This window comes from Pseudomonas sp. BS3767 (assembly GCF_900099665.1).
GTDB classification, from domain to species: Bacteria; Pseudomonadota; Gammaproteobacteria; order Pseudomonadales; family Pseudomonadaceae; genus Aquipseudomonas; species Aquipseudomonas cerasi.
Map to the genome: position 1 here is coordinate 921,490 of NZ_FNCX01000002.1, position 56,078 is coordinate 977,567.

Consider the following 56,078-nt stretch of genomic DNA (forward strand, 5'->3'; position numbering starts at 1 on the left):
CACGGTCTCCGCCTGAAACCAGTCGAAGTAGTAAGCAAGGTTGATCAGGGCATCGGGACGGGTGTCATCAAGCAGTTGCGTAAGGCTCGCCACGTCCCAGCCGTCTTGCGGTGGACGTGGTGCGAGGAAACCAATGTCTTCCTCGGCACCCAGACGAATCAGCGCCTGCCCGAGGGCATTCCCGCCGCCCAATAGCATAAGGCGCATTCGCATAGAGTCAGCAGGCTCGGTATCAGATAATCAAACGAACAATTGAAAAACGCCTGCAAACATAACACGTTGCCTGCCAACCCCCAACAGTTGCGCAGCCTGGCGGGTTAATGACGCCGCGACAAAGCGTTGCAGCGTCCGCGCATGTCGGTTGAGTTACTGAGCGGCCGGGCCCGGCGTGCTGTTGCCCTTGGACAGACTGAGCGGCGCGGGCGCAGGCGCAGGCGCAGAAGGTGTCGCCATGGCAGGGTCCGAGGGCGCGGGTGGCCCTTCGGCTTCGACGCCAGCCTGCGGATTATTGAAGCCCGGCCCCATGACCATCTGTGGATAAGTCTGCGCAAAGCGTACGCTCGGATTCTTGTCCACAAGCCGCTTGAGACGCTCGTTGAACGCACGTCCCACCGCGTACTGACCGCCCGAAGAGGTACGAAATTGCGCGGTCAGCACCACGCCGTTGAGGTCCATGCGGTCGACGCCGAAGACCTCCAGCGGTCCCTGCAGGTTGTGCTTGAGCAGGATGTCTTCGCTGATCGACTGGCCGGTCTCGCGGATCAGCGCCAGTGCGTCATCGATGTCCGAGTCATAGGTGAACTGCACCGAGAAGAACGCATAAGCGAATTGCCGCGACTGGTTGGTGACGGCCTTGATCTGCCCGAACGGCACCGAGTGAACGAACCCCTTGCCGTCACGCAGTCGCACGGTGCGAATGGTCAGGCTTTCCACCGACCCGGAATGGCCGGTACTGAGGACCACCCAGTCGCCCACCGAAAAGGTGTCCTCGATGATGATGAACAGGCCGGTGATCACGTCCTGCACCAGTTGCTGCGAACCGAAACCGATGGCCAGACCGACGACCCCGGCACCCGCCAGCAGTGGTGCCACGTTGATGCCCAGGTTGGCCATGGTGGTGATCGCACAGATCACTACCAGAATGATTTTTACCGCATTACGCAGCAGCGGCAGAATGGTTTTGACCCGAGTGCTTGGCTGGCGACCGCTGCGATGATTGACCGGCGGTTTCAGGGCTTCCTGAATGGCGGTGTCGAGCACCACCCACAATAGCCAAGTGACGACGAAGATCAGACCGATGCTGCTCAGTGAATCACTGATCACCCGGCCAAGGGTGTTGCGCTGGGCAAACTCGAACATCGAGAAGCCCCAGATACGGCCCAGGATCTCGATGAACCCGATGGCCAGCGCGATACGCAGCACCGCATACACCAGGCTCAACAGACGCGCCTTGTACACATGCCCGCCGCGACCCAGGGTCTCGGTCGGTTTGAACAGGTGCTGGAACACGGTGCTGAGGAACACCGTGGCAATCAGCAGAATGGTGGTGAACAACGCACAACGCAGCGCTTGCTGACTGTCCTCACCGGCACCGATGAGGTTGATCGCCGAGACCAGAATCATCAGCAGGATCGGCAGGTGCCACAGCTTGGAGAATATCTTCAACGACTGTTGCAGCGCGGGCCGTTGCAGGCGACTGCTCAATGAGCGGTTACGGATCAGGTGGGCCACCGGGCGACGCACCTTGATGATCAGCATGCAGAACACCACCGAGGCGAACAGCCCGGTAAACACCGCAACACTGGTGGTGACGTTACTGCCCAACTGGCGGGCGATCTGCGGACTGGTCAACGCGTCACTCAGCGCCGCGAGGAAGCCGACCACGAACAATGGCCTAGGCGCGTAGCGGCGAATCATGCGCACGGCGGCACGCTTGTGGCCGAAATTGAACATCACGATCACGCAGAGCAGCACCGAAGTCGAGACGATGCCGCTGCTGGTTGCATACGCGAAACACAGTGCCAGCGCACGGCCTACCGAAGACGGCATGAAATGGCTGACGTAAAGGGTCAACGGCAGGCAGACGATGGCTGGCAGGGTAAATGGCAACACGTACTTGAGCAGCGCCTGACTGCGTGCGCGCACCCGCATGAACGGTGTGCGGCACAAGCGTACGGCGAGAAAACGACCCAGCGTGGTCAGAACCGCAAACGATGCGATCCATACAAAAGACAGGGCGAGGAAGTCCCCGGCGACGCTCCATGGGGAACGAGTAGTGCGTTTGTTGACCAGCTTTTCCAGCTCGTCGGCGGCACGATCGGCACGCAGTTGCCAAGCGTCGAACAGATTGTCATCCAGGTTGAGCTTTTCCTGGACGTCATCGATGCTGGTACTGATGGCGCCGAGTAACCCGCCCTGCACCAGCAACTCGGGAGCCTCGGCCGCAGGCTCTGCACCATCAGCCGGTTTCGCATCGGCCTTGTCCTTGTCCGCCGCCTTGTCATCCGCTTTCGGGGCGGGTTTGTCAGCAGCCTTGGGGTCGGCTTTGGGGTCAGCCTTTTCAGCAGCCTTGTCATCTGCCGGCACCGCCGCGCCCATCGGTAATGCAGGTACATCGGCCGCCTGGAGATTGAAACTGCCTGCGAATAACAGCAGACCCGAAAGGATCAAGATTTTCAGCTGAGACGCCACGCAGTTTTCTCCTTCAATGGGCAAGTCAAACCATGGACAGGGCAAGGCAAGCCTCGACCCCAATGAACTGATTCCCGTATGCGCGGCAAGTTCGGTTTCGGCAGGGAAATACGATGAGGCAATGTTTCAGAAAACCGCGGTTGGGCAGTACGCTCAGTCTTCTCGACTGAACTATGCAAAACCCTCACTGCCGGAATTATCGGGAGCTGCCGAAGGCGTGCACCCGCCTGCGCACCAAAGCGCTCGCCCGATAACCCCGACATCGAGAACCTGACATCGAGAGGAATCTGCATGAGCACGTTCAACACCAAAGATGGCACCGAGATCTATTACAAGGATTGGGGCACGGGCAAACCGGTCCTGTTCAGCCACGGCTGGCCGCTGGATGCGGATATGTGGGAATACCAGATGGAATACCTGAGCAGCCGGGGCTATCGCACCATCGCCTTCGACCGCCGCGGGTTCGGTCGTTCCGGTCAGCCGTGGACCGGCTATGACTATGACACCTTCGCTGACGACATCGCCGATCTGATCGAACACCTCGATCTGCGCGAGGTGACACTGGTGGGTTTCTCCATGGGCGGCGGTGACGTCACGCGCTATATCGCCAAACATGGCAGCAAGCGGGTGGCCAAACTGGCGTTGCTGGGCTCGGTCACACCGTTCTTCCTCAAGACCGCTGACAACCCGGAAGGCGTCGACCGGTCCGTATTCGATAGCATCATGGCAGGCCTGCTCAAGGACCGCGCCCAGTTCATCAGCGACTTCGCCAGCACGTTCTATGGCATAAACCACGGCCAGAAAGTCTCCGAAGGCGTACAGACGCAAACGCTGAACATCGCCCTGCTCGCCTCCCTCAAGGGCACGCTGGATTGCGTGACAGCGTTCTCCGCAACCGACTTCCGCCCGGACATGGCAAAAATCGATGTGCCGACCCTGGTGATTCATGGTGACGATGATCAGGTGGTGCCGTTCGAAGCCTCGGGCAAACGGGCTGCTGCGATGATCAAGGGTGCCGAACTTAAGGTGTATTCAGGAGCACCGCACGGGTTTGCAGTGACCCATGCAGAGACGCTTAACAAAGACCTGCTGGCGTTTGTGCAGGGCTGACAGTTTGCATGACAGGGAGCCGATTGCCAGCTCCCTGCTGGCAGCGGGTCAGTCGGCCGGAACGGTCAACTGACTCTGCTCGCCCAGCCCCGTGATCCCCAGACGCATGCGTTGCCCTGCACGCAGGAAGACAGGTTGTGGCTTCACGCCCAGTCCCACACCCGGCGGTGTCCCCGTCGAGATGACATCGCCTGGTTGCAGGCTCATGCAACGGCTCAGGTAGGCGATCAGTTGCGGCACACTGAAAATCAACGTGCGCGTATTGCCATTCTGATAACGATGGCCATCCACTTCCAGCCACAGGTCGAGCGCGTGAGGATCGGCAATCTCGTCGCGAGTCACCAGCCACGGACCTAAAGGGCCGAAGGTATCGAAGCCTTTGCCCTTGTCCCAGGTCCCGCCGCGCTCAAGCTGCCATTCGCGCTCGGACACATCATTGATCACGCAATACCCGGCTACATGCTCCATGGCATCGGCTTCGTCGATGTAACGTCCGCCCTTGCCGATGATCACGCCCAGCTCGACCTCCCAGTCGGTCTTGAGCGAACCACGGGGGATCTGGACATCATCGTTGGGACCGCAAATAGCACTGGTCCACTTGTTGAAGATGATCGGTTCCTTCGGCACGTCCATCTGCGACTCTGCCGCGTGGTCAGCGTAGTTCAAGCCTATGCAGATGAATTTGCCGACCTGCCCGACACACGCCCCGATACGTGGTTGGCCCGAAACCAGCGGCAGGCTGGCAGGATCGATTGCCGCCAGGCTCGCCAGACTGGCCGGGCTCAGTGCCTCGCCCGCGATATCCCTGATGTGCGCAGACAGGTCGCGGATCTGGTTGTTGGCATCCAGCAGCCCGGGTTTCTCCAAGCCTTTTTCACCGTAACGTAGCAATTTCATCGAGTTCTCCCGTTTCTGTCCAAGGTGTGAACCGCGGATCAAGAGGGTGACGCCCTGTTGCCCAGCCTGCGCGGCAATACGTTTTCGTGTCAGTACGAACCTGGCAAGTCTGGACAGATAGCATTGCAGCAAATGCCTTGCCTAATGAAATTTACGAACAATTGCGCGACAAGCCGGGTTCACTTTCAACAGCAGAAAACCACGATCACACGGCGGCGGTCATAATTAATACACACGACGAGTATTAATATCAGCTCCAGTTGAAACGAGCCTCTCGCCAACACGACGGGCTTGTATTCTTTCACGGGTGAGCTGAATTCATGTCAACGCTGATACTGTCCCGCCGCTTACCGCCGCGTCAGCTACGCCACTGGCCCCATCAGCCTGTGGGTAACTGCAACGTTGCCCCTTCGTCGCTTGTCGTCCAGCAGCACAGCCACAACGCACCACGTACATGGCCGCACGCCGCATTGGCGATTGCACTGGCGATCGGGTTGCATGCCGCGCTGGCAGCGTGGCTGATGGCCGATCACCCGCAAGCGCCCGAGCCGACCCCGCCGATGCCGATCACCGTGCAGTGGGTACCGCCGCCCGTTGCGCTGCCGGTAGCCCAGCCGACGCCGCCTGAGCCCACCCCTCAGCCAGCACCGGAGCCGCCTGCGCCTGCGCCAGCTCCCAGGCCTGAGCCAGCCCCCACGCCAGCGCCTCCTGAGCCCAAACCTGCCGAGCTACCCAAGCCCAAGGCGCAGCCCAGAAGCGCACCAAGCAAACCTGTCGCCAAACCTGCTGCGCCGGCGCCTTCCATCGCGGCACCCACACCGACGCCTGCTGCAGCGCCAGCGCCAAGACCTGCGCCAGCGGCACCACAGACCACCACCGCGCCCATAGGCCGCGCCGGTTACCTGAACAATCCGCCACCGGTCTACCCGCCCGCCGCCGCCCGCCGCCATCAGGAAGGCACGACGATGCTGCGTGTGCATGTGCTGCCCAACGGACGTACCGACCAGGTGCAGGTGCTGCAAAGCAGCGGCGTCCCGGCGCTGGACGACGCCGCGCAGGCAGCCGTCCGGCAATGGACCTTTATTCCCGCCAAACGCGGCGACACCCCGGTAGAAGGCTGGGTCAACGTCCCCATGGCTTTCAAACTCGCACCCTGAGGCTCACGTCATGAACACTGCTTACTCCGTACTCATTACCCAATCCTCAATGGCCCTGCTGGTGATTTTCTCGCTGGTGACCTGGGCGCTGCTGCTCGGCAAGACCTTTCAGCACTGGCGACTGACCCGGCAGAACCGACGCTACGCCACGCAGTTCTGGGCCGCCCGCGACCTCAAAAATGCGCTGCACCTGCCAAACAGTGAAGGCAGCCTGGCGCGCCTGACCGATGCCGGCGCGCAGGCCCTCGCCGCGCCCCACGACTCGCCGGACCTGGGCCACAGCTGGAACCGCCAGGACTTGCTCGAGCGCAGCCTGCGCCAACAGATCCACAAGGAACGTCGTCGCCTGGAGAGCGGCATGATCCTGCTGGCATCGATCGGCAGCACCGCGCCCTTCATCGGCCTGTTCGGTACGGTGTTCGGGATCATTCATGCACTCACTGCGATCAGCCAGGCCAGGTCGGCGAGCATTGCGGTGGTCGCCGGGCCCATTGGCGAAGCGCTGGTAGCGACCGGCGTCGGCATCGCCGTCGCGGTGCCTGCGGTGCTGGCCTACAACTTCTTCGGGCGGCGTCTGAAGCTGGTGATCGCGGACCTTGAGGAGTTCGCCGTGGATTTCCTCAACCTCTCGCAACGCAACGCCTTCCGGCTGCAACCCGACCATCGCGACAAGACGGCCCCGAGCCTGAAAGGAGTGAGCTGACATGTCCTTCTCCACGTCCAATGATGACGATGCAATCAGCGACATCAACATCACGCCGTTGGTGGATGTGATGCTGGTGCTGCTGGTGACCTTCATCGTCACCGCACCGCTGCTCAATAACGCCATACCGCTGGACCTGCCGCAGACCGTCGCCACCACCTCACTGGATCAGGCCGACCCGGTGGTGCTGAGTGTCGACGCCACTGGCGGCGTGTTCATCGACAGCGAAGCTGTAGCGCTGGAGCAACTTCCGGAGGCGCTGCAAGCCCTGCACAGCAAAGACCCGGACGTCGCCGTCAGCCTGCGCGCCGATCAGGCGACGGGTTACGGCCGCGTGGCGCAGGTACTGGCAGATGTGCAGAAAGCCGGCATCAGTCGCCTGTCGGTGATTACCGAAAGCCCCTGAAACAAAAACCTGTCGTTAACCACATGACCCGCCGCAAGCGCGGCGCCCTGACGCCCCCAGGAAAATCTTTCCATGAACAATCGATCGATACCGCGTGCCCCTCGATTCCCGGTAACGCGCCTAGCGCTGCTGGTTTCATTGAACTCACTGTGCCTGATCAGCCCGTTCATTCAGGCCGATGACGAGGTGCCCACCTCGGTAACGGCGCCCGCCAGCGACGACACCGCCGCCATGACGCTGGGCACGGTGTCAGTGATCGGTCAGGGCGAGACTCGCCAGGTGCAGCGCGTGACGCAAAAGGATGTGAAGGCTTACTCGGCAGGCACCAGCCCGATGAAGGTTCTGCAACGCCTGCCTGGGGTCAACTTTCAGTCTGGTGACCCGCTGGGCCGTGAGGAAGGCAGCCAGCGCATCAGCCTGCGCGGCTTCGATATGCACCACCTGGGCTACACGCTGGACGGCGTCACCCTCGGCAACATGAGCTTCGGCAACTTCAATGGCCTGAGCATCACCCGCGCGATCATCGCTGAAAACATCGCCTCCAGCGAAGTGGCACCCGGCATCGGCTCACTGGGCACGGCATCGAACAGCGATCTGGGCGGCACCATCCAGTTCACCAGTTCCAATCCCGATAAAGAGTTCGGCGCGCGCCTGTCGCAAACCTTGGGCAGCTACGACACCTCGCGCACTTTCATGCGGGTCGATACTGGCGAATACAACGGACTTTCAGCGTACGTGTCAGGCGAAAAGTACGATGCCGACGCCTGGAAAGGCCACAGCAACCCGCAAAAGTCCGACGCAGTGAACGCCAAGGTCAACTACAACTTCGGCGACAACCGGGTCAGTTTCTTCCACAGCACCTCGTCACATGACGAAGCCAACCTGCCGAACCTGTCGAAGAGCATCATCCAGCGTCTGGGCTACAACTGGAGCTACTACACGCCGGACTGGACCCGCGCGGTCAATGCGGCCAACGGCATTTATACCGGCGGGGTAACCAGCGCAAACGATGCGACCTACAACGCCAGCAGCCTGCGCGACGACGAACTGGACATCCTCAACGGCAATTTCTCGCTGACCGATGATCTGGTCCTGGACGCGACCGTCTATCATCACCATGACTCGGGTCGGGGCAACTCGTATTACCCGTTCGTCTACACCAGCGGCTCGACGACAGTGCCGAGCAATTCGATTCGCAGCACAAAATACGGCATCGATCGAACCGGCTTCCAGAGCTCGCTGACCTACTATCTCGGCCAGCATGAAATTCAGGGCGGGTTCTGGATTCAGTCCAACAAGAACGACATTTCGCGCTACCTGTTCGATACCACCAATGCGACGCCGCAGAACCACATCGTCAAAACCGATGGCCTGCCCCTGGCGGCCACCGTTCTGGATCAGAGTTACAACGACCTGACCCGGCAGTTCTACCTGCGCGACACCTACACCCTGCTCGATGACCGCCTCAAACTTGAGTTCGGCGCGAAAAATACTGTGACGACCTCAACAGCCGAAGGCAAAGGCGGCGGTTACGCCAGTGGCTCGCTGCAAGCGCGGGACAGGTTTCTGCCGCAAATAGGCGCAACCTACAAACTCGACGAGGACGACGAAGTCTTCACTTCTTACTCGGAAAACATGGCTGCGTTCCCGAGTGGCGGGTACAGCCCGTTCTTCACGACGCAGAGCGCCGTCGATGCGCAGAACGGCTTCAAGGACCTGAAGCCGGAAACCTCGAAAACCGTCGAATTGGGCGTGCGCCGCAGCACCAAACTGTATTCGGCCTCGGCGGCGATCTACAACACCAAATTCGATAACCGCCTGGTCGCCATCACCAACTGCACCGGCATCGTCATCTGCCAGAACGGTGTCGCCAACGTCGGTTCGGTCACCAGTCGAGGACTGGAACTGTCGTTCGGCCTGACGCCCAATGAAAACTGGCGCTGGTCCAACTCCATGTCCTACAACCACAGCACTTACGACGATGACTACGCCAGCGGCGGCAACACCGTTCATGTCAAAGGCAAAACCGTAGTCGATACACCGAAACTGATGTATTCGAGCAACCTGGACTGGACTTGGGAACACTGGAACGCCGGCTTGCAAGGCAGTTACATCAGCAAGCGCTATTACACCTACACCAATGACTCCAGTGTCAGCGGCTACTGGCTGGCAAACGCCAACCTCGGCTATGACTTCGGCAAACTCGGCGCCCTCAAGGACACCACGCTGTCGCTGAACATGGTCAACCTGTTCGACAAACGCTACATCTCCACCCTCAACACCGACGCCAGCGCAGCCACCGACCCGGCGGGCAACCTGCAGATCCTTCAAGTGGGCACACCGCGCAGCGCGTTTGTAACACTGGGCGTGAAGCTCTGATCGTTGCTGACTGAGGACGGGCGAAGGATCGCCCCATCCGCCACTTGCATTGAGTGACGCTGCGCGGTGTGCTCCTGGAGACAGGATCCTGCGGGAACGGGCCTGCTCCTGAAGACAGGCATCTGTGGGAGCGAGCTTGCTAGCGAAGGCAATCTGCCAGTCGCTGCATAATACGTGTCGGTTGCCAGCCCCACGGCGACGAACAGCGCACGGTGCTGCATACTCCCCCGCATCTATAGCGCCTGACTTCCATCTGGACACACCATGACACCCAACGCAGAACTCTATAACCCCTCCACCGAATATGCCGACAAACTGATCTCGCGCATCGGTCAAACCCCTTCGTGGATTGCCAAGCGCATCGGGGTGACCGACAAACGCATTCGCTACATCCTCGATGGGGAAAGGACCGTCAAAGGCGAGACCACGCCGATTCAGATGACCTATACCGAGCAGTTTGCGCTGGAGTGCCTTGTGGCAGAGGCTATAGCGCTGAGGATGTAGACCAGCAGGCTATCAAGCATTGCCCTTGAATCTGAGGTTCCTGATAATCACGCCCTCAAATAACTCAGACAAGGAAATGCAGTGAAAGGAAATCTACTGTTGGTTGCGGTGCTTGCACTGTTTATACAAGGCTGTGGCGTGACCATGACGCGTTACGAGCCCAGCTTCGATAACGTCCAGAAGCTCAAGCAAACGCCTCCCCTTTTACCGATCCGTCAGACTCAGGTCAGCGCTGCGGCAGGTCAGGATTCACTGCAAGTGCGCGGCAATCCTGTCACATCCCCTAGCGGCAGCATCACGCAACACATCCAGGATGCCCTGACGGGTGAACTGGACCGCGCAGGTCTCATCGACCCGCAATCGCCACGCCAGCTAAATGTGCTGGTTACGCAGAACGAACTGACCGCTGGAATGGGTACAGGCACCGGCACAATCGCCGCGCACTTCACGCTGATCAACGGCGCGAAAGTTGAATATGACGCTACCAAGCAGGTCAGCAGCCAATGGAACAGCAGTTTTTTGGGGGCCGTCGCTATCCCCAATGCGGCAAACGCCTACAACCCGTTGGTGCGTGATTTGCTCAAGGCTTTATACAGCGACCCACTGTTTACCCAAGCGCTGAATCACAAATAAAAAAAGAGCCCAAATGGGCTCTTTTTTTCGGGCGGTCAGTTCATTACACCTGCGGAACAGTAACCTTCAGCATTGAGTACTTCAGACTCTGGCTCTCCACCAACTGCTTGAGCAGTGAATTGACTTGGCGCGTAAACGTATCGTTAACAGCCTTCTGCGGTGTATTGGCCATCATCGGCACAAACCAGATACCTATCCAGGTGTTGATTGCATCATGGTTACCGACTGTTCTCAGCACCTTGCCCTGGGAATCCTGCGCATCCAGGCTCATGCTGTACTGATCGGTGGCCATCGACGGAATAATAGTCAGAGTCAGACCACTGATAAACGCCATCACCAATTGGCCACCGCTTGGCGGATGGTTATACACCTTGAGGTGCAGGCTGTAGTCGCCTGGCTGTTTCTTGAACTCATCAAGGGTCACTCGGCCAAACAACCCAGAGTCAGTCAGCGCTTTTTGCAGTTGGGGCTTGAGTGCATCCCGAGCTTGCGGTACTTCTACTGCGCCGGTGGTTCCGGGTGTGCCCTGGTAGAAATCGAACGCAACGAACACGTTGGGTTTATTCGTGTAGCTGGCCATGGAAGGCATGGTGACTGGCGCTACTTCGTCCTTGGTAAAACTGGCGCAGCCGCTCAATACCAGCATTGCCGCAAGGCCCAGTGTCTTCAAGCGTTTCATTTACGATTTTCCTTAGTCAATAACAGAACGTCTGTCCGAATCCATTCAAGAATTGCGGCCTTACCACTGCCTCATACGACAGCGATAGAGGCCACTATTGTGCCATCAACTAAAACTTCGTCAATAATCTTAAGGCTGGCGCAGACCTCCAGGCGAATGATCTGAGAAACCCTTGGCCACAGCCGCAAAGGATTTCATGCTCTGGGTCGTCTCACGATACTTCGTTACCACCGTTCGCCAATGATTGAAATTGGAAGCGGGTTGACCCAACACTCAGCATGCTGTTGGACACGCTTTACGACGGAGGCTTCATTCGAATAGAGGATTCTCACGCGACCCACATCGTGCAGATCCCCCCTGAAGCTGTCGGCTAACAGCTAAAAGTGGGCGCTGCGTACAGCGGCGCGCCATGACCGCTCTCGCAGAGGCTATCACTACTACGCTACGCCACACCGCTTTCAGAAAACCCTATATCCAGACTGCGTGACGATTTGATCATCGCTGCACACTCATCACTGATGACAGGCTTACTGAAAAGATAACCCTGCATTTGATCGCAGCCATACGCCACGAGCAGCTCTAGCTGGTCGACTGTTTCAACGCCTTCTGCAATGACCTTAAGACCCAATTCGTGCGCCAGTACGATTACTGCCCTGGTGATCGCGGCGTCCTCATGATTGCTGGTGATATCCTTTATGAACGCCCTGTCGATTTTGAGGGCATCAAGAGGAAACCGCTTCAGGTAGGCCAAACTGGAATAGCCCGTTCCGAAATCATCGACGGAGAGGCTTATACCATACGATTTTATATCTCGAAGTATCTCAACCGCCGACTCGGGATCGATCATCAGCATCGACTCGGTCAGTTCGAACTCTAAAAGAGCGGGGTTGATACCGTATGCTTCAACGACGTGCTTGACGGTCTCAGCCAGGCCTTTGACTTGAAGCTGCCTGACGGACAGATTGATGGCGATCGGTACCAGCCTTATGTTGTTCTCTTCCCAGCTTTTTAGGGTTTCACAGACTTTCCGTATAACCCAAACGCCGACAGGAATGATCAGGCCAGTGTCCTCAAGAATAGGGATAAAATCGGCCGGAGAAATCATACCTTGCTCCGGGTGATTCCAGCGCAATAAGGCCTCTAGACCACTTATCCTGCCATCGGCGAGGCTGACCTTTGGCTGAAAATGCAGAATAAACTCATCGCGATCAAGCGCACCCCGCAATAGCGTTTCCGTTTGCAAGCGTCTGGTTAAACTTTCGTTCATTCTGGCGTTGTAAAACTTGAAATTGTTACGGCCACTTTTTTTCGCATGGTACATGGCGGTGTCCGCATTCTTCAAGATAACGCCAGTGTCACGCCCGTCAAACGGATAATTAGCGATGCCTACACTCGCTGAAACGAATATATCCTGACCGCCAAGGTTGAACGGTTTGCCCAGCGCATCAACAACGTGGGTCGCCAGCGATTTTATGAGGCTCTCGGAATAGACGTTGTGTGTGACGACAATCGAAAATTCATCGCCTCCCAGCCGCGCAACCACACTGTTCTCATCCATGCAGCCTTTCAAGCGTCGACCCGCCTGGATAAGCAATTGATCGCCTACTGAATGCCCCATGGTGTCATTGACGGCCTTGAACCTGTCCAAATCTATGAATATGACGCTTACTGCATCTGGCGCTGACGTTGTCCGACTGATTATCTCGCGCAGATAATTGCTGAGAAACCAGCGATTAGGCAGATGGGTAAGCGAATCATTTTCGGCCAGGTAGGTGAGCTTTCTCTTTGCGTCATGCCTTTCAAGCGCGGCTGCCAAAAGGTTGGCAAGTGTTTGAAGGTAGCTGACATCTTCACGCGTAAACGTGTAATCCCTGCTGGCATACACACCAAGAACGCCCTTGAAGACCTCCCTGCAAGAGATATCAACCTCCAGGCCACTTCTAATATTGCAAACGTCCACTGTTTCACCAGGAAGCAGCGCGTACCTGCTATCTGGCGCATCAGCATTAATGAAAAACCCGACAGAAGCAGCAGTCCCGCTCAAAAAATCATTGTGATAACCACTGCGGATCTCAACGTCGGTGAAGCCAACCTCCGCGCTGAGGATGACCTCATGATTCACTCGATCAATGACCCGTAAAGCGGCCTTGCTCAAGTTCAATCCTTGCGCCGCAGTCAGTGTTGCCCGTTCACCCAGAACACTGACGTTTTCCTCGGTCAACGCCTGCTGGCCAAACAAGGCGATAAGGTTTTGCCTTCTGGAGTTATCCAGAATCGCCACCTCAAACTCTTTTCGATCGGTGATATCGATATCGATGCAGATATATTTTTCAACGCCGCCCAGGTCATCGAGAATAGGTATGATAGTGCGTCGATGCCATGCAACCTTGCCGCTGCGACCTGAGAGCCTGACCTCACCGTTCCACACCTCATTTTCCGGTGCCCATTGCCACGGTTCAGTGGTTGAAGACATGCCGGTCCAGACCTCATCGATCGTCAACTCTAAAAGCTCGGCTCGCGAGTGCTGTGAGCTTGTTACGAATCGTTCGTTAACGTAGGTGATACGTCCGGAGGCCGACACTTCGCAAACGATGGACACCTCATCCAGGGCATTTTTATGCTGCACCAAGGTATTCATCAACGATTCGATACGCAGACCAAAGTGATTGCGCATACTTGCGGCAGTGCGGTTTACCGCTTTTATAGCCTCCTGTATTTCCATGGGAGCATCAGCGACCAACATCGCTTCTGCTGCCACTGCACCTGAAGCAATTTCCGCCTCATAAGAGTGAAGTTTGCCCAGGTGAGCAAGCGAACGCTTGATCATGAACCCCATCAACATCAAACTTATCAGCAGAAAAAATACCGCAAACAATGTAGCCTGGATCACAAGACTATAGAGTTCGGCAGCAATTCTCTCGGCATTAAAAGACAAACGCATCACACCATAATCTTTTCCGCCAATAGTGATCGGGCGATTGACATCGAATAATCTTGCAGCGACTTCAGACTCTATCCACGCAGGCGCTCTTCCAACCGGCGCACTGGCTGCCTCAAGGCGAATCACGCCACCCGACAGGTCAATAAACATGGCCGACTTGAACGGCGAGCGAGCCAGGGTTTTTTCGAGGGTTCTTTTGATGGTGTCGTAATCGCCGATGACGACACTTTCCTCAACCGCTTGCGCCGCAACCTCAATGAGCATGTTAGCGGTGTCTTGTATCTCTTCAATATGCTGAAGCAGCTGGTTTTTATAAAACAGTCCCAGCCCTGTCGTCAAAAAAGTCAGTATCAGAATGGATAACATCGCCAGTATTCGCGACGTCAGTGATTTGGGCAGCAGGCTTTTAAAGAAATTCATTAACAGCCTCTCCAGCTAACGTTGAAATTATTTACTTAAGGTTTGCTGGCAAACTGTTATAAAAATCACGATAGGACGCATAATCCGCTTCCGTCGCAGGAATGAAGGTAATCGGTGCGGGTGCATGGACCAGCTCGGTCGCCTCACGAAGAACCCTGCTACCGTCGGGATCGTTTTGCATATTAAAAAATGCGTTGGCGACCGCATCACGTTCTTTTTTAGAAACCCGAGGGGATGCCATGAGGGCCAAATCATTGAACGAGGCTGAACTCCACAGTACGCGGAACGACTTCCCTTCTCTCTCCGTGTAGCCGCTTACCAGCTGTGAATTGGCTCCCATCGCTTGAGCCTTACCACTGAGGAGTTGGCTGAAAGCACCGTCCATGTTCCCTGCAAACACAGTAGACGTGTTGATCCCTTTCTTGACCAATTCCGAGCTTGTGACTTTATAAGCAATGAACGCTTCCGGTCCCGGGTACACGACTTCCTTGCCCTCCAGCTCCGAAAGGCTATGAATTGGCGAGTCGTCAGGCACCACGATTTGCCCCTCAAGCGCAGGCGCGTCACGGCGACCAAACACCTTCCAGCCCATCTTGTCGCGTTCCGGGCTAAACAGATGATTGGTAAAAGCGAAATCAACTTCTTGGGCGAGCACATAACTCGTTGTATCAGAGGACGTTCGCCCTAACTTCAGCGTGAGATTCACGCCGCTTTTTTCGGACACATACTTTATGATTGGATTCCAAAAGCTGGCTGAAAGATTAAGATTGTACTGATTGACGGGCGAAAAGTTGTACACTTTAAGCTCTTCAGAAATCGCCACATTCGACAAGGCAAACGACAGGGCGATCATTATAGCTTTGCAGCTCAGGCGTAACTTCACGTGTCAACTCCGACTGTACAATAACGGCTTATTCAACGATGATTAGAGCCAACTTAATTTCAGCAATATCGTATAATCGGCCGAGCTTCTTGAATCTTAAGCACCGATTGCATGAATAAATGTTAATGGCCAGCCAACACACCTGCCTGCCCCCGCCGCAGAGAGCTCATTGAACGACTGACCGATCTGACGTTTGATGATGCAGTGATTCCACGTGCTCTTGCCCCTTTGGGTATCTCGAACGTTCGCTTTGCTAAAGCGCAAGCCGACTTACAAACGATCCCTCTGGGAAGTACCTCGAATGATGACCCCGCCTGGGTTTACCACGGCTTGTTGATCGGTCCGATTTCGCAAGCAGCGTTATTTCTGGATCGACTTCTCTGCGCAGAAATCCTGTGCGCAGGCTTGCTTGAGGAAATGCAGACCGCACGAACATTATGCGGCCCGATTCCAGAACGCCCATGGATCACGCCGTTCTATGGCATCGGCTTGCTGCGCTGCTTTTGATGCGGACGCCACTGAAGGTGCCGTTGAAGCCATCGTCGTTGAGCAACTGATGCAAGCTCTAAGACAGAAGGGCTGAGGGCGTCAAAATGCTTTTGGCGTAGATGTCATCATGCGTTGAATGCCCGCTTCGACTCGATACTGACGACAGATCAAACAAAAAACCGCTCTTTCAACGGCACCAACGCCGCCCCCAGAGCCGCCGCATCGCCATTCGTCTCGCTCAGCAATAACTGCGGCCGAGGCGGTGGGGAGTTGTAGCGATGGGTGCCCCAGAAAGTCGTCGCGGCGATCAGGCGTTTTCCCAATTCGGGCGGTAATTGCCCGCCAAACACCACGGCCTGCGGATCGAACAACCCGGCCAGTGCGTTGACCAGACGATCCAGGGTGGGCTTGACGCGTGTCAGCCAGGTATCCACACCGGGCCAGTCGAGGTCGAAGCGCAAGCGCAGGTCTTCGATCGAGTCGACCTGCACGCCGCTCTGATGCAGGTCTTCGAGCAGGTAACGCAAAGCCGGACGGTTTATCGATTCTTCGTCGTTGTAGAGGGTGATCTCGCCTGCGTTGCCGTGGCTGCCGAAGTACGGCTTGCCGTTAATCACGACGCCCGCGCCGAAGCCGAAGTTGAACGACAGGTAGACGAAGTTGCTGGCCCAGGCGCCCACGCCGACCAGGCTTTCGCCGATGGCTGCGGTGGTGGCGTTGTTTTCCAGCCAGACCGGCATGCCGAATCGTTCTTCCAGCACCGGTTGCAGGTCCATCAATGACCAGTCGCGCAGCGGTTCAGGCGCATTGATCTGGCGGTTCTCGAGAAAAAAGCCGGCAATCGCGAAGCCCATGCCGACGACCCGTTGCACTTCGATGCCGTTGCGCTGAAGCATGCGTTCGATGGTCTTTTCCAGCGAATCCAGGGTGCTGTTGCGGCTTAACGGCGGCGTGCGTAGGGTGACCTGTTCCAGCACATTGCAGCCCAAATCGGCGACGCAGACCACTGCCGAGTCGGTGTTGATCGATACGCCGATGGCATACACCGCTTCGTTGATCAGTTCGATCCGCGGGCTGGGTTGGCCGCGACCGTTTTTGACGCGCTCACCGCTGCGCAGCAGACCACGGCTGATCAGTTCTTCGATAAGCCGGTGCACCGACTGTTGAGCCAGGTCCATCTCGGTCGAAACCGTGGCACGGGTGATCGCGCCTCGACGACGAAGGATGTCCAGCAGCTTGCGTTCATTGAGGCTCAACGGTTGATGCGAATCAAGTGGCGTGTCGAGGTCGAGAGGCATGGAATCTTCAAATCATAGGGGGATTAAAACAGTCGGCGCGTGAAGCAGTGTATCGCTCACCATCCATTGCACACTTCAATCATGAAAATTTAATAAAAGTCGCGCAGGTCACAAATACTACACACAACCTGTATTAAATGGCATTGAGTTCTTGTGAGTGTTCTCATGCCTTCCATCCGTAAGCTATTTTCCACGCTAGCCCTGCTGTCGCTCGCTGCACACACCTTCGCCGCACCGGCCGAGTTCTGGTACAGCCACAGTGGCGCGGCCGGGAGTGCCATCGCGGACTTGTGCAGAAGCTTCAATGCGCAACGCGAGGAAGAAGATCGTCTGCACTGCATTCGCCAGGGCAGCTATGAGCAGACGCTGCAGAAAACCGTCGCCGCTTACCGGGCGGGCATAGGCCCGGCACTGGTGGAGATTTACGACGTCGCCACGCCTGACATGCTCTTGGGCGGTGCCACCCGACCTGTCGAGGCGATCATGGCCGATCATCACAGGGCCTATCCCGACGACACCTTTCTGCCAGCCTTGCGGCGCTATTACGCCGACGATCACGGCACGCTCGCGGCGCAGCCTTTTGCGGCGTCCACAGCCGTGCTCTACACGCACAGAAATGCGCTGGCCGCTGCCGGGATCAATGCGCCACCCGCCACGTGGGAAGCTTTTGCGGATGCCTTGCGAGCCCTTAAGAAAAGCGGCCAGAAATGCCCGGTCGTCAGCGCGTTTGCGCCCTGGATCTGGCTGGAGCAGACCAGCGCAGCGCAAGGCACCGCCGTTGCTGTTCGCTCCGCAGGCAGTGACCGTTATCAATTCGACGAAGGCTCCCATCTGCGTCTCATGAAAGACCTCGCGCAATGGGCCCGTGAAGGTCTGGTGGTCCATGAGGATGCAACCCGCAGCGGACAGCAGGCACTGGCGTTTGCCACCGACGACTGCGCCATGCTGATCGACTCCACCGGGGCGTGGAATGTTGTGCACAGCACGCCCGAATCCGATATTCAGGTCACGGCACTGCCGATTTACGCGGGTACCCAGCGACGCGCCAATGTCCCCGGAGGCTCCTCGCTGTGGGTGATGCGCGGGCATTCCGTGAGGGATTACCGACTGGTCTCGGAATTTCTGGCATTCGTGCTGCAACCGGACAATCAGTTGATGTTCAGCGCACGGACGGGCTACCTGCCTGTCACTCAGGCTGCCGCCGCACGCTTGCAATCCGCAGCCAGCGAGCCATCGGCAATGACGGTCGGACTGGCAGCGCTGACCGATATCGACGGTCAGCCCTCCGCGCCTTTGCGCTGCGGTTTTATCACGCTGATGCGCCTGATCTGGTCGCAGGAAATGGAGAACGCGCTCGCGGGTCGCCAGAGCATCGATCTGGCCCTGCGCCAGACGACGCTGCGGGCCAACCAGCTGCTGGGGCTGTTTCAACAGATGCATCAGGCCCAGGCCAGCAACGACTCAAACGAGGCAACGCCATGAAACCGCGTGCGCATTTCCCACAGCCACGTCTGGCGTTACTGTTCGCCCTGCCGCAACTGCTGGCGCTCGGCCTGTTCTTCTATTGGCCTGCGATCCAGGCCATCTGGTGGTCGTTTCATCTGGTGCCACCCTTCGGCGGCAATGAAATCTTTGTTGGTCTGAGCAATTACTGGCGTGTGCTGAAAGACCCCGGCGTGCTGGCGTCGCTGGGCTCGACGCTGGTGTTCAGCTTATCGAGCGTCGTGCTTTCGATCCTCATCGCGCTGGTGCTTGCCCTGTGCCTGGAACTGAAACTGCGCGGCAACGCCGTGTTTCGCAACCTGCTGATCTGGCCCTACGCGGTATCGGGCGCAACCATCGGTATCGTCTTTCATGTGCTGGCCAATCCGGTGATGGGTATTTTCGCCTGGCTCAACGCGATTGCACTCGGCACCTGGGCGCCCTACTCCAGCCCGATACAGAGCATGCTGTTGCTGATCGTGGCGTATGCCTGGTGCCTGGTGCCGTTCAACTTCGTGATGCTGGTCGCCAGCCTGAAATCGGTGCCCGACGACTACCTCGCCGCGGCAGCACTGGATGGCGCAGGTCCATTGCGGCGCATGCTCGACATACAACTGCCCCTGATCGCGCCCTATCTGTTGTTCGTGTTTGTCATCGACCTGCTGGAAAGCCTGTCGAACAGTTTCGGCCTGGTCGACACCCTCACCCAAAGCGGACCTGGCGACACCACCAATGTGCTGGCCTACAAGATTTACACCGACGGGTTCATGGGGCTGGACCTGGCAGGCTCATCGACCCTGTCAGTGCTCATGCTGCTCGCGGTGGTGGCGCTGAGCGTCGCTCAATTCAAACTCCTGTCGCGCTTCCAGCGCCGCGGGGTGAAAGCATGATCGAGCATAACCGGCTGTTCAACGCAGGTGCTTACCTGCTGCTGACCCTGGGGCTGGTGTTCGCGCTGGGCCCGCTGTACATGGCGGTCTGCTCGGCGACCGTCAGCAATCCACAGCTGTTCGACCACGGTCTGGCGGTGATTCCCGGCGACCAACTGCTGGAGAATCTGCAGCAGGTCACCCGGCGTCTCGATCTGCTGCGCCTGCTGGGCAACAGCCTGCTGGTCGCCACACTGGTGGTGATCGGCAAGCTGACGCTCTCGGCGCTGACAGCCTTTGCCGTGGTGTACTTCCGCAGCCGCTACAGTTCGGTGATTTTCTTCGCCGTGCTGGGGGCGCTATTGCTGCCGCTGGAAGTACGGATCATCCCCACGTATGCAGTGGCCAGCGATCTGTTCGGCCCCGTGCGCAGCCTGTTGCACTGGCTGGGCATTCAGTGGCTGCCGCTGCCGACCATCAATTTGCTCGACAGCTACCCCGGCCTCGCCCTGCCGCTGATTGCCTCGGCGACCGGCACCTTCCTGTTCCGACAGTTCTACCAGACGCTGCCTGCTGAGCTGGTCGAAGCCGCACGGATGGACGGTACCGGGCCCTGGCGGTTCTTCATCGACATCCTGCTGCCATTGTCGAAGACCAACTTTGCAGCGCTCGGCACGCTGGTGTTCATCGGCGCCTGGAAGGATTACCTGTGGCCGCTGGTCGCAACCAATCGCGAGGACATGCGCACGCTGGTGCTGGGCGTCGCCAGTTTCCTGCCGACCGATGCAACTCAGGTCCCCGAGTGGAACCTGCTGATGGCCGCTGCTGTGGTCAGCATGCTGCCGCCCATCCTCGTCATTGCGCTCATGCAGCGATGGTTTGTCAAAGGCCTGATTGGAGTCGGTAAATGAACGCGCTCACCCCTATGACCTGCGCGCCGGATATTGTCCTCAAAGGCCTGCACAAAACCTATGGCACAGACCCCATCCTTCAAGGGCTCGACCTGGTTTTCAAGGCGGGCGAGCTCAATGTGATCCTTGGCCCGTCCGGGTGTGGCAAGTCCACGCTGCTGCGCATGGTGGCAGGGCTGGAAGAGGTCAGCCAAGGGCAGATTCTCATGGGCGGCCGCGACGTTACGCGCCTGCCTCCCAAGGAACGCGGCTGCGCCATGGTGTTTCAGAACTACGCGCTCTACCCGCACATGAGCGTGGCCGACAACATCGGCTACGCGCTCAAGCTGGCGCGGGTTACACGCAAGGAACGCGAGCAGCGCATCCGCGAGTGCGCCGCCTCACTGGGCCTGGAGGAACTGCTGCAACGCAAGCCTGGAGAACTTTCCGGCGGCCAGCGCCAGCGCGTCGCCATCGGTCGGGCGTTGATCCGCAAACCGCCGGTGCTGCTGTTCGATGAGCCGCTGTGCAATCTGGACAGCGCGCTGCGTCATGAAATGCGTCTGTTGATTCGCAGCCTGCACCGGCACACCGGCGCGACGATCCTGTATGTCACCCACGATCAGACCGAAGCCATGACCCTCGCCGAGCGCGTGGTGATTCTCGACAAGGGCCGTGTCGAGCAGATCGGCACGCCCGCCGAGATTTACGATCAACCCGCCAGCACATTCGTTGCCAGCTTCATCGGTACGCCGCCCATGAACCTGCTGCCGGTGCATTGCCTCGACGACAGGATTTTGCTCCTCGCCGATGGGCAGCGTTTGCCCATCAAGCTCGGTATTGCCAGCAACCGGACCGGCAAATGGCTGATGGGCCTGCGCCCCGAGACCTTCATGCTCGACCAGGAAGGCGTCACTGCCACAGTCGAGTCATCGGAGAATCTGGGTAGCCACACGCTGCTGTATTGCCAACTGGCTGGAACGCGCTGCGTTGTCAGCCTCGCCGGACGGCAACATCAGATACCCGGCACCCAGGTTCGACTCGCGATCAATTCCACGCCCTTGCTGTTCGATATCGAGACCGGCCAGCGCCAGCTCGTGACCTTCTCCCACACCACCAAGTGACCCGCCATGCTCAAACCTGCTCCCCTCGTCCGCTCGTCCCTGATTGCCCATCGCGGTGCCAAGGCTTACGTGCCGGAAAACACTCTGCTGGCCCTGGAAAAAGCTGCCGAATGCGGCGCCGAGTGGGTCGAGATCGACGTGAAGCTGACCCGTGATGGCCAGCCGGTCGTGATTCATGACGACTTGCTGGACCGCACCACCAACGGCCGTGGCGCCGTCGTGCTGCATGAGCTGCAAGCTATCCGCATGCTGGACGCGGGCAGTTGGTTCGCGCCTGAATTCGCCGGCCTGCAGGTGCCGACCTTCGAAGAGATCGTGGCCTGTGCGCTGCGCCTCAACCTGGGCTTGCAGGTCGAACTCAAGCCGACCATTGGCGACGATGTCGAGACGGCGGAAGTGGTGATGCCGATCCTCAAAAATCTGTGGCCCGCCGACAACGATCGGTTGTTCGTCTCCAGCTTTTCGGTGCGCTCACTAACGGCCGCGCGACGCTTGTGGAACGATGTACCGCTGGCTATCGCCTCCGTGGTGGCGCCTGCCGACCCGGTCGCGCTGTTGGCCGAATATGACTGCCGAATACTTCACGTACTTGACGATATGCTCGATGACCATCACCTTGTTCGCCTGAAAAGCAGCGGCGTCGAATTCGCCGTGGCTACCATCAACAGCCCGAAACGTGCGCACTACCTGCTGGAACATGGCGCACAGTCGATTCTCAGTGATTACCCGGACCTGTTGAACCTGCCGAACGGAGGCTGTCTGCAATGAACAACCGACTCAGCGTCGCCATGCAAGCTGTAGAAAAGGCCACTGGCCTGGCCATGGCGTATTTTAACGACCGCCACACCCTCGACATCACCACCAAAAGCGCGCAAGACCTCGTCTCCCGCGCCGACTTTGAAGTGGAACAACTGCTGCGAGCAGAACTGAGCAAACACTTCCCCGACGATACAATCCTGGGCGAAGAAATGGGCGGCGAATTCATCACCGACGGCTGGGTCATCGACCCCATTGACGGCACCGGCAACTACCTGCGCGGCACACCATTGTGGGGGATCGCGGTGGCGTACATGTCGGCAGGCGAGCCCGAAATCGGCGTCGTCGCCTACCCGGCACTGGGCTACACCCTGGCAGCCCGCACGGGTGATGGCTTGCTGCGCAACGGCGTCCCTTTTGTCCGCCCTCAACCACCCGAGCACCTGCGCATCGCCGGCGTCGGTGAAAACACCCGCTGGGACGCCGAAGAGATGGGCAAACTGCACCTGAGCCTGCGCCGACAGGGCTGGGGCCTTGCTGGTTATCGCTGCGCCACCATCGGCCTGGCGTTCGCTGCCTTGGGGCAGACAGACGGCTACATGGAGAAATTCACCAGCCTGTGGGACATCGCAGCGGGCGCCGTTATCTGCCGGGAGGCCGGATTGTTGTGCACGATTGAAGGCGAACAGAAACAAGGCTCAATGACGGTGATGGTAGGCCGTGAGGAGTTGATGGAGATTTTTGGTGCGTAATGCGCCGGGCTAGTCGACGCAGTGTTCTGACTGCGTTTGTCCGCCTGCTGGCATGCCTGCCCTTCGTCAACAGCAGGCTGCTGGCGGCAGAACCCTTTCCCGCATTGCGCCAGCCTGCCGCCGAGAAAGGTATCCGGTTCGGCTTTGCGGTTGATCCGGCAAAGCTGAATGACGATGCGGCCTATCGGCAGCTGGTCGCCCGTCAGGCCAGCATCGTTGTGCCAGAAAATGCTTTGAAGTGGCAGACCGTCCACCCCGAACCAGACCGTTACAACTTCGCGCCCGCCGACGCAATCGCGGCGTTTGCGAAAGCGCATGACCAGCGTATGCGCGGGCACACCTTCTGCTGGCATCGCTCCTTACCCGACTGGGTTCACCACACCGTCACCCCGATGAACGCCGAAGCAGTGCTGACGGCGCACATCAGTACCGTCGCCAGCCATTATCGCGGCCTCATCAGCGTATGGGACGTCGTCAACGAAGCCATCCAGCTGGAGGACGGCCAGCCTGACGGGCTGCGCAATTCATTCTGGTATCAGATGCTCGGGCCTCGCTATCTGGACATAGCCTTCAAGGCTGCGCACAAGGCTGACCCGGACGCCCTGCTCTGCTACAACGATTACGGCCTGGAAAAGGATACCCATTACGGCGAAAGCAAACGCACTGCCGTGCTCGCCCTGCTGCGCGGGCTCAAGCAGCGGGGCATTCCCATACACGGCCTTGGCATTCAGTCCCACCTGCGTACAGGCGACACATTTGGTCCGGGCCTGTCTCGCTTTATTCTGGCAGTGCGTGATATGGGGTTGTCGATCCACATCACGGAACTCGACGTCGACGACAGCCACTTGACGGGGTCCATCGCAGATCGTGATGGATCAGTTGCAGCGACTTATAAGCGTTATCTCGACGTGGTGCTTGCCACGCGCTCGGTATCTACCGTTATTACGTGGGGTGTTTGGGACAGCCCGCATGTTGCAGGCGCCACGGCCAGCAACGGGCCGTTGGCACAACGGGCATTGGCGTTTGGCCCACGAGGTGAGGTGAAGCCAGCGAGCTGGGTGATCGCGCATGGTTTCGAAAACGCACAAACACAGAAGGGTGCGCGGTTTTAGGCGCATAGCAGCCTTCATGGCAGCAGTATCGCCAGAGCGGTTCAGCGCTTTCTGACGCCTGAAAACGACGAAGCCCCCGATAAAAGGGGGCTCCGGCTCTGGACCTGAACAGCAGGTTCCGGCTACATCCTAAAACGGAATATCATCATCGAAGCTGTCGAAGTCAGCAGCTGGCTGCGGCGCTTGTTGTTGTGGCGCTGGGCGCGAGTCGCGTTGTGGCGGCTGCTGGTTGTAGTTCTGCTGAGGTGCGGACTGCTGCGGCGCCGATTGTTGTGGGCGCGACTGCTGTGGACGAGGTGCGGACTGGTTGTAGTTGCCGCCGCCCTGACCTTGTTGGGAGTCGCCCTGAGGACGGCCGCCCAGCAGTTGCATGGTGCCCTGCATGTCGACGACGATTTCAGTGGTGTAGCGCTTGATGCCGTCTTTTTCCCACTCGCGGGTCTGCAGCTTGCCTTCGATGTACACCTGCGAACCCTTGCGCAGGTATTCGCCAGCGATTTCGGCGACTTTGCCGAACATCGATACACGGTGCCATTCGGTCTTTTCGACTTTCTGACCGGACTGCTTGTCAGTCCACTGTTCGCTGGTTGCCAGACTCAGGTTGGTCACGGCGTTACCGTTAGGCAAGTAGCGAACTTCGGGATCCTGGCCGCATGTACCGACCAATATGACTTTGTTAACCCCACGGGCCATAACGTTCTCCTAGGCTTCGCACGCTTCTGACGCTGGATTGACCAGCTTTTCGAGAGAGGTACGATCCAATAATTTTGTGTCGAGTTTTATGTAGATGGCTGCCTCTTCCGCAACCACCACTGCATCTGTCACGCCTGCTACGGACATCAAGCGCTCTGCCAGGCCTGCTTCACGCTGCGCCTGCGGCGACAACGGCAGACGTAGGCTGGTCACGTAAGGCGGTTCTCGCATGGTCACTGCGAAGGCGAGCCAGACGGCGGCCATGGCTGCACCACCCAGGAACACCACATCGAGCCCACCGTGCTGGAACAACCAGCCGCCCAGTATCCCACCTGCGGCCGATCCAAGAAACTGGCTGGTGGAATAAACTCCCATTGCCGTGCCTTTTCCGCCGGCCGGTGAAACCTTGCTGATCAGCGACGGCAACGACGCTTCCAACAGGTTGAACGCGGTGAAGAATACCACTGTCCCGATGACCAGTGCCCGCAACGTGTCCCCATATGCCCAGAAGAATAGCTCAGCCAGCATCAAAACTGTGACGGCGCCCAGCAGAACGCGCTTCATTTGACGTTTCTTCTCGCCATAGATGATGAACGGGATCATCGCGAAGAAGGAAACCAGCAAAGCGGTCAGGTACACCCACCAGTGTTGTTCCTTGGGCAAACCGGCTTTTTCGACCAGCGCCAGCGGCAAGGCCACGAAGCTGGACATGAGCATCGCATGCAACACGAAGATACCCAAATCCAGGCGCAGCAGGTCCGGATGACGCAACGTCGCCCCCAGCGCCTGTTTGGCGACGCCGGACTCGCGGTGCATTAATGGCCCGCTGGCCTTGGGCACCACGTAGGCGACGATGAGAACACCTATCAAGGCCATGCCGCCAGTGGCCAGGAACAATCCGGAAAGACCGAACATGCCGGTGATGACCGGGCCGACGACCATGGCGATGGCGAACGACAGACCGATGGTCATGCCGATCATGGCCATGGCCTTGGTGCGGTGCTGTTCGCGGGTCAGGTCGGAGAGCAGCGCCATGACCGCCGCGGAAATAGCGCCCGCCCCCTGCAGGATACGTCCGGCAATGATTCCCCAGATCGAATCCGCGTTCGCCGCCACCACGCTGCCGATCGCAAAGATGATCAGGCCGAAATAAATCACCGGTCGCCGTCCAATACGGTCGGAAATGACCCCGAACGGTATCTGCAACACAGCCTGGGTCAGACCGTAGGCGCCAATTGCCAGACCGATCAGTGCAGGGCTCGCGCCTGCCAGGTCCATGCCGTAGGTTGCCAGAACCGGCAAAACCATGAACATGCCAAGCATGCGGAACGCGAACACCAGGGCCAGACCGCCTGCTGCGCGGGTCTCGCCGCTACTCATACGCTCGCTGTGGGTATCGTGCATGGAATAACCTCGTGTGAACCGGCGGCGATTCTACCAGTCCCATCGTTGTACAGCACATACGCGACGCTTTGCCGCGTAATGGCTCGGAGCCTTATACTCCGTCGTTTATGCCCGCCAAGCGAGGCCGCAGTGGACAAGATCCTGATACGTGGGGCACGAACCCACAACCTGAAAAATATTGACCTGACACTTCCCCGCGACAAACTGATCGTTATCACCGGGCTCTCCGGCTCAGGCAAGTCTTCGCTGGCTTTCGATACGCTGTACGCCGAAGGGCAACGCCGCTATGTCGAATCGCTGTCGGCCTATGCCCGCCAGTTTCTGTCGATGATGGAAAAACCGGACGTCGACACGATCGAAGGTCTGTCGCCGGCGATTTCCATCGAGCAGAAGTCTACATCGCACAATCCGCGCTCGACCGTGGGTACGATCACCGAAATCTACGACTACCTGCGTCTTTTGTATGCGCGCGTCGGCCAGCCTCGCTGCCCCGACCACGATATCCCGCTCGAAGCCCAGACGGTCAGCCAGATGGTCGACCTGGTGCTGACCCAGCCGGAAGGCAGCAAATTGATGCTGCTTGCGCCGGTTATCCGCGAGCGCAAGGGTGAGCATCTTTCGGTTTTTGAAGAGCTGCGCGCGCAGGGCTTTGTCCGGGCGCGAGTCAACGGCAAGCTGTGCGAGCTGGATGAGCTGCCGAAGCTGGACAAGCAAAAGAAGCACTCGATCGACGTGGTCGTTGACCGTTTCAAGGTCCGCGCCGACCTGCAGCAGCGTCTGGCCGAGTCCTTTGAAACAGCCCTGAAGCTGGCCGACGGTATCGCCCTGGTTGCGCCAATGGACGACGAGCCGGGCGAGGAAGTGATCTTCTCCGCCCGCTTCGCCTGCCCTATCTGTGGCCATGCGATCAGCGAACTGGAACCGAAGCTGTTCTCTTTCAACAACCCGGCTGGCGCCTGCCCGACCTGTGACGGCCTGGGCGTGAAACAGTTCTTCGATATCAAGCGGCTGGTGAATGCCGAACTGACGCTTGCCGAAGGCGCGATACGAGGCTGGGACAGGCGTAACGTCTATTACTTCCAGATGCTCGGCTCGCTCTCCAAACACTATGGCTTCAGCCTGGAAATGCCCTTCAAGCAGATCCCGGCCGACATGCAGAAGATTCTGCTCAACGGCAGCGGCTCGCAGAGTGTCGATTTCCGCTACCTGAATGACCGTGGCGATATCGTCAAGCGTGCGCACCCGTTCGAAGGCATCGTGCCGAATCTGGAACGTCGCTATCGGGAAACCGAATCGGCCACAGTCCGCGAAGAGCTCGCCAAATTTCTGGGCACGCAGCCCTGCCCTGACTGCCGAGGCACTCGTCTGCGTCGTGAAGCGCGCCACGTGTGGGTGGGTGAAAAGACTCTGCCTGCAGTCACCAATCTGCCGATTGGCGACGCTACGCATTACTTCGAAACCCTCAAGCTGACCGGACGGCGTGGCGAGATCGCCGACAAGATTCTCAAGGAAATTCGTGAGCGTCTGCAGTTTCTGGTCAACGTGGGCCTGGACTATCTGACCCTGGATCGTAGCGCGGACACCCTGTCCGGCGGCGAAGCACAGCGTATTCGTCTGGCCAGCCAGATCGGTGCGGGCCTTGTCGGGGTGATGTACATCCTCGATGAGCCGTCTATCGGTCTGCACCAGCGCGACAACGATCGTTTGCTGGGCACGCTCAAGCACCTGCGCGACATCGGTAATACGGTGATTGTGGTCGAGCACGATGAAGATGCGATTCGCCTGGCCGACTACGTGGTCGACATCGGCCCGGGGGCCGGCGTGCATGGTGGTCATATCGTTGCCGAAGGTACGCCGGACGAAGTGATGTCGCATCCCGACTCGCTGACCGGCAAATACCTGTCGGGCCGCGTGAAGATTGCCGTTCCTGCCAAGCGCACCCCGCGTAACAAAAAGCTCTCGCTAACCCTCAAGGGCGCGCGTGGCAACAACCTGCAAAACGTCAATCTCGAAATCCCTATCGGTTTGTTGACCTGCGTGACGGGGGTTTCCGGATCGGGCAAGTCGACGCTGATCAACAACACGCTATTCCCGCTTAGTGCTACAGCACTGAACGGCGCCACCACGCTGGAAGCGGCTACGCACGACAGCATCAATGGTCTGCAGCATCTGGACAAGGTGGTGGACATCGACCAGAGCCCTATCGGTCGTACGCCGCGTTCCAACCCGGCGACCTACACCGGGCTGTTCACGCCGATTCGCGAACTGTTCGCCGGGGTTCCGGAATCACGCTCGCGGGGCTACGGTCCGGGGCGGTTCTCGTTCAACGTCAAGGGCGGCCGCTGCGAGGCGTGCCAGGGCGACGGACTGATCAAGGTCGAGATGCACTTTTTGCCGGACATCTACGTGCCCTGCGATGTGTGCAAGAGCAAGCGTTACAACCGTGAAACGCTTGAGATCAAGTACAAGGGCAAGAACGTCCATGAAGTGCTGGAGATGACCATTGAGGAAGCGCGTGAGTTCTTCGATGCCGTTCCTGCACTGGCGCGCAAGCTGCAAACCCTGATGGATGTCGGACTTTCCTATATCAAGCTGGGGCAATCGGCGACGACCTTGTCAGGCGGTGAGGCGCAACGGGTCAAGCTGTCACGTGAGCTGTCCAAGCGCGACACCGGCAAGACGCTGTACATCCTCGACGAGCCGACCACAGGCCTGCACTTCGCGGATATTCAGCAGTTGCTGGATGTATTGCATCGCTTGCGCGACCACGGCAATACCGTGGTGGTGATCGAACACAACCTGGACGTGATCAAGACGGCCGACTGGCTGGTGGATCTGGGTCCGGAAGGCGGTTCGAGAGGTGGGCAGATCATTGCAACGGGCACACCTGAACAGGTCGCCGAGATGGAACAGTCCTACACTGGTCACTACCTGAAACCTCTGTTGATCAGAGACAAGGCCTGACGCTAGTGATGAAAAACGGGGTCGGCGTCAGTCGAACCCGGATACAAAAAAGCTCCTGTCACGCAAGTGCAGGAGCTTTTTCATGAGCGGCTGAATCAGAACTGCGATTGCAGGTAGTTCTGCAGGCCGATGGACTTGATCAGCCCCATCTGCTGTTCGAGCCAGTAGGTATGGTCTTCTTCCGTATCAGCCAACTGTACGCGCAGGATTTCGCGGGTCACGTAGTCGCTGTGCAGCTCACAGAGCTCGATACCCTTGCACAGGGCAGCACGTACCTTGTATTCGAGACGCAGATCGCTGGCGAGCATCTCAGGCACTGTGGTGCCGACGTCGAGGTCGTCAGGGCGCATGCGCGGCGTGCCTTCGAGCATGAGGATACGACGCATCAGCGCATCAGCGTGTTGCGCCTCTTCTTCCATCTCATGATTGATACGCTCGTAGAGCTTCGAAAAGCCCCAGTCTTCGTACATACGTGAGTGAACGAAATATTGGTCACGAGCTGCCAGTTCGCCCGTGAGCAACGTGTTGAGATAATCGATTACTTCCGGGTGGCCTTGCATCGCACCAGACTCCTGCTTCAAAGGCGCTAGTTTGAACCAAGCGTCGCGCGAGGTCACTTAGAAAAACGCAATAAACCGACGAAAAGTGGCGAAATTACGCCGTTAAGAAGCGAAAAACCGCCCAAATGAGGGCGGTTCTGTTTCTCACTTCGACTCAGCCCAGTTTTATGCTCAATGCGTTTGCGATGCCTTCTCCGTAAGCAGGGTCGGCTTTGTGGAAATGCTGCAACTGACGCTGAACCACGTCACTGGAAACGCCTGCCATTGCCCCGGCAATGTTGCCGATCAACAGCGCTTTCTGATCAGCGCTCATCAGGTTGAACAACTTGCCTGCCTGACTGTAGTAATCACCGTCTACCCGGTGCTCATGACGATCTGCGGCACCGCTCAGAGACAGCGCAGGCTCTGCGTAGCGCGGATCTTCTTTCGGCGCATCCGAATAGCTGTTCGGTTCATAGTTTGGCGCCGCACCACCATTGGTGCCGAAGGCCATCGCCCCGTCACGTTGATAGCTGTGTACAGGACTCTTGGGGGCATTGATCGGCAACTGCTGGTGATTGGTACCCACGCGGTAGCGATGCGCATCGGCGTAGGCAAATACGCGCCCTTGCAGCATACGGTCTGGCGAAAGGCCAACGCCTGGCACCATGTTGCTCGGGCCGAACGCGGCCTGCTCGACTTCGGCAAAGTAGTTGAGAGGGTTACGGTTCAACTCCAGCTCGCCGACCTCGATCAGCGGGTATTCTTTCTGCGACCAGGTCTTGGTCACGTCGAACGGGTTCTCATGATGATTCGCAGCCTGAGCCTCGGTCATCAACTGAATGCACACCTGCCACTTGGGGAAGTCGCCCTTCTCGATGGCAGTGAACAGATCGCGCTGAGCGTAATCGGGATCAGTACCGGCAATCCGCGCAGCGTCTGCGGGCGCCAGGTTCTTGATCCCTTGGCGGGTCTTGTAATGCCACTTCACCCAATGACGCTCGCCTGCAGCACTGATGAGGCTATAGGTGTGGCTGCCGAAGCCGTGCATGTGACGGTAGCCGTCCGGAATGCCACGATCAGAGAACAGAATGGTGACTTGGTGCAGCGCCTCAGGCGAGTGCGACCAGAAATCCCACATCATCTGAGGACTTTTCAGATTGGTCTGCGGCAGGCGCTTCTGAGTGTGAATGAAGTCAGGGAATTTCAGAGGGTCACGGATAAAGAACACCGGCGTGTTGTTGCCCACGATGTCCCAGTTACCTTCCTCGGTGTAAAACTTGATCGCAAAGCCGCGCGGGTCACGCTCGGTGTCAGCCGAACCACGCTCTCCGCCTACGGTGGAGAAGCGCAGGAAAATCGGTGTCTGCTTGCCCACCGTGTCGAACAGCCTGGCGCTGGTGTACTGGCTGATGTCGCGGGTCACGGTAAACGTGCCATGAGCACCCGATCCCTTGGCATGCACGCGACGCTCCGGAATGTTCTCACGGTTGAAGTGGGCAAGCTTTTCGATCAGATGGAAATCATCAAGCAGTAGAGGACCACGTGGGCCTGCCGAACGGGAGTTCTGATTGTCTGCGACTGGGGCACCGCTGGCGGTCGTAAGGGTCTTCTGGCTCATCTACATCTTCCTCTGGTGTGTATAGCCGGCTGATCGGCTTGGGAGGAAGTATTGCCGAAAGCTATTGAAGCGTCGAATTCATTAAATCATGACTATCGATAGCAATTCTTAATTCCGGAAAACAAAAAACCGGGCACTAGGCCCGGTTTCATGTTCAAACTGATGTCTTATTCAGCAGCTTCTACAGAGCCACCGACAGGACGATCAACCAGCTCGACGTACGCCATTGGCGCGTTGTCGCCAGCGCGGAAACCGCACTTGAGGATGCGCAGGTAGCCGCCCTGACGGGTTGCATAGCGCTTGCCCAGATCGTTGAACAGTTTGCCGACGATTTCTTTCGAACGAGTACGGTCGAAAGCCAGACGACGGTTGGCAACGCTGTCTTCCTTGGCCAGGGTGATCAGCGGCTCGGCAACGCGGCGCAGTTCCTTGGCTTTCGGCAGGGTAGTTTTGATCAGCTCGTGCTCGAACAGCGACACCGCCATGTTTTGGAACATGGCTTTGCGGTGAGAGCTGGTACGGCTCAGGTGACGTCCACTTTTACGATGACGCATGGTTCATTCCTTACCAAACTCGCGTTCGGTGATTACGACGATCAGGCCGTAGCCTTGTCGTCCTTCTTAAGACTTGCCGGCGGCCAGTTGTCGAGGCGCATGCCGAGGGAGAGACCACGAGAAGCCAGAACGTCCTTGATCTCGGTCAAGGATTTCTTGCCCAGGTTCGGAGTCTTCAACAGCTCTACTTCGGTGCGCTGAATCAGATCACCGATGTAGTAGATGTTCTCCGCCTTAAGGCAGTTGGCCGAACGCACGGTCAGTTCCAAATCGTCAACCGGACGAAGCAGGATCGGATCGATCTCGTCTTCCTGTTCGATTACCACTGGTTCGCTGTCGCCTTTGAGGTCCACGAACGCAGCCAACTGCTGTTGCAGGATGGTTGCAGCGCGACGGATAGCCTCTTCAGGGTCCAGAGTACCGTTGGTTTCCAGATCAATAACCAGCTTGTCCAGGTTAGTACGCTGCTCGACACGGGCGTTTTCCACCACGTATGCGATACGGCGAACCGGGCTGAACGAAGAGTCAAGCTGCAAGCGACCAATGCTGCGGCTTTCGTCTTCATCGCTTTGACGCGAGTCTGCCGGCTCATAACCACGACCACGAGCTACGGTGAGCTTCATGTTCAAGACGCCGTTAGACGCCAGGTTAGCGATTACGTGATCGGGGTTAACGATCTCGACATCATGATCCAGCTGAATATCGGCAGCGGTAACCACCCCCGAACCCTTCTTCGACAAGGTCAGCGTAACTTCGTCTCGACCGTGCAGCTTGATAGCCAGACCTTTAAGGTTCAACAGGATTTCAATGACGTCTTCCTGTACACCTTCGATGGCGCTGTACTCATGGAGTACACCGTCAATCTCGGCCTCGACTACTGCACAGCCGGGCATGGAGGACAACAAAATGCGGCGAAGCGCGTTGCCCAGGGTATGGCCGAAACCACGCTCGAGAGGCTCGAGAGTGATTTTGGCGCGGGTTGGACTGACAACCTGCACATCAATGTGGCGGGGTGTCAGGAACTCATTTACCGAAATCTGCATGGATGCACCTATTTTCTAGCCCTTACTTGGAGTAGAGCTCGACAATCAGGCTTTCGTTGATGTCGGCGGATAGATCACTGCGAGCTGGAACGTTCTTGAAAACGCCCGATTTCTTCTCAGTGTCTACTTCTACCCATTCTACGCGGCCACGTTGGGCACACAGATCGAGAGCCTGGACAATACGCAGCTGATTCTTAGCTTTTTCGCGGATAGCAACAACGTCGCCAGCACGAACCTGATAAGAAGGAACGTTAACGGTTTTGCCGTTTACGCTGACCGACTTGTGCGAAACCAATTGACGGGATTCGGCACGCGTCGAGCCGAAGCCCATGCGGTATACAACGTTGTCCAGACGGCATTCGAGCAGTTGCAGCAGGTTCTCGCCTGTTGCACCTTTCTTGCCGGCGGCTTCTTTGTAGTAGCCGCTGAACTGACGCTCGAGAACGCCGTAGATACGACGGACTTTTTGCTTTTCACGCAGCTGAGTACCGTAATCGGACTGGCGACCACGACGTTGGCCGTGGATACCTGGAGCTGCTTCGATGTTGCACTTGGATTCGATAGCGCGAACGCCGCTCTTCAGAAAGAGATCGGTGCCTTCACGACGAGCAAGTTTGCATTTTGGACCAATGTAACGAGCCATTTCTTACAGTCTCCTGGATTACACGCGGCGCTTCTTCGGCGGACGGCACCCGTTGTGCGGGATTGGCGTCACGTCGGTGATGCTGGCGATCTTATAGCCACAGCCGTTCAATGCACGGACAGCGGATTCACGACCTGGGCCTGGACCCTTGACATTGACGTCGAGGTTCTTCAGACCGTACTCCAGCGCAGCTTGACCAGCACGTTCAGCAGCTACTTGAGCAGCGAACGGGGTGGACTTGCGCGAACCACGGAAACCCGAACCGCCGGAGGTAGCCCACGAAAGAGCGTTACCTTGACGATCGGTAATGGTGACGATTGTGTTGTTAAACGACGCGTGGATGTGGGCGATGCCATCAACCACTGTCTTTTTAACTTTTTTACGAGGACGAGCAGCAGGTTTTGCCATGACTAAATTCCTGTCGTTGCGCTGGTGCGATTACTTGCGGATCGGCTTACGCGGACCTTTGCGAGTACGCGCGTTGGTCTTGGTACGCTGACCGCGCAATGGAAGACCACGACGATGACGCAGACCGCGGTAGCAGCCCAGGTCCATCAAGCGCTTGATTTTCATGTTGATTTCGCGACGCAGGTCACCTTCAGTGGTGAACTTCGCCACTTCGCCACGCAGCTGTTCAATCTGCTCGTCGCTCAGATCTTTGATTTTCACCGCCGGATTTACGCCGGTGGTTGCACAAATTTTCTGTGCGGTGGTGCGACCAACACCATAGATGTAGGTCAACGAGATAACAGTATGCTTGTTATCTGGAATGTTAACGCCTGCAATACGGGCCATTCAGTGGGACTCCAATTGACAGCTACCTACGCCCCGGAAGCCAAGAAATAGGGCGCGAGATAATATCGCTGTAGTAACAAATAATCAACCCAGCAGCGCACTAGCTGCTGGGCTTAAGCACAAATCACAATCAGCCTTGGCGCTGCTTATGACGTGGTTCCGCGCTGCAAATTACTCGAACCACACCTTCGCGGCGGATAATCTTGCAGTTACGGCACAGCTTTTTCACCGATGCACGAACTTTCATCACCAACTCCTCGAACCTTAGGGGTGCTTCAGCGCAGCATACCGCCGCTGCCACCGTAGCCCTTCAGGTTGGCTTTCTTCATCAGGGATTCATACTGGTGCGAAACGAGGTGAGATTGCACTTGCGACATAAAGTCCATCACAACCACGACCACGATCAGCAACGAGGTCCCGCCAAGGTAGAACGGTACGTTTGCCGCGACCACCAGGAACTGGGGAAGCAGACACACGGCCGTCATATATAGAGCACCGAACATGGTCAAGCGAGTCAAAACGCCATCAATATAGCGTGCCGACTGCTCACCTGGACGAATACCCGGAATAAAGGCACCGGACTTCTTCAGGTTTTCCGCTACGTCTTTCGGATTGAACATCAACGCCGTATAGAAGAAGCAGAAGAAAATAATCCCTGCACTAAACAGCAGAATATTCAACGGCTGACCAGGAGCGATCGACTGCGAGATGTCCTGCAACCAGCCCAGACCTTCAGACTGACCGAACCAGGACCCCAACGAAGCCGGGAACAGCAAAATGCTGCTCGCGAAAATGGCCGGTATTACACCAGCCATGTTCACTTTCAGCGGCAAGTGGCTGGTCTGCGCAGCGAAGACCTTGCGGCCCTGCTGACGCTTGGCGTAGTGAACAGCGATACGACGCTGACCACGCTCAATGAACACCACAAAACCGATGATCGCTACCGCCAGCAAACCGATTGCAACCAGAGCGAAGATATTGATATCACCCTGACGTGCAGACTCGAAAGACTGCCCTATTGCTCTCGGAAGACCGGCGACGATACCTGCGAAAATCAACATCGAGATACCGTTGCCGACACCGCGCTCGGTGATCTGCTCGCCCAGCCACATCATGAACATCGCACCTGCCACGAAGGTAGTTACGGCCACAAAGTGGAAACCCAGGCCCCCAGAAAACGCGACGCCCTGACTCGCCAGACCAACGGACATGCCGATAGCTTGGACCAGAGCCAGGACAACGGTGCCATAGCGGGTGTACTGGCTTATCTTGCGACGGCCAGCTTCACCTTCCTTCTTCAACTGCTCCAGCTGCGGGCTGACGGCGGTCATCAACTGCATGATGATCGATGCCGAAATGTACGGCATGATCCCCAGTGCAAAGATGCTCATCCGTTCCAGCGCGCCGCCGGAAAACATGTTGAACAAGCTAAGAATGGTCCCCTCATTCTGTCGAAACAGTTCTGCGAGTCGGTCCGGGTTGATACCTGGAACCGGGATGTGTGCGCCTATTCGGTAGACGATAATCGCCAGGAACAGAAAACGCAGACGAGCCCAGAGTTCAGACATACCGCCTTTGCCGAGCGCTGAGAGAGCACCTTGCTTAGCCATTTATTCCTCGAACTTGCCGCCAGCTGCTTCGATAGCCGCACGCGCACCTTTGGTGGCGGCGATACCCTTGATAGTGACAGCGCGAGTAACTTCGCCCGACAGCATGATTTTCACACGCTGAACGTTCTGGTTAATCACGTTGGCATCTTTCAGGGACTGCACAGTTACGATGTCGCCTTCCACTTTAGCCAGCTCGGACAGACGCACTTCTGCGCGGTCCATGGCCTTCAGGGAAACGAAACCGAATTTTGGCAGGCGACGATGCAGCGGCTGTTGGCCGCCCTCAAAGCCCGGAGCAATAGTGCCACCGGAGCGGGAGCTTTGACCTTTGTGGCCACGGCCACCGGTCTTGCCCAAACCACTACCGATACCACGGCCCGGACGATGCTTTTCGCGACGGGAACCCGGCGCTGGACTCAGATCATTGAGTTTCATCGATTAACCCTCGACTCGCAGCATGTAGTAAGCCTTGTTGATCATCCCGCGATTTTCGGGAGTATCCAAGACTTCTACAGTGTGACCGATGCGACGCAGACCCAAACCCTTAATGCACAATCTGTGATTAGGGATGCGGCCGGTCATGCTTTTGATCAGCGTTACTTTAACGGTAGCCATGATCAGATGATCTCCTCAACACGCTTGCCACGCTTGGCAGCGATCGACTCAGGAGACTGCATGCCCTTCAAACCCTTGAACGTAGCGTGAACCACGTTTACCGGGTTAGTCGAACCGTAGCACTTGGCCAATACGTTCTGGACACCAGCAACTTCCAGCACTGCGCGCATTGCGCCGCCAGCGATGATACCGGTACCTTCAGAAGCAGGCTGCATGTACACCTTGGAGGCGCCATGAGCAGACTTCATCGCGTACTGCAGGGTAGTGCCGTTCAGATCAACCTGAATCATGTTGCGACGAGCAGCTTCCATCGCTTTCTGGATTGCAGCAGGCACTTCACGTGACTTGCCACGGCCGAAGCCAACGCGCCCTTTACCATCACCCACTACGGTCAACGCAGTGAAAGTGAAGATACGGCCGCCTTTTACGGTTTTGGCCACGCGGTTAACTTGAACCAGCTTCTCGATGTAGCCTTCGTCGCGTTTTTGGTCGTGATTTGACATAACTTAGAACTCCAGCCCGCCTTCACGAGCAGCATCAGCCAGCGCTTTGACACGGCCGTGGTACTTGAAGCCAGAACGGTCGAAAGCGACTTGCGATACACCCGCGGCTTTCGCGCGCTCGGCGACCAGCTTGCCAACCTTAGTGGCCGCGTCGATGTTGCCAGTGGCGCCATCACGCAGTTCTTTGTCCAAAGTCGAGGCGCTTGCCAGGACTTTGCTGCCGTCGGCCGAGATGACCTGGGCATAAATGTGCTGCGAAGAGCGGTGCACGCAGAGACGCACGACTTCCAGCTCGTGCATTTTCAGGCGTGCTTTGCGAGCGCGACGCAGTCGGGTAACTTTTTTGACGGTCATTTGCTATGCCCTACTTCTTCTTGGCTTCTTTACGGCGGACGACTTCGTCCGCGTAACGCACACCTTTGCCTTTGTAAGGCTCAGGACGGCGGAAGTCGCGGATCTCAGCGGCCACTTGACCAACCAACTGCTTATCGATACCACGAATCAGGATATCGGTCTGGCTGGGGGTCTCAGCGGTGATGCCATTCGGCAATTCATAGTCCACCGGGTGCGAGAAGCCAAGTGCAAGGTTCAGGACCGTGCCTTTTGCTTGCGCCTTGTAACCAACACCGACCAGCTGGAGCTTACGCTCGAAGCCTTGGCTTACGCCCTGGACCATGTTGTTAACCAGTGCACGAGTGGTGCCTGCCATTGCGCGGGTTTGTTGATCGCCATTGCGAGCAGCGAAACGCAGCTCACCAGCTTCTTCAACAATCTCAACGGACGAATGGATGTTCAGTTCCAGAGTGCCCTTGGCACCCTTCACCGAAAGCTGCTGGCCGACGAGTTTGACTTCGACGCCGGATGGCAACTTAACGGGGTTCTTAGCTACGCGTGACATGCTTATCCCCCCTTAGAACACAGTGCAAAGCACTTCGCCACCGACACCGGCAGCGCGCGCAGCACGATCCGTCATCACACCTTTACTGGTGGAGACGATAGACACACCAAGACCGCCACGAACTTTCGGCAGATCATCGGAGGACTTGTACTGACGCAAGCCTGGGCGGCTGACGCGCTTAACCTCTTCAATGACCGGACGGCCTTCGAAGTACTTAAGCTCGATGGACAGCGAGGATTTAACTTCGCTGCTGATCTGATAACCCGCAATGTAGCCTTCGTCCTTCAGGACTTTTGCTACAGCAACCTTCAACGTGGAAGATGGCATGCTTACGACGGGCTTTTCAGCCATCTGGGCATTACGGATACGAGTTAGCATGTCCGCTAACGGGTCCTGCATACTCATGGGCTAGACGCTCCTAAAACAAAATAATTAGCCTTGCGGCTACAGCTTGATCGCCGAGAACTTCCGGGCAAGTAAAAACACGGGCTCAGGCGAGCCGGCAATTCTAGTCCTACGCCGGAAATGAATCAAGCCCCAATAGGGGCTTGATTCAAATTCAGGCTTCATGCCGACCGGTGACTTGCGCAACCGGCTGGCACGAAGCGAGAGGTGCGCCTTACCAGCTGGCTTTGACCAGACCTGGTACGTCGCCACGCATGGCTGCTTCACGCAGTTTGTTACGGCCGAGGCCGAACTTGCGGTAAACGCCGTGTGGACGACCAGTGATGCGGCAACGGTTACGCATGCGCGCAGCGCTTGCGTCACGTGGTTGCTTCTGCAGGGCTACGGTAGCTTCCCAACGCGCTTCTGGACTTGCGTTCAGATCAACGATGATTGCTTTCAGCTCTGCACGCTTCTTGGCGTACTTTGCAACGGTGAGCTGACGCTTCAACTCACGGTTTTTCATGCTCTTCTTGGCCATTTTCCTACTCCAATCAGTTGCGGAACGGGAATTTGAAAGCACGCAGCAATGCGCGACCTTCATCATCGTTCTTGGCAGTGGTGGTCAGGGTAATGTCCAGACCGCGGAGAGCATCGATCTTGTCGTAGTCGATTTCCGGGAAGATGATCTGCTCTTTTACGCCCATGCTGTAGTTACCACGACCATCGAAGGACTTGGCATTCAGGCCGCGGAAGTCGCGAACCCGAGGCAGGGAGATCGACAGCAGACGATCCAGGAATTCGTACATACGATCGCGGCGCAGAGTCACTTTGACACCGATCGGCCAACCTTCACGGACTTTAAAGCCAGCGATGGATTTCCGAGCGTAAGTCACAACGACTTTTTGACCGGTGATCTTTTCCAGGTCAGCAACAGCGTGCTCGATGACTTTTTTGTCGCCGATCGCTTCGCCCAGACCCATGTTCAGGGTGATTTTGGTAACGCGCGGAACTTCCATCACGTTCGAAAGCTTAAGTTCTTCCTTAAGTTTCGGAGCGATTTCCTTCCGGTAAATCTCTTTTAGTCGTGCCATGGTCTTCTACCTAGCAGTGTTCAAGCATCAACCGCTTTTTGGGTCGACTTGAAGACACGAATTTTCTTGCCGTCTTCAACTTTGAAACCAACGCGGTCAGCCTTGTTGGTTGCGCCGTTGAAAATGGCGACGTTGGAAGCGTGCATTGGCGCTTCTTTCTCGACGATACCGCCCTGTACGCCCGACATCGGGTTTGGCTTGGTATGACGCTTCACCAGGTTGATCCCACCAACGACCAAACGGTCGTCAGCGAGAACCTTGAGCACCTTACCGCGCTTACCTTTGTCTTTGCCGGCGATCACGATGATCTCGTCGTCACGACGAATCTTTTGCATGTCGGATCTCCTTAGAGCACTTCTGGGGCGAGCGAGACGATCTTCATGAACTTCTCAGTACGAAGTTCACGGGTCACTGGCCCAAAGATACGGGTACCGATCGGCTCTTGCTTGTTGTTCAACAGAACAGCAGCGTTGCCATCGAAGCGGATGATGGAGCCGTCTGCACGACGAACACCGTGGCGAGTGCGGACTACAACTGCAGTCATCACTTGGCCTTTTTTCACCTTGCCGCGAGGAATTGCTTCCTTGACGGTTACTTTGATGATGTCACCGATACCAGCGTAACGACGATGGGAGCCACCCAGCACCTTGATGCACATAACGCGGCGTGCGCCGCTGTTATCGGCCACATCGAGCATGGATTGAGTCTGAATCATATAATTTCTCCGACCCCTAGCCCTTAGACTTCCACAGCGCGTTCGAGGATATCAACCAATGCCCAAGACTTGGTCTTGGCTACCGGACGAGTTTCACGAATAGTGACCTTGTCGCCGATATGGCATTGATTGGTTTCGTCGTGCGCGTGCAGCTTAGTCGAACGCTTAACGTATTTACCGTAGATCGGGTGCTTTACGCGACGCTCGATCAGAACGGTGATGGTCTTGTCCATCTTGTCGCTGACAACACGGCCAGTCAGCGTACGGACAGTTTTTTCGGCTTCAGCCATGATTACTTACCTGCCTGCTGGTTGAGCACAGTTTTCACGCGAGCGATGTCACGCTTAACTTGCGAGAGCAGATGAGACTGCCCCAACTGGCCAGTTGCTTTCTGCATACGCAGATTGAACTGGTCGCGCAGCAGGCCGAGCAGTTGCTCGTTCAGCTGCTGTGCTGATTTTTCACGAAGTTCATTCGCTTTCATCACATCACCGTCCGCTTAACAAAGGAGGTGGCGAGCGGCAGCTTTGCAGCAGCCAGGGCGAAAGCCTCACGCGCCAGCTCTTCAGTAACACCCTCGATTTCATACAGGACTTTGCCTGGCTGAATCTGGGCAACCCAGTACTCCACGTTACCCTTACCTTTACCCATCCGAACTTCGAGTGGCTTTTTGGTTACAGGCTTGTCCGGGAACACACGGATCCAGATCTTGCCGCCACGTTTAACGTGACGGGTCAGAGCACGACGCGCTGACTCGATCTGACGAGCGGTGAGACGACCACGAGCAACAGACTTCAGCGCGAACTCGCCGAAGCTGACTTTGCTACCGCGCAGTGCCAGACCACGGTTGTGGCCGGTCATCTGCTTGCGGAACTTCGTACGCTTTGGTTGCAACATTTGGCGTACCCCTTACTTAGCAGCTTTTTTACGAGGCGCTGGTGCTTGTGGTTTCAGTTCTTCTTGGCGACCACCAATTACTTCGCCTTTGAAGATCCAAACCTTTACACCGATCACACCGTAAGTGGTGTGAGCTTCGTAGTTGGCATAGTCGATGTCGGCACGCAGGGTGTGCAGTGGCACACGACCTTCGCGATACCATTCAGTACGTGCGATTTCAGCACCGCCGAGACGACCGCTCACTTGGATTTTGATGCCTTTGGCACCAATGCGCATGGCGTTCTGAACAGCGCGCTTCATAGCGCGACGGAACATTACGCGACGCTCCAGCTGCTGAGCTACGCTCTGCGCAACCAGCATACCGTCGAGCTCCGGCTTACGGATCTCTTCGATATTGATGTGCACAGGCACACCCATTTGCTTGGTCAGGTCCTGACGCAGTTTCTCAACATCTTCACCTTTCTTCCCGATAACGATACCTGGACGAGCGGTGTGGATGGTGATACGTGCTGTCTGAGCCGGACGATGGATATCGATACGGCTGACGGACGCGCTTTTTAATTTGTCTTGGAGGTACTCACGCACTTTCAGATCAGCGAACAAATAGTCCGCATAAGTCCGACCGTCTGCGTACCAGACGGAGGTGTGCTCCTTGACGATTCCCAGGCGAATGCCAATGGGATGTACTTTCTGACCCATCTCTTCGACTCCGTTACTTGTCAGCAACCTTGACAGTGATATGGCAAGACCGCTTGACGATGCGATCAGCACGGCCTTTAGCACGTGGCATGATGCGCTTCAGCGAACGCCCTTCGTTGACGAAAACGGTGGAGACCTTGAGGTCATCAACGTCTGCGCCTTCGTTATGCTCGGCGTTGGCTACAGCCGACTCCAGCACTTTCTTCAGGATCTCGGCGGCTTTCTTACTGCTGAAAGCCAACAGGTTGAGCGCTTCGCCCACCTTCTTCCCGCGGATCTGGTCGGCGACCAAGCGGGCTTTCTGGGCGGAGATTCGAGCGCCCGACAACTTAGCGGCTACTTCCATCGTTCCTTACCCCTTAACGCTTGGCTTTCTTGTCTGCCACGTGCCCACGATATGTGCGGGTACCGGCAAACTCGCCTAGTTTATGGCCGACCATGTCTTCGTTCACGAGAACTGGAACATGCTGGCGACCGTTATGCACTGCAATGGTCAAACCGACCATTTGTGGCAGGATCATCGAACGACGCGACCAGGTCTTAACTGGTTTGCGATCGTTCTTTTCCGCCGCCACTTCGATCTTCTTCAGTAGGTGAAGATCAATAAAAGGACCTTTTTTCAGAGAACGTGGCACTGTCGTATCCCTCTATTTACTTGCGACGACGGACGATCATTTTGTCGGTACGCTTATTACCACGAGTCTTCGCGCCCTTAGTCGGGAAGCCCCACGGCGATACCGGATGACGACCACCAGAGGTACGACCTTCACCACCACCATGTGGGTGGTCAACCGGGTTCATGGCAACACCACGAACGGTTGGGCGAACGCCACGCCAGCGTTTGGCACCCGCTTTACCCAGCGAACGAAGGCTGTGCTCGGAGTTCGAGACTTCACCCAGCGTTGCACGGCACTCAGACAGTACTTTACGCATTTCACCGGAGCGAAGACGCAGGGTAACGTACACACCTTCACGAGCGATCAGCTGTGCCGAGGCACCAGCGGAACGAGCGATCTGTGCGCCTTTACCTGGCTTCAGTTCGATGCCGTGTACGGTGCTACCAACTGGAATGTTGCGCAGTTGAAGAGCGTTGCCCGGCTTGATTGGTGCCAGAGCACCTGCAATCAGCTGGTCGCCAGCACTTACGCCTTTAGGGGCGATGATGTAGCGGCGCTCGCCGTCTGCGTAAAGCAGCAGAGCAATGTGAGCAGTGCGGTTTGGATCGTATTCGATACGCTCGACGGTGGCAGCGATGCCATCCTTGTCGTTGCGACGGAAGTCGACCAGACGATAATGCTGCTTATGGCCACCACCGATATGACGGGTAGTAATACGACCATTGTTGTTACGACCACCAGACTTCGATTTTTTCTCGAGCAGCGGTGCGTGAGGAGCGCCTTTATGCAGCTCCTGGTTGACCACCTTGACCACAAAACGGCGGCCAGGGGAAGTCGGTTTGCATTTAACGATTGCCATGATGCACCCCTTCCTTACTCAGCACTGCTGCTGAAATCGAGATCTTGGCCTGGCTGAAGGGAGATAACTGCCTTCTTCCAGTCATTACGCTTGCCCAGACCGCGAGCAGTGCGCTTGCTCTTACCCAGAACATTCAGGGTAGTAACACGCTCTACTTTCACGCTGAACAGGCTTTCGACGGCCTTCTTGATTTCCAGCTTGGTTGCGTCAGTAGCAACCTTGAAAACGAACTGACCTTTTTTGTCTGCAAGAACCGTAGCCTTCTCGGAAACGTGCGGGCCAAGCAGAACTTTAAATACGCGTTCCTGGTTCATCCCAGCAGCTCCTCGAATTTCTTCACGGCCGACACAGTGATCAACACTTTGTCGTATGCGATCAGACTAACTGGATCGGAACCTTGAACGTCACGTACATCAACGTGCGGCAGGTTACGAGCAGCCAGGTACAGATTCTGGTCAACAGCGTCAGACACGATCAGGACGTCAGTCAGGCCCATGCCAGTCAGCTTGTTCAGCAAATCTTTGGTTTTCGGTGCTTCAACAGCGAAGTCCTGAACCACGACCAAACGATCAGTACGAACCAGTTCAGCAAGGATGGAGCGCAGAGCAGCGCGATACATCTTCTTGTTGAGCTTCTGAGTGTGATCCTGAGGACGAGCCGCGAAAGTGGTACCGCCGCCACGCCAGATTGGGCTACGGATAGTACCGGCACGAGCACGGCCAGTACCTTTCTGACGCCAAGGGCGCTTACCGCCACCACGAACGTCGGAACGGGTCTTTTGCTGCTTGCTACCCTGACGACCGCCAGCCATGTAGGCCACGACTGCCTGGTGAACCAGCGTCTCGTTGAATTCGCCGCCAAATGTCAGTTCGGAAACTTCGATTGCCTGAGCGTCATTTACATTTAATTGCATGTCAGCTTCCCCTTAACCGCGAGCCTTGGCTGCCGGACGTACAACCAGGTTGCCGCCAGTAGCGCCAGGAACAGCACCCTTGACCAACAACAGATTGCGTTCAGCGTCCACGCGCACTACTTCCAGGGACTGCACGGTCACGCGCTCAGCGCCCATATGACCGGACATTTTTTTGCCCTTGAATACACGACCAGGAGTCTGGCACTGGCCGATAGAGCCTGGGACGCGGTGGGAGACGGAGTTACCGTGGGTATTGTCTTGACCACGGAAATTCCAACGCTTGATCGTACCCTGGAAGCCTTTACCCTTGGACTGACCGGTTACATCAACCAGTTGACCAGCGGCGAAGATTTCAGCGTTGATCTGATCGCCAGCCTGGTAGTCGCCTTCTTCAAGACGGAATTCCATGACGGTACGACCGGCGGCAACGTTCGCCTTAGCGAAGTGGCCAGCCTGAGCGGCTGTAACACGCGAAGCGCGACGCTCGCCGACAGTGACTTGCACTGCACGATAGCCATCGGTTTCTTCGGTTTTGAACTGAGTGACGCGATTCGGCTCGATCTCAATGACCGTGACCGGAATGGAGACACCTTCTTCGGTGAAAATACGGGTCATACCGCATTTACGACCGACTACACCAATAGTCATGTTGTAAACCTCATGAGTGTACGGGGCTTTCACCCGCTATGGCCGCCCATTTCAGAGCGTTACACGACTAAGACCCAAGTCTTAGCCGAGGCTGATCTGAACTTCCACACCGGCCGCAAGATCAAGCTTCATAAGCGCATCAACGGTTTTTTCCGTTGGCTGAACAATGTCCAGAACACGCTTGTGAGTACGGATCTCATACTGGTCGCGCGCGTCTTTGTTGACGTGCGGAGAAACCAGAACGGTGAACCGCTCTTTACGAGTCGGCAGTGGAATCGGACCACGCACCTGTGCACCAGTACGTTTCGCGGTTTCCACGATTTCCTGGGTTGATTGGTCGATCAGGCGATGGTCAAAAGCCTTCAACCTGATACGGATTTGCTGGTTTTGCATTGGATTCAGACTCCAGATTGCTGTTCCCACCGAGCGCAATACGCCCGTTAAAAGGAGGCGCAATTCTATAGACGACCTCACTAGGTGTCAACCCAATAAAAAAGCCCCCGCGTTGCGGGGGCTCTTTTTGGGAATCAACGCTTACGCGATGATTTTGGCCACGACGCCAGCGCCGACGGTACGACCGCCTTCACGGATTGCGAAACGCAGACCATCTTCCATTGCGATTGGCTTGATCAGGGTAACGGAAACTTTAACGTTATCACCTGGCATAACCATTTCTACGCCTTCCGGCAGTTCGCAGCTACCAGTTACGTCGGTAGTACGGAAGTAGAACTGTGGACGGTAGCCTTTGAAGAACGGAGTGTGACGACCGCCTTCTTCTTTGCTCAGAACGTAGATTTCAGCTTCGAACTGAGTGTGCGGCTTGACGGTGCCTGGCTTGACCAAAACCTGGCCACGCTCAACGTCGTCACGCTTGGTACCACGCAGCAGAACGCCGCAGTTCTCGCCAGCACGACCTTCGTCGAGCAGCTTACGGAACATTTCAACACCGGTGCAGGTGGTGACGGTAGTGTCACGCAGACCAACGATTTCCAGTGGATCCTGAACCTTGACGATACCGCGCTCAATACGACCAGTCACAACAGTACCGCGACCGGAGATCGAGAACACGTCTTCGATCGGCATCAGGAACGGCTTGTCGGTCAGACGAACTGGTTCTGGAATGTAGGAGTCCAGTGTTTCAACCAGTTTACGAACGGCAGTGGTGCCCATTTCGTTGTCGTCTTTACCTTCCAGAGCCATACGAGCAGAACCGATGATGATCGGAGTGTCGTCGCCTGGGAAGTCGTAAGTGCTCAGCAGATCGCGCACTTCCATCTCAACCAGTTCCAGCAGCTCAGCGTCGTCTACCAGGTCAGCCTTGTTCAGGAAAACCACGATGTACGGAACGCCAACCTGACGGGACAGCAGGATGTGCTCACGGGTTTGTGGCATCGGACCATCAGCGGCCGAACAAACCAGAATCGCGCCGTCCATCTGGGCAGCACCGGTGATCATGTTCTTCACGTAGTCAGCGTGACCTGGGCAGTCAACGTGAGCGTAGTGACGGATCAACGATTTGTATTCAACGTGCGCGGTATTAATGGTAATACCACGAGCTTTCTCTTCCGGTGCGCTGTCGATCTTGTCGAATTCAACAGCAGCCGAACCGAAAACTTCGGAGCAGACGCGAGTCAGAGCAGCGGTCAGCGTGGTTTTACCGTGGTCAACGTGACCAATGGTGCCAACGTTGACGTGCGGGAGGGAACGATCAAATTTTTCTTTAGCCACGACAAATAACTCCTAGCCTAAAGGCGCTGAATCAGCCTTGTTTTTTGGTTACAGTTTCGACGATGTGCGACGGAGCTGTATTGTATTTTTTGAATTCCATAGAGTAGCTTGCGCGACCCTGAGACATGGAGCGAACGTCGGTCGCATAACCGAACATCTCACCCAACGGAACCTCGGCACGAATTACCTTGCCGGAAACCGTATCTTCCATACCCAGAATCATGCCGCGACGGCGGTTAAGGTCGCCCATCACGTCACCCATATAGTCTTCAGGCGTAACAACCTCTACCGCCATGATCGGCTCAAGCAACTCACCACCGCCCTTCTGGGCCAGTTGCTTGGTCGCCATGGAGGCAGCCACCTTAAACGCCATCTCGTTCGAGTCGACGTCATGGTAGGAACCATCAAACACGGTAGCCTTCAGGCCGATCAGCGGATAGCCGGCAACAACGCCGTTCTTCATCTGCTCTTCGATACCCTTCTGGATAGCCGGGATGTATTCCTTGGGAACAACACCACCTACCACTTCGTTTACGAATTGCAGACCTTCCTGACCTTCGTCAGCAGGTGCAAAACGGATCCAGCAGTGACCGAACTGGCCACGACCGCCGGATTGACGAACGAACTTGCCTTCGATTTCACAATTCTTCGTGATGCGCTCACGATAGGAAACCTGAGGCTTGCCGATGTTGGCTTCGACGTTGAACTCACGGCGCATCCGGTCAACCAGGATGTCCAGGTGCAGCTCGCCCATGCCAGAGATGATCGTTTGACCAGTCTCTTCATCAGTCTTGACGCGGAAAGACGGGTCTTCCTGAGCAAGTTTGCCCAGTGCGATACCCATTTTTTCCTGGTCATCCTTGGTTTTAGGCTCAACGGCAACCGAAATAACCGGCTCCGGGAAGTCCATGCGAACCAGGATGATTGGCTTGTCAGCGTTGCACAAGGTCTCACCAGTGGTGACGTCCTTCATGCCGATCAAGGCCGCGATGTCACCAGCGCGTACTTCCTTGATCTCTTCGCGGGCGTTTGCGTGCATCTGCACCATACGACCCACACGCTCTTTCTTGCCCTTGACCGAGTTGATCACGCCGTCGCCGGATGCCAACACGCCCGAGTAAACGCGGACGAAAGTCAAGGTACCCACGAATGGGTCGGTAGCGATCTTGAACGCCAGAGCCGAGAACGGCTCGTTGTCGTCTGCATGACGCTCCATCAGGACTTCTTCGTTATCAGGATCGGAACCCTTGATAGCTGGAATGTCGGTCGGAGCCGGCAGGTAGTCGATCACGGCGTCGAGAACCAGGGGAACGCCCTTGTTCTTGAAGGAAGAACCGCAAACAGCAAGAACGATCTCGCCAGCGATAGTACGCTGACGCAGAGCGGCCTTGATTTCCTCGTTGGAGAGTTCTTCACCTTCGAGGTACTTGTTCATCAGCTCTTCGCTGGCTTCGGCCGCAGCCTCGACCATGTTGCTGCGCCATTCGTCAGCCAGTTCCTGCAGCTCAGCAGGAATAGGCTCACGACGTGGAACCATACCCTTGTCGGCATCGTTCCAGTAAACAGCTTCCATGGACATCAGATCGATCTGACCCTGGAAGTTGTCTTCGGCGCCAATGGCCAGCTGGATCGGCACCGGGGTGTGACCCAGGCGCTGCTTGATCTGAGCGATTACGCGCAGAAAGTTCGCACCTGCACGGTCCATCTTGTTCACGTAAACGATACGCGGAACACCGTACTTGTTGGCTTGACGCCATACGGTTTCGGACTGCGGTTCTACGCCGGAAGTACCACAGAACACAACGACCGCGCCGTCGAGTACACGCAGGGAACGCTCAACTTCAATGGTGAAGTCAACGTGGCCCGGGGTGTCAATAACGTTGAAACGGTATTGGTCTTTGTGTTGCTTCTCGGAACCCTGCCAGAAGGCAGTAATAGCAGCAGAAGTAATGGTAATACCACGCTCCTGCTCCTGAACCATCCAGTCCGTGGTCGCGGCGCCGTCATGCACCTCGCCCATTTTGTGGCTTTTGCCGGTGTAAAAAAGGACGCGCTCGGTGGTGGTGGTTTTACCAGCATCCACGTGAGCAACGATACCAATGTTACGGTAGCGGCCAATCGGAGTAGTACGAGCCATAAAGCCCTCGCAAAATTAGTGACGCTGAAATTAGAAGCGGTAGTGCGAGAAAGCCTTGTTGGCCTCAGCCATACGGTGCACGTCTTCACGCTTCTTGACCGCAGCACCTTTACCTTCGGCGGCGTCCAGCAGTTCGCCAGCCAAACGCAGCGCCATTGACTTCTCACCGCGCTTGCGCGCGAAGTCTACCAGCCAACGCATTGCCAGAGCATTACGACGGGACGGACGAACTTCGACAGGAACCTGGTAAGTAGCACCGCCTACACGGCGCGACTTTACTTCGACCAGCGGAGCGATGGCGTCGAGAGCTTTCTCGAAGATTTCCAGGGGGTCGCTGTTCTTACGTTCTTTAACCTTTTCCAGCGCGCCATAAACGATACGCTCGGCAACGGCTTTCTTGCCGCTTTCCATTACGTGGTTCATGAACTTGGCCAGAATCTGGCTGCCGTATTTTGGATCGTCAAGCACTTCGCGCTTGGCTGCTACGCGTCTTCTTGGCATGGATAAGCCCTCAAACGGTCTTCAGGTTAGCTCGGGACCACCATCCTGCGAGGGATGCGCCCGACCTTACTCTTATCGACTCAGAAAAATAGAAATCTGCAATTTCAAACAGAAGCCAAAAACTACTTAGGCTTCTTGGTACCGTATTTCGAGCGACCCTGGTTACGACCTTTAACGCCGGAAGTATCCAAAGAACCACGAACGGTGTGATAACGAACACCTGGCAAGTCTTTTACACGACCGCCACGGATCAGTACCACGCTGTGCTCTTGCAGGTTGTGACCTTCACCACCGATGTACGAGGAAACCTCGAAACCGTTGGTCAGGCGCACACGGCAGACTTTACGCAATGCCGAGTTAGGTTTTTTCGGCGTGGTGGTATACACACGAGTGCACACACCGCGACGTTGCGGGCAGTTCTGCAGCGCAGGTACGTCGGATTTCTCGACGATACGCTTACGCGGCTGACGTACCAGCTGGTTGATAGTTGCCATCTACTAGCTCCACTGTTGTCTTGCGACGCTATTGTCTTACAAGAAAAGCAAATGACAGGGCACAGGCCCCGCCAAATTTAGGGGTACAAGAGTCTAAAGAGGATCCCGCCCCCAGTCAAGACAAAGCCCCGACGTCCTCACCGGGCGAGGCAGCACGAAAGGTGCTGTCTGCCAGGTGAAAAATGCCGAGGCTCTGGTCTCAATTACCGCTGGAGTTCAACGCTTCCGTCAGAGCTGCTTCTACTTCGCTCGCGCTGACACGGGTCGGTTTGTCCATTTCACGACGACGCTTGCGCTCGCTGTGATAAGCCAGACCAGTACCGGCCGGGATCAGACGACCCACGACCACGTTTTCCTTCAGGCCGCGCAGGTAATCGCGCTTGCCGGTCACAGCCGCTTCGGTCAGTACGCGGGTTGTCTCCTGGAAGGAGGCCGCGGAGATGAACGACTCGGTGGACAGCGATGCCTTGGTGATACCCAGCAACACGCGAGTGAACTTGGAAACAAACTTGTCTTCCGTGCTCAAACGCTCGTTTTCTACCAGTACGTGAGTCAATTCCATCTGGTCGCCCTTGATGAAACTGGAATCGCCAGACTCGGCAATTTCAACCTTGCGCAGCATCTGACGCAGAATCGTCTCGATGTGCTTGTCGTTGATCTTCACGCCTTGCAGACGGTATACGTCCTGAATCTCGTTGACAATGTACTTGGCCAGCGCACTCACACCCAGCAGACGCAGGATGTCGTGTGGATCGCTCGGGCCGTCGGAGATAACTTCGCCGCGGTTCACTTGCTCGCCTTCGAAGACGTTCAGGTGACGCCACTTCGGAATCAGTTCCTCGTACGGATCGCTACCGTCGTTCGGGGTAATGACCAGACGGCGCTTGCCCTTGGTCTCTTTACCGAATGCGATGGTACCGCTGACTTCTGCAAGGATCGACGCCTCTTTCGGACGACGCGCTTCGAACAGGTCGGCAACACGCGGCAGACCACCGGTGATGTCACGAGTCTTCGAAGTTTCCTGCGGAATACGAGCGATAACATCACCGATCGCGATCTGCGCACCGTCAGCAACACCAACAAGAGCGTTGGCCGGCAGGAAGTACTGGGCCGGTACGTCAGTACCAGGCAGCAACAGATCCTTGCCATCCAGACCGACCATCTTCACAGCAGGACGGATGTCCTTGCCGGCAGCCGGGCGGTCTTTGGCGTCGAGCACTTCAATGTTGGTCATACCGGTCAATTCGTCTGTCTGACGCTTGATCGTGATGCCTTCTTCCATGCCTACGTAGGTAACAGTACCTTTCATCTCGGTGACGATTGGGTGAGTGTGCGGATCCCACTTGGCCACGATAGAGCCAGCGTCGACCTTGTCGCCTTCCTTCACCGAAATCACTGCACCGTATGGCAGCTTGTAACGCTCACGCTCGCGACCGAAGTCATCTGCGATTGCCAGCTCACCGGAGCGGGATACCGCAACCAGGTGACCGTCAACACGCTCGACGTGCTTCAGGTTGTGCAGACGGACAGTACCGCCATTCTTCACCTGAACGCTGTCGGCTGCCGAGGTCCGGCTTGCCGCACCACCGATGTGGAACGTACGCATTGTCAGCTGGGTACCCGGCTCACCGATCGACTGTGCAGCGATTACGCCGACAGCTTCACCGATGTTGACCTGATGACCGCGTGCCAGGTCGCGACCGTAGCACTTGGCGCAGATGCCGTAGCGGGTTTCGCAGCTGATTGGCGAACGAACGATGACTTCGTCGATGCTGTTCAGCTCGATGAACTCGACCCACTTCTCGTCTACCAGCGTGCCAGCAGGCACGATGACATCTTCTGTGCCCGGCTTGAATACGTCACGGGCGATGACTCGACCCAGTACGCGCTCACCCAGCGGCTCCACAACGTCACCGCCTTCAATGTGCGGTGTCATCAGCAGACCGTGCTCGGTACCGCAGTCAACCTCGGTAACCACCAGATCCTGAGCGACGTCTACCAGACGGCGTGTCAGATAACCGGAGTTAGCGGTTTTCAGTGCGGTATCCGCAAGACCCTTACGAGCACCGTGAGTAGAGATGAAGTACTGAAGTACGCTCAAACCTTCACGGAAGTTCGCAGTGATCGGAGTTTCAATGATGGAGCCGTCAGGCTTGGCCATCAGACCACGCATACCGGCCAGCTGACGGATCTGGGCAGCAGAACCACGCGCCCCGGAGTCAGCCATCATGTACATCGAGTTGAAGGATTCCTGATCAACTTCGACGCCGTGACGGTCGATAACACGCTCTTTGGACAGGTTCGACATCATCGCTTTCGAGACTTCGTCGTTCGCCTTGGACCAAAGGTCGATTACCTTGTTGTACTTCTCGCCCTGGGTTACCAGGCCGGAGGCGTACTGACTTTCGATCTCTTTAACTTCTTCGGTAGCCGCGTCGATGATGCGAGCTTTTTCATCAGGGATAACGAAGTCGTTAACGCCGATGGAAACACCCGAAATGGTCGAGTAGGCAAAACCGGTGTACATCAACTGGTCAGCGAAGATAACGGTCTCTTTCAGGCCAACCACGCGATAGCACTGGTTGATCAGCTTGGAGATCGCCTTCTTCTTCATCGGCTGGTTGACAACGTCGTAGGACAGGCCGGCCGGAACCACCTGGAACAGCAGCGCACGGCCGACAGTGGTGTCGACGATACGGGTGTTCTTGACGCTGCCACCATCACGGTCGTTGACCGTTTCGTGGATACGAACCTTGACCTTGGCGTGCAGAGCCGCTTCGCCGGCGCGGAATACGCGGTCGACTTCCTGCAGATCCGCAAATACACGACCTTCGCCCTTGGCGTTGATCGCTTCGCGGGTCATGTAGTACAGACCCAGTACAACGTCCTGCGAAGGAACGATGATTGGCTCACCGTTGGCTGGCGACAGAATGTTGTTGGTCGACATCATCAGTGCACGGGCTTCGAGCTGAGCTTCCAGCGTCAGAGGCACGTGAACGGCCATCTGGTCACCGTCGAAGTCGGCGTTGTACGCAGCACAGACCAGCGGGTGCAGCTGAATAGCCTTACCTTCGATCAGTACCGGTTCAAACGCCTGGATGCCCAGACGGTGAAGCGTTGGCGCACGGTTCAGAAGCACTGGGTGTTCGCGAATCACTTCAGCGAGAACGTCCCAGACCTCTGGCAGCTCGCGCTCGACCATCTTCTTGGCAGCTTTGATGGTCGTGGCCAGGCCACGCATTTCCAGCTTGCCGAAAATGAACGGCTTGAACAGCTCGAGAGCCATCTTCTTCGGCAGACCGCACTGGTGCAGACGCAGGGTCGGACCTACGGTAATTACCGAACGACCCGAGTAGTCAACACGCTTACCGAGCAAGTTCTGACGGAAACGACCCTGTTTACCCTTGATCATGTCAGCCAGGGATTTCAGAGGACGCTTGTTGGAACCTGTGATCGCACGACCGCGACGGCCGTTGTCGAGCAGTGCATCGACCGCTTCCTGCAGCATGCGCTTTTCGTTGCGCACGATGATATCGGGAGCGGACAGATCCAGCAGGCGCTTCAGACGGTTGTTACGGTTGATCACTCGACGATACAGGTCGTTGAGGTCGGACGTCGCGAAACGGCCACCGTCAAGCGGAACCAGAGGACGCAGATCTGGCGGCAGAACCGGCAGAACGGTCAGCACCATCCACTCAGGAAGGTTGCCGGAACCTTGGAAGGCTTCCATCAATTTCAGACGCTTGGACAGCTTCTTGATTTTGGTTTCGGAATTGGTTTGCGGAATTTCTTCGCGCAGGCGGCCAATTTCGTGCTCAAGGTCAATAGCGTGCAGCAGCTCGCGGACAGCCTCGGCACCCATGCGGGCATCGAAGTCGTCACCGAACTCTTCAAGCGCTTCGAAGTACTGCTCGTCGTTCAGCAGCTGACCTTTTTCAAGGGTAGTCATGCCTGGATCGATAACGACATAGCTCTCGAAGTAGAGAACACGTTCGATATCACGCAGGGTCATGTCCATCAGCAAACCGATACGGGACGGCAGCGATTTCAGAAACCAGATGTGAGCAACCGGCGAAGCCAGCTCGATGTGAGCCATGCGCTCGCGACGAACCTTGGCCAGTGCTACTTCAACACCGCATTTTTCGCAGATGACACCACGGTGCTTCAGGCGCTTGTACTTACCGCACAGGCACTCGTAATCTTTTACCGGGCCAAAGATCTTGGCGCAGAACAGACCGTCACGCTCAGGCTTGAACGTACGGTAGTTGATGGTTTCCGGCTTTTTAACTTCACCGAACGACCAAGAGCGGATCATCTCAGGCGATGCAAGTCCGATACGGATTGCGTCGAACTCTTCGACTTGACCCTGGTTTTTCAGCAAATTCAGTAGGTCTTTCAAGGCTTTTCCTCCTGGCGGAGCAGGGAGCAGGCAATACCGCCCTGCCCCCGATTCGCGTCACGTGTTATTCGGTTTCCAGATCGATATCGATACCGAGCGAACGGATTTCTTTGATCAACACGTTGAAAGACTCGGGCATGCCCGGCTCCATACGGTGATCGCCGTCCACGATGTTTTTGTACATCTTGGTACGACCGTTCACATCGTCCGACTTCACTGTGAGCATTTCCTGCAGAGTGTACGCCGCGCCGTATGCTTCCAGCGCCCACACTTCCATCTCCCCGAAACGCTGACCACCGAACTGTGCCTTACCACCCAGCGGCTGCTGGGTAACCAGGCTGTACGAACCAGTGGAACGCGCGTGCATCTTGTCGTCCACCAAGTGGTTCAGCTTCAGCATGTACATGTAGCCAACCGTTACAGCACGTTCAAACTTGTTGCCGGTACGACCGTCGAACAGCTGCATCTGGCCGCTTTCCGGCATATCTGCCAGCTTGAGCATTGCCTTGATTTCGCTTTCCTTGGCACCGTCGAAAACCGGGGTAGCCATCGGTACGCCGTTACGCAGGTTCTTCGCGAGGTCCAGAATCTCGTTGTCGGAGAGGTCTTCCAGAGACTCCTGACGACCGCCGATTTCGTTATAGATCTCGTTGAGGAACTTGCGCAGCTCAGCAACCTTACGCTGCTCTTCGAGCATGCGGTTGATCTTCTCGCCCAGACCTTTGGCCGCGAGGCCCAGGTGGGTTTCGAGAATCTGACCAACGTTCATACGCGAAGGTACGCCCAGCGGGTTGAGGACGATATCGACCGGCGTGCCATTGGCATCGTGCGGCATGTCTTCAACCGGCATGATCACAGAGACCACACCCTTGTTACCGTGACGACCGGCCATCTTGTCGCCCGGCTGGATGCGGCGACGGATTGCCAGGTAGACCTTGACGATTTTCAGAACGCCTGGAGCCAGGTCATCGCCCTGCTGCAGTTTGCGTTTCTTGTCTTCGAACTTGTCATCCAGAAGACGACGACGATCAACGATGTAAGCCTGAGCCTTTTCGAGCTGCTCGTTGAGAGCATCTTCAGCCATGCGCAGCTTGAACCACTGACCATGCTCAAGACCGTCGAGCACTTCGTTGGTGATCTCCTGGCCCTTTTTGAGGCCAGCGCCGCCTTCAGCTACACGACCCACCAGCGCAGAGCGCAGACGTTCGAAAGTAGCGCCTTCGACAATACGGAACTCTTCGTTCAGATCCTTGCGGATCTCGTCGAGTTGCGACTTCTCGATGGACAGGGCACGCGCATCACGCTCGACACCATCACGGGTGAAGACCTGAACGTCAATGACAGTACCTTTGGTACCGGTTGGTACACGCAGGGAGGTGTCTTTAACGTCGCTGGCTTTCTCACCAAAGATCGCGCGCAACAGTTTTTCTTCCGGTGTCAGCTGGGTCTCGCCTTTCGGAGTGACCTTACCGACCAGGATGTCGCCGGCGCCGACTTCGGCACCTACATAAACGATACCCGCTTCGTCCAGCTTGTTCAGAGCAGCTTCACCCACGTTAGGGATGTCAGCTGTGATTTCCTCTGGCCCAAGCTTGGTGTCACGTGCCACACAGGTCAGTTCCTGAATGTGGATCGTGGTGAAGCGGTCTTCCTGAACAACACGCTCAGAAAGACAGATGGAGTCTTCGAAGTTGAAACCGTTCCAGGCCATGAACGCGATGCGCATGTTCTGACCCAGCGCCAGTTCACCCATATCGGTGGACGGGCCGTCGGCCATGATGTCGCTACGCTGAACACGGTCACCCTTGCTGACCAGCGGACGCTGGTTGATGCAGGTGTTCTGGTTCGAACGGGTGTATTTGGTCAGGTTGTAGATGTCTACACCCGCCTCACCTGTTTCAACTTCATCATCAGCAACGCGGACAACGATACGGCT

General features: G+C 56.9%; 60 protein-coding genes and 1 pseudogene (2 of these 61 only partly in view). 16 read left to right on the forward strand and 45 right to left on the reverse strand.

What is annotated here, in order from left to right; translation table 11 throughout:
• Together BLR16_RS08645 and BLR16_RS08650 are read right to left on the reverse strand one after the other, a co-directional pair.
• Nucleotides 1-213: the 5' end (the start) of a sugar nucleotide-binding protein gene (locus BLR16_RS08645; RefSeq protein ID WP_003431778.1), read on the reverse strand. Its footprint begins 672 nt before the window's first position; 213 of the gene's 885 nt are visible here — the first part of the coding sequence; it begins with the start codon at nt 211-213; its stop codon lies beyond the left edge, outside the window.
• Nucleotides 214-366: 153 nt separating this feature from the next.
• The gene (locus BLR16_RS08650) at nt 367-2,691 is read right to left on the reverse strand and encodes a mechanosensitive ion channel family protein (protein ID WP_072366287.1); all 2,325 of its coding nucleotides are present in this window, start codon (nt 2,689-2,691) and stop codon (nt 367-369) included.
• Between the two features lie 291 nt (nt 2,692-2,982).
• Here BLR16_RS08650 and BLR16_RS08655 point away from each other — a divergent pair, with 291 nt between their 5' ends.
• Nucleotides 2,983-3,801 carry an alpha/beta fold hydrolase gene (locus tag BLR16_RS08655; protein WP_074805315.1) on the forward strand — a complete coding sequence of 273 codons (819 nt, stop codon included), beginning with the start codon at nt 2,983-2,985 and terminating at the stop codon, nt 3,799-3,801.
• Between the two features lie 48 nt (nt 3,802-3,849).
• Here BLR16_RS08655 and BLR16_RS08660 read toward each other — a convergent pair whose 3' ends face one another.
• Nucleotides 3,850-4,698, reverse strand: a complete 849-nt coding sequence (locus BLR16_RS08660; protein ID WP_003368960.1) for an ureidoglycolate lyase — start codon at nt 4,696-4,698, stop codon at nt 3,850-3,852.
• Between the two features lie 320 nt (nt 4,699-5,018).
• On the opposite strand from BLR16_RS08660, the gene BLR16_RS08665 reads away from it, so the two are divergent.
• The 6 genes from BLR16_RS08665 to BLR16_RS08690 all read left to right on the forward strand — a co-directional run bounded on the left by BLR16_RS08665 (nt 5,019) and on the right by BLR16_RS08690 (nt 10,480).
• A complete protein-coding gene (locus BLR16_RS08665; protein ID WP_074805319.1) occupies nt 5,019-5,855 on the forward strand; it encodes an energy transducer TonB in 837 nt (278 codons plus the stop codon).
• A 10-nt stretch (nt 5,856-5,865) separates the two neighbouring features.
• Entirely contained in the window at nt 5,866-6,558 is a 693-nt protein-coding gene (locus BLR16_RS08670; RefSeq protein WP_003431782.1) for a MotA/TolQ/ExbB proton channel family protein, read from the forward strand.
• Nucleotide 6,559: 1 nt separating this feature from the next.
• Nucleotides 6,560-6,964: an ExbD/TolR family protein gene (locus BLR16_RS08675; RefSeq protein ID WP_065350673.1), complete on the forward strand. Its 405-nt coding sequence runs from the start codon at nt 6,560-6,562 to the stop codon at nt 6,962-6,964.
• A 72-nt stretch (nt 6,965-7,036) separates the two neighbouring features.
• Nucleotides 7,037-9,343, forward strand: coding sequence for a TonB-dependent receptor (locus BLR16_RS08680; protein WP_054081926.1), 2,307 nt, complete (start codon nt 7,037-7,039; stop codon nt 9,341-9,343).
• A gap of 264 nt (nt 9,344-9,607) precedes the next feature.
• Entirely contained in the window at nt 9,608-9,847 is a 240-nt protein-coding gene (locus BLR16_RS08685) for a hypothetical protein (protein WP_003317071.1), read from the forward strand.
• Between the two features lie 81 nt (nt 9,848-9,928).
• The gene (locus BLR16_RS08690) at nt 9,929-10,480 is read left to right on the forward strand and encodes a hypothetical protein (protein WP_058397054.1); all 552 of its coding nucleotides are present in this window, start codon (nt 9,929-9,931) and stop codon (nt 10,478-10,480) included.
• A gap of 43 nt (nt 10,481-10,523) precedes the next feature.
• Here the strand turns inward: BLR16_RS08690 and BLR16_RS08695 are convergent, their stop codons facing one another.
• The 3 genes from BLR16_RS08695 to BLR16_RS08705 form a co-directional block, all read right to left on the reverse strand.
• A complete protein-coding gene (locus BLR16_RS08695; protein WP_074805325.1) occupies nt 10,524-11,159 on the reverse strand; it encodes a hypothetical protein in 636 nt (211 codons plus the stop codon).
• 442 nt (nt 11,160-11,601) lie between these two features.
• On the reverse strand, nt 11,602-14,520 hold the full coding sequence (locus BLR16_RS08700; RefSeq protein ID WP_054081924.1) for a putative bifunctional diguanylate cyclase/phosphodiesterase: 2,919 nt from the start codon (nt 14,518-14,520) through the stop codon (nt 11,602-11,604).
• 31 nt (nt 14,521-14,551) lie between these two features.
• Nucleotides 14,552-15,373, reverse strand: coding sequence for a phosphate/phosphite/phosphonate ABC transporter substrate-binding protein (locus tag BLR16_RS08705; RefSeq protein WP_161437890.1), 822 nt, complete (start codon nt 15,371-15,373; stop codon nt 14,552-14,554).
• A 195-nt stretch (nt 15,374-15,568) separates the two neighbouring features.
• Between BLR16_RS08705 and BLR16_RS08710 the strand changes: the two are divergent.
• A pseudogene (locus tag BLR16_RS08710) lies at nt 15,569-16,011 on the forward strand (serine hydrolase); the annotation flags it as partial.
• Nucleotides 16,012-16,059: 48 nt separating this feature from the next.
• Here BLR16_RS08710 and BLR16_RS08715 read toward each other — a convergent pair.
• Entirely contained in the window at nt 16,060-17,190 is a 1,131-nt protein-coding gene (locus tag BLR16_RS08715; protein WP_058397052.1) for an ROK family transcriptional regulator, read from the reverse strand.
• Between the two features lie 165 nt (nt 17,191-17,355).
• Here BLR16_RS08715 and BLR16_RS08720 point away from each other — a divergent pair, with 165 nt between their 5' ends.
• From BLR16_RS08720 to BLR16_RS08750, 7 genes are read left to right on the forward strand one after another with little or no spacing between them, the layout of a single operon-like run.
• Nucleotides 17,356-18,672, forward strand: coding sequence for an extracellular solute-binding protein (locus tag BLR16_RS08720; RefSeq protein WP_058397051.1), 1,317 nt, complete (start codon nt 17,356-17,358; stop codon nt 18,670-18,672).
• Nucleotides 18,669-19,562 carry a carbohydrate ABC transporter permease gene (locus tag BLR16_RS08725; protein WP_074805331.1) on the forward strand — a complete coding sequence of 298 codons (894 nt, stop codon included), beginning with the start codon at nt 18,669-18,671 and terminating at the stop codon, nt 19,560-19,562. The genes BLR16_RS08720 and BLR16_RS08725 overlap by 4 nt, the downstream gene beginning before the upstream one ends.
• Nucleotides 19,559-20,452, forward strand: coding sequence for an ABC transporter permease subunit (locus BLR16_RS08730; protein ID WP_058397049.1), 894 nt, complete (start codon nt 19,559-19,561; stop codon nt 20,450-20,452). The genes BLR16_RS08725 and BLR16_RS08730 overlap by 4 nt, the downstream gene beginning before the upstream one ends.
• Nucleotides 20,449-21,555: an ABC transporter ATP-binding protein gene (locus BLR16_RS08735; RefSeq protein ID WP_074805334.1), complete on the forward strand. Its 1,107-nt coding sequence runs from the start codon at nt 20,449-20,451 to the stop codon at nt 21,553-21,555. Before BLR16_RS08730 ends, BLR16_RS08735 begins: the two co-directional genes overlap by 4 nt.
• A gap of 6 nt (nt 21,556-21,561) precedes the next feature.
• The gene (locus tag BLR16_RS08740) at nt 21,562-22,323 is read left to right on the forward strand and encodes a glycerophosphoryl diester phosphodiesterase (RefSeq protein WP_003368990.1); all 762 of its coding nucleotides are present in this window, start codon (nt 21,562-21,564) and stop codon (nt 22,321-22,323) included.
• Entirely contained in the window at nt 22,320-23,063 is a 744-nt protein-coding gene (locus tag BLR16_RS08745) for an inositol monophosphatase family protein (RefSeq protein WP_003431801.1), read from the forward strand. The genes BLR16_RS08740 and BLR16_RS08745 overlap by 4 nt, the downstream gene beginning before the upstream one ends.
• Nucleotides 23,063-24,175, forward strand: a complete 1,113-nt coding sequence (locus tag BLR16_RS08750) for an endo-1,4-beta-xylanase (RefSeq protein WP_074805337.1) — start codon at nt 23,063-23,065, stop codon at nt 24,173-24,175. Before BLR16_RS08745 ends, BLR16_RS08750 begins: the two co-directional genes overlap by 1 nt.
• Nucleotides 24,176-24,304: 129 nt before the next feature.
• On the opposite strand, the gene BLR16_RS08755 is transcribed toward BLR16_RS08750, so the two are convergent.
• Both BLR16_RS08755 and BLR16_RS08760 read right to left on the reverse strand, forming a co-directional pair.
• Entirely contained in the window at nt 24,305-24,868 is a 564-nt protein-coding gene (locus BLR16_RS08755) for a single-stranded DNA-binding protein (protein WP_002555458.1), read from the reverse strand.
• Between the two features lie 9 nt (nt 24,869-24,877).
• A complete protein-coding gene (locus tag BLR16_RS08760) occupies nt 24,878-26,272 on the reverse strand; it encodes an MFS transporter (protein WP_074805340.1) in 1,395 nt (464 codons plus the stop codon).
• 129 nt (nt 26,273-26,401) lie between these two features.
• Here BLR16_RS08760 and uvrA point away from each other — a divergent pair, with 129 nt between their 5' ends.
• Nucleotides 26,402-29,236: an excinuclease ABC subunit UvrA gene (uvrA, locus tag BLR16_RS08765; RefSeq protein WP_003431812.1), complete on the forward strand. Its 2,835-nt coding sequence runs from the start codon at nt 26,402-26,404 to the stop codon at nt 29,234-29,236.
• Nucleotides 29,237-29,331: 95 nt separating this feature from the next.
• On the opposite strand, the gene bfr is transcribed toward uvrA, so the two are convergent.
• The 36 genes from bfr to rpoB form a co-directional block, all read right to left on the reverse strand.
• Nucleotides 29,332-29,796, reverse strand: coding sequence for a bacterioferritin (gene bfr / locus BLR16_RS08770; RefSeq protein WP_003317095.1), 465 nt, complete (start codon nt 29,794-29,796; stop codon nt 29,332-29,334).
• A gap of 154 nt (nt 29,797-29,950) precedes the next feature.
• Nucleotides 29,951-31,396: a catalase gene (locus BLR16_RS08775; RefSeq protein WP_074805343.1), complete on the reverse strand. Its 1,446-nt coding sequence runs from the start codon at nt 31,394-31,396 to the stop codon at nt 29,951-29,953.
• Between the two features lie 167 nt (nt 31,397-31,563).
• Complete coding sequence (gene rplQ, locus BLR16_RS08780) at nt 31,564-31,950, reverse strand: 50S ribosomal protein L17 (RefSeq protein ID WP_002555463.1); 387 nt, start codon at nt 31,948-31,950, stop codon at nt 31,564-31,566.
• Between the two features lie 41 nt (nt 31,951-31,991).
• Complete coding sequence (gene rpoA / locus BLR16_RS08785) at nt 31,992-32,993, reverse strand: DNA-directed RNA polymerase subunit alpha (RefSeq protein ID WP_002555464.1); 1,002 nt, start codon at nt 32,991-32,993, stop codon at nt 31,992-31,994.
• 22 nt (nt 32,994-33,015) lie between these two features.
• Entirely contained in the window at nt 33,016-33,636 is a 621-nt protein-coding gene (gene rpsD / locus BLR16_RS08790) for a 30S ribosomal protein S4 (RefSeq protein ID WP_002555465.1), read from the reverse strand.
• Nucleotides 33,637-33,654: 18 nt separating this feature from the next.
• Entirely contained in the window at nt 33,655-34,044 is a 390-nt protein-coding gene (rpsK, locus tag BLR16_RS08795) for a 30S ribosomal protein S11 (protein WP_002555466.1), read from the reverse strand.
• Nucleotides 34,045-34,074: 30 nt separating this feature from the next.
• Entirely contained in the window at nt 34,075-34,431 is a 357-nt protein-coding gene (gene rpsM, locus BLR16_RS08800) for a 30S ribosomal protein S13 (protein ID WP_092194206.1), read from the reverse strand.
• Nucleotides 34,432-34,561: 130 nt separating this feature from the next.
• The gene (rpmJ, locus tag BLR16_RS08805) at nt 34,562-34,678 is read right to left on the reverse strand and encodes a 50S ribosomal protein L36 (protein WP_002555468.1); all 117 of its coding nucleotides are present in this window, start codon (nt 34,676-34,678) and stop codon (nt 34,562-34,564) included.
• A 28-nt stretch (nt 34,679-34,706) separates the two neighbouring features.
• Nucleotides 34,707-36,041, reverse strand: coding sequence for a preprotein translocase subunit SecY (secY, locus tag BLR16_RS08810; RefSeq protein ID WP_044310374.1), 1,335 nt, complete (start codon nt 36,039-36,041; stop codon nt 34,707-34,709).
• Nucleotides 36,042-36,476 (reverse strand): 50S ribosomal protein L15, encoded by a 435-nt coding sequence (rplO, locus tag BLR16_RS08815; protein WP_002555470.1) that lies wholly within the window; start codon nt 36,474-36,476, stop codon nt 36,042-36,044. It lies immediately after the preceding gene.
• A gap of 3 nt (nt 36,477-36,479) precedes the next feature.
• Nucleotides 36,480-36,656 carry a 50S ribosomal protein L30 gene (gene rpmD, locus BLR16_RS08820; RefSeq protein ID WP_002555471.1) on the reverse strand — a complete coding sequence of 59 codons (177 nt, stop codon included), beginning with the start codon at nt 36,654-36,656 and terminating at the stop codon, nt 36,480-36,482.
• A 2-nt stretch (nt 36,657-36,658) separates the two neighbouring features.
• Nucleotides 36,659-37,159: a 30S ribosomal protein S5 gene (rpsE, locus tag BLR16_RS08825; protein WP_003317099.1), complete on the reverse strand. Its 501-nt coding sequence runs from the start codon at nt 37,157-37,159 to the stop codon at nt 36,659-36,661.
• A 3-nt stretch (nt 37,160-37,162) separates the two neighbouring features.
• Nucleotides 37,163-37,513 carry a 50S ribosomal protein L18 gene (gene rplR, locus BLR16_RS08830; RefSeq protein WP_002555473.1) on the reverse strand — a complete coding sequence of 117 codons (351 nt, stop codon included), beginning with the start codon at nt 37,511-37,513 and terminating at the stop codon, nt 37,163-37,165.
• A 10-nt stretch (nt 37,514-37,523) separates the two neighbouring features.
• Nucleotides 37,524-38,057 (reverse strand): 50S ribosomal protein L6, encoded by a 534-nt coding sequence (gene rplF, locus BLR16_RS08835; protein WP_003369019.1) that lies wholly within the window; start codon nt 38,055-38,057, stop codon nt 37,524-37,526.
• Nucleotides 38,058-38,069: 12 nt separating this feature from the next.
• On the reverse strand, nt 38,070-38,462 hold the full coding sequence (gene rpsH, locus BLR16_RS08840; protein ID WP_002555475.1) for a 30S ribosomal protein S8: 393 nt from the start codon (nt 38,460-38,462) through the stop codon (nt 38,070-38,072).
• Nucleotides 38,463-38,676: 214 nt separating this feature from the next.
• Complete coding sequence (rpsN, locus tag BLR16_RS08845) at nt 38,677-38,982, reverse strand: 30S ribosomal protein S14 (protein ID WP_002555476.1); 306 nt, start codon at nt 38,980-38,982, stop codon at nt 38,677-38,679.
• Nucleotides 38,983-38,995: 13 nt separating this feature from the next.
• Entirely contained in the window at nt 38,996-39,535 is a 540-nt protein-coding gene (gene rplE / locus BLR16_RS08850; protein ID WP_002555477.1) for a 50S ribosomal protein L5, read from the reverse strand.
• A gap of 20 nt (nt 39,536-39,555) precedes the next feature.
• Entirely contained in the window at nt 39,556-39,870 is a 315-nt protein-coding gene (gene rplX / locus BLR16_RS08855; protein ID WP_003317102.1) for a 50S ribosomal protein L24, read from the reverse strand.
• Nucleotides 39,871-39,881: 11 nt separating this feature from the next.
• The gene (gene rplN, locus BLR16_RS08860) at nt 39,882-40,250 is read right to left on the reverse strand and encodes a 50S ribosomal protein L14 (RefSeq protein ID WP_002555479.1); all 369 of its coding nucleotides are present in this window, start codon (nt 40,248-40,250) and stop codon (nt 39,882-39,884) included.
• Between the two features lie 23 nt (nt 40,251-40,273).
• Nucleotides 40,274-40,540: a 30S ribosomal protein S17 gene (gene rpsQ, locus BLR16_RS08865; RefSeq protein WP_002555480.1), complete on the reverse strand. Its 267-nt coding sequence runs from the start codon at nt 40,538-40,540 to the stop codon at nt 40,274-40,276.
• A 2-nt stretch (nt 40,541-40,542) separates the two neighbouring features.
• Complete coding sequence (gene rpmC, locus BLR16_RS08870) at nt 40,543-40,734, reverse strand: 50S ribosomal protein L29 (RefSeq protein WP_002555481.1); 192 nt, start codon at nt 40,732-40,734, stop codon at nt 40,543-40,545.
• Nucleotides 40,734-41,147 carry a 50S ribosomal protein L16 gene (gene rplP, locus BLR16_RS08875; protein ID WP_002555482.1) on the reverse strand — a complete coding sequence of 138 codons (414 nt, stop codon included), beginning with the start codon at nt 41,145-41,147 and terminating at the stop codon, nt 40,734-40,736. The genes rpmC and rplP overlap by 1 nt, the downstream gene beginning before the upstream one ends.
• A 12-nt stretch (nt 41,148-41,159) precedes the next feature.
• Nucleotides 41,160-41,846, reverse strand: coding sequence for a 30S ribosomal protein S3 (rpsC, locus tag BLR16_RS08880; protein WP_003176422.1), 687 nt, complete (start codon nt 41,844-41,846; stop codon nt 41,160-41,162).
• 13 nt (nt 41,847-41,859) lie between these two features.
• A complete protein-coding gene (rplV, locus tag BLR16_RS08885; RefSeq protein WP_002555485.1) occupies nt 41,860-42,192 on the reverse strand; it encodes a 50S ribosomal protein L22 in 333 nt (110 codons plus the stop codon).
• Nucleotides 42,193-42,205: 13 nt separating this feature from the next.
• The gene (gene rpsS / locus BLR16_RS08890; protein ID WP_002555486.1) at nt 42,206-42,481 is read right to left on the reverse strand and encodes a 30S ribosomal protein S19; all 276 of its coding nucleotides are present in this window, start codon (nt 42,479-42,481) and stop codon (nt 42,206-42,208) included.
• Between the two features lie 16 nt (nt 42,482-42,497).
• Complete coding sequence (gene rplB, locus BLR16_RS08895) at nt 42,498-43,322, reverse strand: 50S ribosomal protein L2 (RefSeq protein WP_003317104.1); 825 nt, start codon at nt 43,320-43,322, stop codon at nt 42,498-42,500.
• A gap of 14 nt (nt 43,323-43,336) precedes the next feature.
• Nucleotides 43,337-43,636: a 50S ribosomal protein L23 gene (gene rplW / locus BLR16_RS08900; protein WP_002555488.1), complete on the reverse strand. Its 300-nt coding sequence runs from the start codon at nt 43,634-43,636 to the stop codon at nt 43,337-43,339.
• Nucleotides 43,633-44,235 (reverse strand): 50S ribosomal protein L4, encoded by a 603-nt coding sequence (rplD, locus tag BLR16_RS08905; protein ID WP_002555489.1) that lies wholly within the window; start codon nt 44,233-44,235, stop codon nt 43,633-43,635. The genes rplW and rplD overlap by 4 nt, the downstream gene beginning before the upstream one ends.
• Nucleotides 44,236-44,247: 12 nt before the next feature.
• Nucleotides 44,248-44,883, reverse strand: a complete 636-nt coding sequence (gene rplC / locus BLR16_RS08910) for a 50S ribosomal protein L3 (protein WP_002555490.1) — start codon at nt 44,881-44,883, stop codon at nt 44,248-44,250.
• Between the two features lie 81 nt (nt 44,884-44,964).
• Entirely contained in the window at nt 44,965-45,276 is a 312-nt protein-coding gene (gene rpsJ / locus BLR16_RS08915; protein ID WP_002555491.1) for a 30S ribosomal protein S10, read from the reverse strand.
• A 141-nt stretch (nt 45,277-45,417) separates the two neighbouring features.
• Entirely contained in the window at nt 45,418-46,611 is a 1,194-nt protein-coding gene (tuf, locus tag BLR16_RS08920; RefSeq protein ID WP_003369027.1) for an elongation factor Tu, read from the reverse strand.
• Nucleotides 46,612-46,642: 31 nt separating this feature from the next.
• Complete coding sequence (gene fusA / locus BLR16_RS08925) at nt 46,643-48,748, reverse strand: elongation factor G (protein WP_003369029.1); 2,106 nt, start codon at nt 48,746-48,748, stop codon at nt 46,643-46,645.
• 30 nt (nt 48,749-48,778) lie between these two features.
• A complete protein-coding gene (gene rpsG, locus BLR16_RS08930; protein ID WP_002555493.1) occupies nt 48,779-49,249 on the reverse strand; it encodes a 30S ribosomal protein S7 in 471 nt (156 codons plus the stop codon).
• 122 nt (nt 49,250-49,371) lie between these two features.
• Nucleotides 49,372-49,743, reverse strand: a complete 372-nt coding sequence (gene rpsL, locus BLR16_RS08935; protein ID WP_002555494.1) for a 30S ribosomal protein S12 — start codon at nt 49,741-49,743, stop codon at nt 49,372-49,374.
• Nucleotides 49,744-49,942: 199 nt separating this feature from the next.
• A complete protein-coding gene (gene rpoC, locus BLR16_RS08940; RefSeq protein WP_003431814.1) occupies nt 49,943-54,142 on the reverse strand; it encodes a DNA-directed RNA polymerase subunit beta' in 4,200 nt (1,399 codons plus the stop codon).
• A 64-nt stretch (nt 54,143-54,206) separates the two neighbouring features.
• Nucleotides 54,207-56,078, reverse strand: the final stretch of a protein-coding gene (gene rpoB, locus BLR16_RS08945; RefSeq protein ID WP_003431815.1) for a DNA-directed RNA polymerase subunit beta. Its footprint extends 2,202 nt past the window's final position; only the last 1,872 of its 4,074 coding nucleotides appear in the window; its start codon lies off the right edge, out of view — the gene reads right to left on this strand; its stop codon occupies nt 54,207-54,209.

What these genes read in the sequence shown, in the direction of transcription:
- BLR16_RS08655 (WP_074805315.1), top strand. Translation starts at nt 2,983, where the DNA reads ATGAGCACGTTCAACACCAAAGATGGCACCGAGATCTATTACAAGGAT.
- BLR16_RS08660 (WP_003368960.1), bottom strand. Translation starts at nt 4,698, where the DNA reads ATGAAATTGCTACGTTACGGTGAAAAAGGCTTGGAGAAACCCGGGCTG.
- BLR16_RS08665 (WP_074805319.1), top strand. Translation starts at nt 5,019, where the DNA reads ATGTCAACGCTGATACTGTCCCGCCGCTTACCGCCGCGTCAGCTACGC.
- BLR16_RS08670 (WP_003431782.1), top strand. Translation starts at nt 5,866, where the DNA reads ATGAACACTGCTTACTCCGTACTCATTACCCAATCCTCAATGGCCCTG.
- BLR16_RS08675 (WP_065350673.1), top strand. Translation starts at nt 6,560, where the DNA reads ATGTCCTTCTCCACGTCCAATGATGACGATGCAATCAGCGACATCAAC.
- BLR16_RS08680 (WP_054081926.1), top strand. Translation starts at nt 7,037, where the DNA reads ATGAACAATCGATCGATACCGCGTGCCCCTCGATTCCCGGTAACGCGC.
- BLR16_RS08685 (WP_003317071.1), top strand. Translation starts at nt 9,608, where the DNA reads ATGACACCCAACGCAGAACTCTATAACCCCTCCACCGAATATGCCGAC.
- BLR16_RS08695 (WP_074805325.1), bottom strand. Translation starts at nt 11,159, where the DNA reads ATGAAACGCTTGAAGACACTGGGCCTTGCGGCAATGCTGGTATTGAGC.
- BLR16_RS08700 (WP_054081924.1), bottom strand. Translation starts at nt 14,520, where the DNA reads ATGAATTTCTTTAAAAGCCTGCTGCCCAAATCACTGACGTCGCGAATA.
- BLR16_RS08705 (WP_161437890.1), bottom strand. Translation starts at nt 15,373, where the DNA reads ATGATCGCCCTGTCGTTTGCCTTGTCGAATGTGGCGATTTCTGAAGAG.
- BLR16_RS08715 (WP_058397052.1), bottom strand. Translation starts at nt 17,190, where the DNA reads ATGCCTCTCGACCTCGACACGCCACTTGATTCGCATCAACCGTTGAGC.
- BLR16_RS08720 (WP_058397051.1), top strand. Translation starts at nt 17,356, where the DNA reads ATGCCTTCCATCCGTAAGCTATTTTCCACGCTAGCCCTGCTGTCGCTC.
- BLR16_RS08725 (WP_074805331.1), top strand. Translation starts at nt 18,669, where the DNA reads ATGAAACCGCGTGCGCATTTCCCACAGCCACGTCTGGCGTTACTGTTC.
- BLR16_RS08730 (WP_058397049.1), top strand. Translation starts at nt 19,559, where the DNA reads ATGATCGAGCATAACCGGCTGTTCAACGCAGGTGCTTACCTGCTGCTG.
- BLR16_RS08735 (WP_074805334.1), top strand. Translation starts at nt 20,449, where the DNA reads ATGAACGCGCTCACCCCTATGACCTGCGCGCCGGATATTGTCCTCAAA.
- BLR16_RS08740 (WP_003368990.1), top strand. Translation starts at nt 21,562, where the DNA reads ATGCTCAAACCTGCTCCCCTCGTCCGCTCGTCCCTGATTGCCCATCGC.
- BLR16_RS08745 (WP_003431801.1), top strand. Translation starts at nt 22,320, where the DNA reads ATGAACAACCGACTCAGCGTCGCCATGCAAGCTGTAGAAAAGGCCACT.
- BLR16_RS08750 (WP_074805337.1), top strand. Translation starts at nt 23,063, where the DNA reads ATGCGCCGGGCTAGTCGACGCAGTGTTCTGACTGCGTTTGTCCGCCTG.
- BLR16_RS08755 (WP_002555458.1), bottom strand. Translation starts at nt 24,868, where the DNA reads ATGGCCCGTGGGGTTAACAAAGTCATATTGGTCGGTACATGCGGCCAG.
- BLR16_RS08760 (WP_074805340.1), bottom strand. Translation starts at nt 26,272, where the DNA reads ATGCACGATACCCACAGCGAGCGTATGAGTAGCGGCGAGACCCGCGCA.
- bfr (WP_003317095.1), bottom strand. Translation starts at nt 29,796, where the DNA reads ATGCAAGGCCACCCGGAAGTAATCGATTATCTCAACACGTTGCTCACG.
- BLR16_RS08775 (WP_074805343.1), bottom strand. Translation starts at nt 31,396, where the DNA reads ATGAGCCAGAAGACCCTTACGACCGCCAGCGGTGCCCCAGTCGCAGAC.
- rplQ (WP_002555463.1), bottom strand. Translation starts at nt 31,950, where the DNA reads ATGCGTCATCGTAAAAGTGGACGTCACCTGAGCCGTACCAGCTCTCAC.
- rpoA (WP_002555464.1), bottom strand. Translation starts at nt 32,993, where the DNA reads ATGCAGATTTCGGTAAATGAGTTCCTGACACCCCGCCACATTGATGTG.
- rpsD (WP_002555465.1), bottom strand. Translation starts at nt 33,636, where the DNA reads ATGGCTCGTTACATTGGTCCAAAATGCAAACTTGCTCGTCGTGAAGGC.
- rpsK (WP_002555466.1), bottom strand. Translation starts at nt 34,044, where the DNA reads ATGGCAAAACCTGCTGCTCGTCCTCGTAAAAAAGTTAAAAAGACAGTG.
- rpsM (WP_092194206.1), bottom strand. Translation starts at nt 34,431, where the DNA reads ATGGCCCGTATTGCAGGCGTTAACATTCCAGATAACAAGCATACTGTT.
- rpmJ (WP_002555468.1), bottom strand. Translation starts at nt 34,678, where the DNA reads ATGAAAGTTCGTGCATCGGTGAAAAAGCTGTGCCGTAACTGCAAGATT.
- secY (WP_044310374.1), bottom strand. Translation starts at nt 36,041, where the DNA reads ATGGCTAAGCAAGGTGCTCTCTCAGCGCTCGGCAAAGGCGGTATGTCT.
- rplO (WP_002555470.1), bottom strand. Translation starts at nt 36,476, where the DNA reads ATGAAACTCAATGATCTGAGTCCAGCGCCGGGTTCCCGTCGCGAAAAG.
- rpmD (WP_002555471.1), bottom strand. Translation starts at nt 36,656, where the DNA reads ATGGCTACCGTTAAAGTAACGCTGATCAAAAGCATGACCGGCCGCATC.
- rpsE (WP_003317099.1), bottom strand. Translation starts at nt 37,159, where the DNA reads ATGTCAAATCACGACCAAAAACGCGACGAAGGCTACATCGAGAAGCTG.
- rplR (WP_002555473.1), bottom strand. Translation starts at nt 37,513, where the DNA reads ATGACCGTCAAAAAAGTTACCCGACTGCGTCGCGCTCGCAAAGCACGC.
- rplF (WP_003369019.1), bottom strand. Translation starts at nt 38,057, where the DNA reads ATGTCACGCGTAGCTAAGAACCCCGTTAAGTTGCCATCCGGCGTCGAA.
- rpsH (WP_002555475.1), bottom strand. Translation starts at nt 38,462, where the DNA reads ATGAGTATGCAGGACCCGTTAGCGGACATGCTAACTCGTATCCGTAAT.
- rpsN (WP_002555476.1), bottom strand. Translation starts at nt 38,982, where the DNA reads ATGGCCAAGAAGAGCATGAAAAACCGTGAGTTGAAGCGTCAGCTCACC.
- rplE (WP_002555477.1), bottom strand. Translation starts at nt 39,535, where the DNA reads ATGGCACGACTAAAAGAGATTTACCGGAAGGAAATCGCTCCGAAACTT.
- rplX (WP_003317102.1), bottom strand. Translation starts at nt 39,870, where the DNA reads ATGCAAAAGATTCGTCGTGACGACGAGATCATCGTGATCGCCGGCAAA.
- rplN (WP_002555479.1), bottom strand. Translation starts at nt 40,250, where the DNA reads ATGATTCAGACTCAATCCATGCTCGATGTGGCCGATAACAGCGGCGCA.
- rpsQ (WP_002555480.1), bottom strand. Translation starts at nt 40,540, where the DNA reads ATGGCTGAAGCCGAAAAAACTGTCCGTACGCTGACTGGCCGTGTTGTC.
- rpmC (WP_002555481.1), bottom strand. Translation starts at nt 40,734, where the DNA reads ATGAAAGCGAATGAACTTCGTGAAAAATCAGCACAGCAGCTGAACGAG.
- rplP (WP_002555482.1), bottom strand. Translation starts at nt 41,147, where the DNA reads ATGTTGCAACCAAAGCGTACGAAGTTCCGCAAGCAGATGACCGGCCAC.
- rpsC (WP_003176422.1), bottom strand. Translation starts at nt 41,846, where the DNA reads ATGGGTCAGAAAGTACATCCCATTGGCATTCGCCTGGGAATCGTCAAG.
- rplV (WP_002555485.1), bottom strand. Translation starts at nt 42,192, where the DNA reads ATGGAAGTAGCCGCTAAGTTGTCGGGCGCTCGAATCTCCGCCCAGAAA.
- rplB (WP_003317104.1), bottom strand. Translation starts at nt 43,322, where the DNA reads ATGGCAATCGTTAAATGCAAACCGACTTCCCCTGGCCGCCGTTTTGTG.
- rplW (WP_002555488.1), bottom strand. Translation starts at nt 43,636, where the DNA reads ATGAACCAGGAACGCGTATTTAAAGTTCTGCTTGGCCCGCACGTTTCC.
- rplD (WP_002555489.1), bottom strand. Translation starts at nt 44,235, where the DNA reads ATGCAATTAAATGTAAATGACGCTCAGGCAATCGAAGTTTCCGAACTG.
- rplC (WP_002555490.1), bottom strand. Translation starts at nt 44,883, where the DNA reads ATGACTATTGGTGTAGTCGGTCGTAAATGCGGTATGACCCGTATTTTC.
- rpsJ (WP_002555491.1), bottom strand. Translation starts at nt 45,276, where the DNA reads ATGCAAAACCAGCAAATCCGTATCAGGTTGAAGGCTTTTGACCATCGC.
- fusA (WP_003369029.1), bottom strand. Translation starts at nt 48,748, where the DNA reads ATGGCTCGTACTACTCCGATTGGCCGCTACCGTAACATTGGTATCGTT.
- rpsG (WP_002555493.1), bottom strand. Translation starts at nt 49,249, where the DNA reads ATGCCAAGAAGACGCGTAGCAGCCAAGCGCGAAGTGCTTGACGATCCA.
- rpsL (WP_002555494.1), bottom strand. Translation starts at nt 49,743, where the DNA reads ATGGCAACTATCAACCAGCTGGTACGTCAGCCGCGTAAGCGTATCGTC.